Here is a 56,699-nt window from a genome sequence, read left to right on the forward strand (position 1 = left end):
GCGGGCCACGAAGCCGAGGCGGCTGTGCGAGACGTCGAGGGTGTAGTCGCCGGTGATGTCGGTGAGGGCGGTGGTCTCGCTCATGGCGTTCTCCTGAGGGTCCGGGGTGATCGGGTCTCGATCTGGTTGATGTATCAACTATCTCCCGGAGAAGATGCCATGTCAACTACTTCGGGACGTGGCGCCGGACACACGGGACCTCGACGGCGGCCTCGGCGCGATGGGAGACTGGTGAAGGTTCGGTCTCGGGAGGGCTTGCCATGCGCACCAGAGGAAAGACGACGCCCGCGGAAGGTGGGCGGCCCCATCGCCTGACCACGCAGGCCCCGGCATCGATCGAGGCCGGCACCGGTCTCGCCGGATGGGCCCACGTGCTCGACCCACCGGGGCCGGAGCGCCGCCGTACCCAGCTGCTGGCGCGGGTCGGCGGCCTGGTCGCGCTCGCGGCCGTGCTCGCCTACCTGACCTGGCGGATCACGGCGACGCTTCCCCCCGACGGCTGGAACCGTACGGCGGCCTGGATCCTCGTCGCCTTCGAGGCACTCCCCCTGGCCGGCCTCGCCGTCCGCCTGGTCACGCTCTGGAACCTCGACAGCGCCGCTCCCCCGGTGCTCCGGGCCGACGCCGACGCACCGGAGCGGCGGGTCGCGGTGATGATCCCGACCTACAACGAGCCGGTCGAGGTGATCGCGCCGACCATCGCCGCCGCGTGCCAGCTCCAGCCCGCCCACGAGACCTGGGTGCTCGACGACGGCGACCGCGACTGGGTCGCCGACCTCTGCCGCTCCTACGGCGCCCGGTACGTGCGGCGCGACGTCCACGACCACGCCAAGGCCGGCAACATGAACCACGCGCTCGACGTGATGGCGCGCGAGGAGGCCGAGGGCGCTCCGGCGATCGACGTGATCGCCGTCCTCGACTGCGACCACGTGCCGCTGCCGCACTTCCTGACCGCGACGCTGGGCTGGTTCGACGACCCGGACATCGCGCTCGTGCAGGGCCCGCAGGAGTTCTACAACGCCGGCGCCTTCGACGACGACGGCGTCACCGGCGAGCAGGGGCTCTTCTTCCACGTGCTGATGGCCTCGCGCAACCACGACGGCGCCGGCCCGTTCTGGTGCGGCTCGACGTCCCTGCTGCGGGTCAGCGCCCTGCGCGAGGTCGGCGGCGCCGCGACCGACACGATCGTCGAGGACATGCACACCACGCTCGCCCTGATCCGGCGCGGCTGGAAGACGGTCTTCCACCACCAGACGCTGGCGGTGGGGCTCGCGCCGACGACGGCCGAGCAGTACCTGCTGCAGCGTCGGCGCTGGGGCATGGGGGCGATGCAGGTCCTGTCGCACGAGCGGCTGTGGGCGGCGAAGCGCTGGATGTCGTGGCGCAACTACTACGAGTACCTCTCCGGCACCCTGTGGTGGCTCGAGGGCGTCGCGACGATCGCGGTCTTCCTCGTCCCGATCACGATCCTGCTCAGTGGCGCGCAGACCTCGACGGCGAGCCCGGCGGCGTTCACGGCCGTCTTCGCCGCGATGTTCCTGGTCCGGGTGTGGGGTCTGCGGCGGCTCTTCCGCCACCACCTGCAGCTGGGGCCGGCGTTCGCGCTGCGGGTGTTCCGCGTCCCGGTCGGCCTCTCCTGCGGCTGGTGGCTGCTCACCCGCCGCAGCCTGTCCTTCGAGGTGACGCCCAAGGCAGGCGCCGAGCAGCGCACCCGCGGGCGGGTGCCGGGCGTGCTGCGGGTCCTGGCGGCGGTCGCGCTCGTCGTCCTGGCCTACGCCGCCGCGGGACTCGCCGGCCTGGTGCCGTGGCGGGCGACCGCGGGCGCCACCGTCACCTCCGCCGCCTGGCTGGTGATCGCCGCCGGCGCACTGACCCTCGGCATGCGTCGCATCGTCTCCCCCGCCTACGCCACCTCGCGGCGCAACGCCTACCGGGTCGGCATCCGGGCGCCCATCCAGCTCGACGGCGTCGACGGCGCGCTGGTCGACGTCTCGGCGGGCGGCGCCGCGATCCGACTCCCGAGCTCGGTCGCCCTCGGCGTCGACGAGGAGGTCAAGCTGACCCTGCCCGAGGCGGCGCCGGTGGTCATGAGCGTGGTCCGTACGACGCGCGTCGGCGACGAGCAGCACGTGTCTCTGCGCATCCCGCCCGGCGACTGGGACGGCCACCGGGTGCTGTCGCTCTGGCTGTTCCACACGCCGCCCGGCGCGGTCGTGGGCCTGCCGCCGGGGGTGCCGGCCGCGGCCGCCACCCACCACCGCCGCGGCCGGGCCCTGCGCCACCACCGCACGGCGTGAGGCGGAACACGACGCGAGAAGCGCAACCGATCGGCGGCCTGCCGCGTCTTCTCCTTCGTGATGTGGATAGCTGCCGGAGTCATGTGGACCATCGTGATCGTGCTCGCGGGCGTCGCGATCGCCCGCCGCTGACCGGATCGAGAAGCGGACCACCCGTGCCGAGGATCCTCGGCACGGGTGGTCTGCGCTATCGGTCAGGCGTCAGCCGTCAGGCGGTCTCGCCCCGACGACGGATCAGCATCAGCGCGGCGCCCGCGAGCACCAGGCCGACTCCGACCGGGACCAGCCAGCCGGCAGGACCACCGGTGTTCGGCAGGCCCGCGGCATCCTTCGGCGGGTTGTGGTGCGAGGCCGACTCGACGTCACAGCTGACGCCGGTGACGTCCGCCGCGGTCTCGCCCTCGGTCGCCGCCCGGACCACCTCGTACTGGACGCCGTTCTCCACGTAGGTGAAGGGGAAGACGCCGGCGAAGCCGTGGGCGATGAGGGTGGCGACGTCGACGATCGAGATCGTGCCGGGGATCGTGCCCGCCGGGCGGGCGGCGACCGTGCCGACCTTGACCGAGCAGACGACCGCGCGGGCGTCGACCGCACACGGAACACCGGAGTCGATGGCCGTGTAGCTCACCTCGGTGTTGCCCTGCTCGTCGAGCACGTTGCCCTCGGTGGCGGTGATCGTGATCTTCGTGACCGGGTCGCCCTCGGTGGTCACCGTGTAGCCCTCAGTGTCGCCGGGGATGGCGTCGGTGGCGAAGTAGGCGTTGTCCGGACCACAGGGGTCGGTCGGCGCCGGCGCGGCCGGGGCCGGGACGACGCACGGCTCGCCCGAGTCGGTCGCGGTGTAGCTGACCTCGGTGTCGCCCTGCCCGTTGAGCACGTAGCCCGGCTTGGCCGTGATCGTGATCTTCGTGACCGGGTCACCCTCGGTGGCGACCGTGTAGCCCTCGGCGTCCGACGGGATGGCCTCGTCCGCGAAGAAGGCGTTGTTCGGACCACACGGGTCGACCGGGGCCGGAGCCGTCGGCGCGGGGACGACGCAGGGCTCGCCCGAGTCCTCGACGGTGTAGACGACCTCGGTGGTGCCCTGCTCGTCGAAGACGTTGCCCTCGGTCGCGGTGATGGTGATCTTCGTGACCGGGTCGCCCTCGGTGGAGACCGTGAACTCGTCGGTGCTCTCCGGGATCACGCTCGCCGGGAAGTAGGCGTTGTCCAGGCCGCACGGGTCGGTCTGCTCCGGCTGGGCCGGCGGGCCGACGACGCACGCCTCGCCCGAGTCGACGGCCGTGTAGGTGACCGTGGTGTCGCCCTGGTCGTTGAGCACGTTGCCCGGGGTCGAGGTGATGGTGATCTCGGTGACCGGGTCACCCTTGGTCGAGACCGTGTACGCCGAGGTGTCCGACGGGATCACGTTGCCCGCGTAGTAGGCGTTGTCCGGGCCGCAGGGGTCGGTCGGCGCCGGCGCACCCGGCGCCGGGACGACGCACGGCTCGCCCGAGTCGGTGACGGTGTAGACGACCTCGGTGGTGCCCTGCTCGTCGAAGACCGTGCCGGCCTTGGCCGTGACGGTGATCTTCGTGACCGGGTCGCCCTCGGTGGTCACCGTGTACGACGCGTTGCTCGCCGGGATGACGGCGGCCGGGAAGAAGGCGTTGTCCAGGCCGCACGGGTCGGTCTGCTCCGGCTTCGCGGGCGGCGTGACGACGCACGGCGCGCCGGAGTCGGTCACGGTGTAGTCGACGACGGTCGTGCCCTGCGCGTCGAACACGTTGCCGGCGGTGGCCGTGATCGTGACCTTCGTGACCGGGTCGCCCTCGGTGGTCACCGTGTACGACGCCGTGCTGGCGGGGATGTCCGCGTCGGCGAAGTAGGCGTTGTTCGGGCCGCACGGGTCGGTCTGCTTCGGCTTCGCGGGCGGGGTCACCACACACGGAGCACCGGAGTCGACGGCGTTGTAGACCTTGACGGTCGTGCCCTGCGCGTCGAAGACGAAGCCGGCCTTGGCGGTGACGGTGATCTGGGTGACCGGGCTGCCCACGGTCGCGACGGTCCACTGGTTCGTGGTCGCCGGGACCTGCGCGGCCGGGAAGAAGGCGTTGCCGGGACCGCACGGGTCGGTCGGCTGCGGGCTCGGGGGCGTCACGACGGTCGGGCCGCCGTAGACCGGGCACTCGTTGATCGACAGCTGGTTCGAGCGCTCGCCCTCGTTGGCGTAGCGGATCGCGACCGAGGCGCCCTGGGCGTCGTTGAACGGGTGGGGGAAGACCCCGTTGAAGCCCTTGTCGACGGCGTTGATGATGATCGTCTGCGCCTTCTCACCGGTCTGCGGCGTCGCGGAGTACTTGCAGACGACCCACTTGTTGGTGTCGACGGCCGTCGGTGCGGCCGCGAGGGAGGCGACCCTCGAGCTCTTCTTCAGCGACTGCGCGCCCTTCGGCGCGGCCTCGCCCGCCGGGACGGCGTCCGCCGGCGGCTCCTGCTTGGCCGGCGTCGCGTCGGGCGTCTTCGCGTCCGGCGTCGGGTCGGCCTGCGGGGTCGGGTCGGCGGCCGGCTCGCCAGCGGGCTTCGGGTCCGGCTTGTCGGCCGGCTTCGGGGCCGGCTTCGGGGCCGGGTCGGCCTGCGGAGTCGGGTCCGGCGCGGGCGTCTGGACGGTGTCGGACGCGGGCGTGCCCGGGTCGGCGTCGTCGGCGAAGGCAGTGGCGCTGAAGGCCGAGCTGGCCAGCAGCACGACGGGCAGCGCGAGCCCGATCTTGCGGCGCCAGGTGAGGCGCGAGGAATGGGACATGGTCGGTAAACCCCCAGGCGGGCGCGCCGATGGGGGGTCGCGTCCACGGGTAGGTACTGTCGAAAAACACCGGGGGGTCCGAGAAGCCGCAAGGGCGCGCCGAACCGCTACGTCCACGCCCCACCGCGGACTCAGGTTCGAGGTCCTTCTCCGGCGCCCTCGCCTCCCGAGTGGAGGGGACGTCCGGAGCCCACGTAGCAGCGTAGGGACGTCCCAGGACCAAAGGCCCCATTTTTAGGGTAAAAGCGGGACCTGGTCCCGAGATTTAACTATCCCGCGTGACGTGTTTCACGTATCCGAGCGCGCGTGCCCGTCAGCGGTCTGGACCGGTGGTCTGGACCGCCGCAGACACCCAGGTCGGCAGGGTCAGCCGAGCAGCGCGAGCGCGGCGCCGTACTGGTCGGGGACGGCGATGTCGCGGACCTCCCAGGCCCCGAGCGTCCGGGCGGGCGCCTCGTCGGTGCCGAGGTAGTCGAGGTGGGGATCGCGGCCCAGGCCGATGCCGATGCCCTTGAGATAGGCCTCGGTGCGGGCCCAGGCGCGGGTGAAGCGCACGGACGCGCGGCCGCCGTCGAGCGTGCCGCGCGCGGCCGCCTCGATCTCCTCGGTCTCGCGCGGGTGCAGCAGCTTGGCGAGCGCCACCGGGTCGTCGGGCAGCCGCTCGACGTCGACGCCGACGGGCCGCTCGGCCACGGCGACCAGGACCATGCCGGGCGTGTGCGACAGCGAGAACTCGATGCTCGCGCCCTCGGCGCGCGGCCGCCCGTGCGGCTCACCGCAGCCCGGGCACGCGTGCCGTCCCCAGACGACGTCCTCGGGGCGGGCGTCCATCACCGTGCCGACGACCAGCCGGGCCGCGGCATGCGCGATCTCGTAGGCGTGGCGCAGCTCGGCGCGGACGTACGACGACGCCTGCTCGCGCTCGCCCTCGTCGAGCCAGGCGCGGACGGCGTCGAGCTCGTCGCCGTCGATCGCGTCGGTGGGCAGCGCCCAGACCCCGACCTCCGCCTCTCCGGCGGCCGGCCGCTCGAGCTCCTCGAGCAGGGAGCCGAGGGTCACCGGCAGCACCGGGGTCGCCGTCCGGTCCGGCACTGCCTCCACCACGTCGCGTCTCATCAGCACCGAGGCTAACAAGAGCCTGTGAGCCGGCTCACGTCGCGGGGTGCAGGGCCCGTCGTACCTCGGCCAGGTCCCAGCCCGGCGTCGGCACGCTGGCCCGCAGCCGGCGGGTGTAGGCGTGCTGCGGCGCGTCGAGGACGTCCTCGGTCCGGCCACGCTCGACGACGGCGCCGCGGTGCATGACGACGACCGTCTCGGTGAGCTGCCGGACCACCGCCAGGTCGTGGCTGATCAGCACGTAGGTGATCGCCAGCCGCTCGCGCAGGTCGATGAGCAGGTTGAGCACCTGAGCCTGGATCGACACGTCGAGGGCCGCGACCGACTCGTCGAGGATGAGGACGTCGGGCTCGGCGGCCAGCGCGCGGGCGATGGCCACCCGCTGCCGCTGGCCGCCGGAGAGCGCCCGGGGCAGCGCACTCCCCTGCCGCTCGTCGAGCCCCACCATCCCGACGAGCTCGGTGACCCGCACGGCGCGCTGCGCGGCGCTCCAGTCCGGGCGGTGCAGCCGCAGCACCTCGTCGATCGCCCGGTCGACGGGCTGGCGCGGGTCGAGACTGGAGTAGGGGTCCTGGAAGACGATCTGCACCTCGCGCCCGCGCCGCCGGCGCTCGGCGCCCCCGCGCGCGGGCATCGAGCGGTCGCGGCCGCAGGCCTGGATCGTGCCCGCGGTGGGCCGCTCCTGGCCGGTGATCATCTTCGCGACCGTGGTCTTGCCCGAGCCGGACTCCCCCACGATGCCGAGCGATCCGCCCCTGCGGACGGCGAAGGACACGTCCTCGACCGCGACCACGTCGCCGAAGGTCTTGCGCAGGCCGGACACCTCCAGCGCCGGCGCGTCATCGAGCAGCTCAGACATGGGGCACCCCTCCCAGGGTTCCGCGCAGCACGTCGGCGCGCACGCACCGGACCGCACCGCCGTCGAGATCGACCAGCGCCGGGGCGCCGGAGGTGCACGCGTCCTCGGCGTGCACGCAGCGCGGCGCGAAGGCGCACGCGTCGGGCGGCGCCTCGAGCGCCGACAGCGGCCGGCCGGGGATGGCCGTCAGGTGCCGGACCGTGCGGTCGAGCAGCGGCCGGGCCGCGCCCAGCGCAGCGGTGTAGGGATGCAGCGGGTCGTCGTGCAGGCGCCGGGCGTCGCGCACCTCGACGATCTCGCCGGCGTACATGACCGCAGTCCGGTCGCAGAAGGCGGCGGCCAGGTCGAGGTCGTGGGTGATGAACAGGATCGACAGCCCGAGGTCGCGGCGCAGCTCGTCGAGCAGGCCCATGATCTCGGCCTGCGTGGTGACGTCCAGCGCCGTGGTCGGCTCGTCGGCGAGCAGCAGCCGCGGCTCGGTGAGCAGCGCGCTGGCGATCATCACCCGCTGGAGCAGTCCGCCAGACAGCTCGTGCGGAAACTGGTCGAGCCGGCGCTCGCCGTCCGGGATGCCGACCTTGGCGAGCATCGCGACCGCGCGCTGCGCGGCCTCACGCCGCTTGACGCCGCGGTTGGTGCGCAGCACCTCGGTCATGAAGTCGCCGACCCGGCGGACCGGGTTGATGTGCACCCGCGGGTCCTGGAAGACGACGGCGACCTCGGCCCGGTACGTGCGCAGCGCTGCACCCGAGAGCGCGGCGACGTCCTGGCCGGCGAAGCGGATCGAGCCGCGCTGCCGGGCCCCCGCGGGCAGCAGCCGGTCGATCGCGCGGACCGTCATCGACTTGCCCGACCCGGACTCGCCGACCAGGCCGACCGCCTCACCGGCGGCCACCGAGAAGGAGACCTCGCGCAGCACCGAGCGGGGCTCGCCGGCGACCAGCAGGTCGAGGCCGAGGCCCACTACGTCGAGCAGTGGCTCGCTCATCGACGCCCCTCCGTTCCGGCCCGCTCCAGGAGCCGCTCGCCGAGCAGGTTCATGGCGACCACCACGGCGACGATGCAGGCGCCGGACAGCAGCGCGGGCAGCGGATAGCCGAGCAGGATGCCGGACTGGTTCTCCGAGATCATCACGCCCCAGTCGGGGTTGGGAGGCTGGACGCCGATGCCGAGGTAGGAGATGACCGCGAGGTCGAGCACGGCGTACCCGAAGAGGATCGACGCCTGCGCCACCATGAACGGGAAGACGTTCGGCAGCAGGTGCCGGACGCAGATCGTGACCGCGCCGAGCCCCTGCACCTCCAACGCCGTGATGTAGGGCTGGTGGCGCTCCTTGAGCATCGCGCTGCGCAGGATCCGCGCCACGAAGGGCGTGTACGCGACCGCCAGCGCCAGGACGGCGGCCCACAGGCCGGCGCCGAAGACGGCCGCGGTCAGCGCGGCCAGCAGCACGCCCGGGAAGGCGAAGAGGATGTCGAGGCCGGCCGAGACGGTCGTGTCGACCATCCCGCCGCGCCAGGCCGACGCCAGGCCGAGCACCGAGCCGACGACCATGCACAGCACGACGATGAGCAGTGGGCCGAGCATCGACGACCGGGCACCGGCGAGGAGACGCGACAGCACGTCGCGTCCCTGGACGTCGAGGCCGAGCAGATGCCCGGCGCCGGGGCCGATCCAGGCGCTGACCAGGTCGCTCAGGTTGGGGTCGTACGGCGTGACGAGCGGCCCGATGACCGCGATCAGCGTGGCGAGACCGACGATCGTGGCGGCGACCCAGCCCGTGATCCCGAGCCCCGTACGGCGACGGGCGCGGGCCGGCTCGGCTCCCGCGGCGGGAGCGGCGACGGCGCTCATGCGGCACGCGTCCCGAGCTGGACCCGCGGGTCGAGGACGGCGTACATCGTGTCGACGACGAGGTTGACGACGACGAACGCCACGACCAGCACGAGGGAGATCCCCTGCACCACGGCGAGATCCTTCGACTGCGCCGACTTCACCAGGTACTGCCCCAGCCCGTTGAGGCCGAAGGAGGTCTCGACCACCGACGAGATCGCGATCAGGCTGGCGACGGTCACGCCGGTGACCGTGGTGATCGGGATCGCGGCATTGCGCAGGACATGGCGCGTGACGACCAGGTGCTGCGGGATGCCGCGGCTGATGGCCGTCTGCACGTGCTCGCGGGCGACCTCCTCGCGGATGGCGGTGCGGGTCACCCGCGCCACCACCGCGACCGACGAGAGCGCCAGCGCGAAGGCCGGCAGCGTCAGGTGCCGCAGGTTGCCGAGGAAACCTTCGCCGGTGCCGATCGTCGGGAACCAGCCGAGCGAGACGGCGAAGACCGCGATCAGCACGATCGCCGCGACGAACGCCGGGACCGCCGCCGCCATCGAGGAGATGACGAGGATCGAGGAGTCGATCCATCCGGGCCGCAGCCCGGCCAGGAGGCCCAGCCCGATGCCGATGACGACGATCAGGATGGCCGCGTAGAGGACCAGGCTGAGGGTGATCCAGGCCCGGTCGGCGATGAGCGACGAGACGTCCTCGTGCAGCGGGATCGACACGCCCAGGTCGCCGCGCACGGCTCCGGAGAGCCAGTGACCGTACTGGGCGACGAAGGACTGGTCGAGGTGATAGCGGTGCTCCAGGGTCGCCTGCGCCTCGGGCGAGAGCGACTTCCCGCCGGACAGCGCCGCGAGCGGGCTGCCCGGCGCGACGTACGACGCGCCGAAGATCAGGAAGCTGGCGACGAGCAGCGTCACCGCCAGCATCGCGACGCGGCGCAGCAGATATCCGATCCGCATGATCAGCGCGCTCCCAGGTGCTCGGCCCACGGCGCGGACATGTAGGCGAACGACGAGATCGCGCCGGTGAGGTTCTTGTTCGTGACGAGCACCGCGTTGGGCTGCGCGGTCGGGATCCACGGCATCAGCTCCATGGTGCGCTGCTGGGCCTGGATGACGAGCTTGGCGCGGGCCGCGGGTTCCTCGGTGCTACGGGCGTCCTGCATCAGCCGGGTGATCTGCGGGTCGTCGAAGCCGGAGTAGTTCTGCGCGCCGGTCGGCAGGACGACGGTCGCGGACAGCGCGGCCGGGTCGGCGTAGTCGCCGTACGTGACGGTCGGGAAGGCGTCGACGCCCTCCCGCGCCTTGGGGTCGATGAAGAAGTTGATGAAGGCGTCGGCCGAGACCGACTTGAACTTCACCTTGATGCCGATCTTCTCGCCCGCCGTCTGGAAGGCGCCCGCGGTGTAGGCGATGTCGGGGATCGCCGACGACATGCCGATGGTGATCGACTTGCCGGTGGCGCCGGCCTCCTTGATCAGCTGCTTGGCCTTGACCAGGTCCTGCTTCAGGTCGGGGCTCGCGTCGTACGCCGCCTGGTAGGTGTCACGCGCCGAGGCGAAGGTGCCGGGGTTCGCCAGCCAGCGGGCGTCCGTGGCGGCGCCGTGGTAGACGTTGTCGATGATGCCCTTGCGGTCGAGCGCGAGCGACAGCGCCTGGCGCACCTTGACGTCCTTCAGCGTGCCCTTGATGTTGCTGATCACCAGCGCGGCCGTGGCGTAGCCCGGTCCCTGGGTGACCGTGACCGCCTTGTTGCCCTCGAGCACCGGCAGCGTCGAGATCGCCGGCGGGTAGGTGCCGCCGATCTCGCCGGCGATGAGCGACGACGTCAGCGCAGCCTCGTCGACGACGCCCTTGAGGGTGATCTTCGCGACCCGCGGCGTGGTGCCGCCCCAGTAGGCGTCATTGGGGACGGCGACGACACCCGACGCGGGCGACCACGAGTCGAACTTGTAGGCACCGGTGCACATCACGCCACCGGACGGCGTGCCGTAGTCGGCGCCCTTCGCCTCGGCGTACTTCTTCTCGACGATCACGCCGGGCAGCGACGCGAGCTCGCCGTCGAGCCAGTAGTCGGGCTGCTTGAGCTTGAGCGTGACCTGCTGGTCGCCGGTGGCCGTGATCGTGTCGACCCGGTCGAAGCTGGCCGCGTAGAAGCCGCCCAGCTGCGGATCGCGCTGCCGCTCGAGGCTGTAGACGACGTCGGCGGCGGTGACCGGGCTGCCGTCCCAGAAGGTCGCCTTGGGGTTGATGTCGAGGACGAGCGTCTTCGGGTCGGTGCGCGAGAGCGAGGCGAGGCCGTCGCCGATCGTGCCGTCCGGTGCGGTGCGCAGCAGTGACTCGCACAGCAGCGTCAGCGCGGTGTTGTCCGGATAGTCGAAGACGTAGAGCGGGTCGATCGTCTGCACGTCGCGGTAGACCGCCCACGTGATCGCGTCGGCGTCCTCGGTCGCGGCGGTCGTCGTGGGCTTGAGGTCGCCCGCGCTCCGCGAGACCGACGGACTGTCGGCCGATCGCCCGCAACCGACGGCCACGGAGCAGGTCAGGAGCAGGGCGGTGATGCGCGTCAGGTTGCGTCGGTTCACGGGTTTCTCCTAGAGGCGATCAACGGGTGGTTCATGAGTCGAACCCGAGTCCGAGCCGGTCGAGCACACGCAGCCAGAGGTTGCGGCGGCCGCCGCGCGCGTCGGCACGCGCGAGCGACCAGCGGGTGAGCTGGATGCCCACCCAGGCCAGGGGCTCCGGCGGGAACGGCAGCGGCTTCTCGCGCACCATCGCCAGGCGCGTCCGCTCCGTCTCCTCCCCCGCGAGCAGGTCGAGCATCACGTCGGCGCCGAACCTGCTGGCGCCGACGCCGAGGCCGGTGTAGCCGAGCGCATAGGCCACCCGACCGCGGTACGCCTTGCCGAAGAAGGCGCAGAACCGGGTGGACGTGTCGATCACCCCGCCCCAGCGGTGGGTGAAGCCGACGCCGGCGAGCTGCGGGAAGGTCTCCCGGAAGTGCCGCGCCAGGACGTCGAAGGTCGCCGGCCGCTGCTCGTACGACGGCTTGGGCCGCCGCCCGAAGTGGTAGATCGCGTCGTAGCCGCCCCACAGGATGCGGTTGTCGGCGGTCAGCCGGTAGTAGTGGAACTGGTTGCCGCAGTCGGCGAGACCCTGCCGGTTGCGCCAGCCGATCGACGCGAGCTGCTCGTCGGTGAGCGGCTCGGTCATCAGCACGTAGTCGTAGACCGGCACGGTGTGCAGCCGCAGGCGGCGCAGCAGCGGCCGGAAGGCGTTGGTGCCGAGCGCGACCTGGCCGGCGTGCACCGTGCCGTGCGGTGTGTGCAGGTCGATTCCCGCTCCCGTACGGCGGATCCGCTCCACCGGCGTGCCCTCGACGATCCGCACGCCGAGCCGCTCGGCCGCTGCGGCGAGCCCCCAGGCGAGGCGGGCCGGGTCGACGGTCGCGCAGGTGTCCTTGCTCCAGAGGCCGGAAAGGTAGGTCGGCGAGTCGACCTCCGCCCGGACGGCGGCGGCGTCGAGGAAGACGGCGTGCTCGCCGTCCGCCCCGGCGCGCAGCTCCTCGACCTGGTGCGGCTGGGTGGCGACCGCGAGCTGACCGGTACGACGGAAGTCGCACTCGATCCCGTGGTTGCGCAGGGTCTTCTCGATCTCGTCGAGGTTGGCCAGGCCGAGCTCTTCGAGCCGGTCGGCCTCCTCGGGCCAGCGGGTGCGCCCGTTGGCCTCGCCGTGGGTCAGGCTGGCCTCGCAGAAGCCGCCGTTGCGCCCGCTCGCGGCGCCGCCGATCCGGTCGGCCTCGATCAGGATCACGCTGCGACCGGGCTCGCGCTCCTTGGCCATCAGCGCCGTCCAGAGCCCGGAGTAGCCGCCGCCGACGACGGCCAGCGCGCAGGTCGCGTCGCCGTCCAGCCGGGGCCGGGCGGCCGGCCGGTCGGGACTGTCGAGCCAGAACGGCGTCGAGCTCACGGTCATCGGGCGAACACCCGCTGCCCGCCGACGAAGGTCTGCTCGACGTGGGTGTCCCAGATGTCGTCGGCCGGCCCGTCGAACGGGTCGCGGTCGAGGACGGCGAGGTCGGCGAGGTTGCCGGCCGCGATCACGCCGGTGTCGTCGAGGTGGTTCACGTACGCCGTGCCGGAGGTGTACGCCGCCAGCGCGCTGCCGAGGTCGATCCGCTCGTCGGCGTAGAACACCGGGCCGTCGCTCTGCGGCTCGCGGCGGTTGACGGCGACGTGGATGCCGAGGATCGGGTTGGCGCTGCTGACCGGCCAGTCGCTGCCCGCGGCGAGGGTTGCGCCGGAGCGCAGCAGCGAGCCGAAGGGGTACTGCCAGGCCGAGCGCTCCGGACCGAGGAACGGGATGGTGAGCTCGTCCATCTGCGGCTCGTGCGCGGCCCACAGCGGCTGCATGTTGGCGGTCGCGCCGAGCCGGCGGAAGCGGGCGATGTCGTCGGGGTGCACGATCTGCAGGTGCGCCAGGTGCGGGCGCAGGTCGGTGAAGCCGTTCTTGTCGCGGGCCGCCTCGACGGCGTCCAGGGCCTCGCGGACGGCGCGGTCGCCGAGCGCGTGGAAGTGCACCTGGAAGTCGTGGGCGTCGAGCGCGGCGACGTACTCCTTGAGGGCGTCGGGGTCGACGAACGACAGGCCGCGGTGCTCGCCGGGGTTGCGGCAGCCGCAGCCCGCGCCGTACGGCGAGATCATCGCGGCCGTGTGGTTCTCGGCGATGCCGTCCTGCATGATCTTCACGCTGGTGGCGCGGAACCGGCCGGCGGTCAGCGCCTCGCGGGCGGCCAGCAGGTCCTCGATCTGCTCGGCGCCGCGGTCGCGGCTCCACCACAGGGCGCCGACGACGCGGGCGGTCAGCGCGTCCTCCGCGACCGCGTCGAGGTACGCCGTGGCGGTGTCGCTCATCACCGGGTTGGCGCCGATGAGCGCGTCCTGCCAGGCGGTGATGCCCAGCGAGTGCAGCACCTGCTGCGCACGCAGCAGGCCGGCGAGCTTCTCCTCGCGGGTGGTCTCGGGGACGACGGCCGCGACCAGGTGCATCGCACCCTCCTGCAGCATGCCGGTCGGGACGCCGTCGGCGTCGCGCTCGATCCGGCCGTCGGCGGGGTCGGGCGTGCTCGCGTCGATGCCGGCGAGCTCGAGGGCGCGGCTGTTGGCCCAGGCCCCGTGGTGGTCGCGGTTGGCCAGGTAGACCGGCCGGTCGGGCACGAGCGCGTCGAGGAGGTCGCGGTGCGGGGCGCCGCCCGGGAAGCTCTCCATCGACCAGCCGCCGCCGGTGATCCAGGGCCGGTCGGGGTTCGCGGCCGCATAGGCGGAGATCCGGCGGCGGTACTCCTCGACGTCGACGGTCTCGGTGAGGTCGCACTGCCCGAGCTCGACGCCGGCGCCGACCGGGTGCACGTGCGCGTCCTGGAAGCCGGGGATCAGCAGCCGGCCGCCGAGGTCGACGATCTCGGTGCCCGGACCGGCCAGCTCACGCAGCTCGTCGTTGCCGACGGCGACGATCCGCTCACCCCGGACGGCGACGGCGCTCGCGCGACTGCGGACGGCGTTGCCGAGGTGGACGGGGCCACCGATGAGGAGCAGGTCTGCGTGCGTGGTCATGGATCCTCCGCGGTCGGGGCCACCGTGTCTCGGTGGTGCTTCGGTCGGGCGTGGATGTTGCGTGGGTCACTGCGGGCCGCAACGCTAAATCTGTGCCAACAGCGTTGTCAACAGCGTTGGCAAAGGTAATGTCGGTCCGGAAAGAGGAGGTCAGATGAGCGCCGACACCCGTCGCACGAAGGAACGCTCCGCCCTGGGACGCGAGGCGATCCTGGCGGCCGCGACCGAGCTCGCCGCGTCCGGAGCGGCGATCACGTTCCGCGGCCTGGGCAGCGCACTGGGGGCCGATCCGACCGCGATCTACCGGCGCTTCCGCGACAAGGACGAGCTGATGGCCGCGCTGCTCGACGGCCTCATCGCCGCCTCGCTCGACGGCGTCGACCGCGACGCGCCGTGGCGCGACCAGCTGCGCTCCGGTGCCGTCAGCACGATCGACATCTTCGCCGCGCACCCGCAGGTCGGCGCCGAGGCGACCGCCATCTCCACCGGCGGGCCGGGCGAGCTCGCGGTCATCGACTGGATCCTCAGCCAGCTCGACCGCGCCGGGCTCGACCGGCAGCAGGTGGTCCGCTGCTACGCGGCCTACTCCAGCTACGTCCTCGCGGCCGCGGCAACCATGTCACAGCAGCAGCTGAAGGAGAACGAGGGCGTGCCGCCGTCCAGCTGGGTGGGCGACCTGCGGGCCGTCGACCCGACGCGGCACCCGGCGCTCTCGTCGGTGCTGCCCGAGCTGCTCGTGCTGACGCCGCGCGAGGTCTTCCTCGAGGGCATCGACGTGCTGCTCGACTCCTTCGAGGCGATCGTCGATCACGACGCCCGCGCCTGATCCAGCCCCAGCAGGGCCAGCGCGTTGTCCTTGAGGATCAGCGGACGCGCCCGGTCCGGCAGGTCGAGCGCGGCGTACTCCGCGAGCCACCGGTCCGGCGCGAGCACCGGGTAGTCCGAGCCGAAGAGCACCTTGTGGCGCAGGATCGTGCCGGCCTGGCGCACCAGCTGCGGCGGCAGGTACTTCGGCGCCCAGCCGGACAGGTCGATGAAGGCGTTGGCCTTGTGCGTCGCGATCGCCATCGACGCGTCGACCCACGGCACGCCGGGGTGCGCGAGCACGATCCGCAGGCCGGGGAAGTCGGCCGCGACGTCGTCGATGAGCATCGGGTCGGAGTAGCGCAGCTTGATCCCGCGCCCGCCGGGCAGTCCGGCGCCGATGCCGGTCTGGCCGGTGTGGAAGAGCGGGACCACGCCGAGCTCCTCGAGCGTCGCCCACAGCGGCGCGTGGGCCGGGTCGTCGGGGCGGAACGCCTGCAGACTCGGGTGGAACTTGAACCCGCGGACGCGGTACCGCTCGACGAGGTGGCGCGCCCGCCGCACCGCGGCGTCCCCGGCCAGCGGGTCGACCGAGCCGAACGGGATGAGGACGTCGGCATGCTCGCTCGCCTGCTCCGCGATCTCCTCGCTCGACAGCGCGGGATGTCCGAGCGCGGTGCTCGCGTCGACGGTGAAGATCACCGCAGCCATCCGCCGCTCGCGGTAGTCGGCGGCCAGGCGCTCGACCGTGGGTGTGCGGAATCCATTCACCGCGGGACCGGACGCGATTCCCAGCGACCGACGACCGAGGGGCGGTCCCTAGAAGCCCGCCTTCTCACGCCGAGACTTGGCGATCGTCTCCTCGACGACCGAGTTGAGCCGCGCCCCCTGCGGCCACCCCGCATAGTGACTGAGGAACACCACGATCTCGCGCAGCGCCTCGTCGGAGAGCTCCCCCGCAGCATGCGCCGCAGGGATCTGGATGCCCAGGACATCGGCCGCGCCCTGCCCCGCCAGCATCCCGATGAGGAGCAGCCGGCGGTCGCGGTCCGTGAGACCGGGGCGAGTCCAGATGTCGGCGAAGAGATGGTCGGCGGTGTAGCGGAAGAAGTCGCCGTCGCCGTCGGTCATGTCGAAGCCGTAGACCTGCTCCATCTTGCGCAGGCCCCTCGCCCGCTGCTCGGGCAGGTCAGCGAACTTGTCGGTCATGCGAGTCCCAGTCCTTTCCCCAGGCGAGGCAGCGCCTCGCGTGCCAGCGGTACGTCGACGCCGAGCTCGTCGGCGAGGGCGATCGCGAACGTCAGGTCCTTCTCACCGAGCGTTCGCACGTGGTCGAAGACGCCGTGCCAGAAGTCGTCCGGCGGGATCGCGGCGGTGGTGGGGCGATACATGATCGCGCCCGGGCCGCCAGTGATGGCGTCGGTATGCCGGACGACGTCGCCGAGGGCGACGAGGTCGAGTCCGGAGGCCTCGGCGAGGCGTTGGGCCTCGGTAACGGCGGTGAAGGCGACGAAGTGGATGAGATTGCGGGCGAGCTTCATCCGGGTGCCGGAGCCGATCGGACCGGCATGGACGACCTTGCTGCCCATCGCCTCGAGCACCGGGCGCGCGGCGGCGAAGGCCTCCTCGACGCCGCCGACCATGATCGCGAGGCTCCCGTCGGCGGCGCCCATGGAACCTCCGCTGACGGGCGCGTCGAGAACCGTCATCCCCGCCGCGGCGAGGGCGGCGGGAGTCTCGGGTGCGACCGTCGAGTGGACGACCAGCACCGCACCGTTGCCGACCTCGGCAGCGACGTCGCGCACCTGCGCGTCGTCGCGGACCATCACACACACCACGTCCACGGTTGCGGCGAGCTCGGCGACCGAGGCTGCCGCGGTGGCGCCGGCGGCGACCAGCTCGGCGACAGGCTCGGGCGCGACGTCGTACACGTGGACGTCGAGGCCGGGCGTCGCCGCCAGCCGCAGCGCCATCGGCTTGCCGATGTTGCCGAGGCCCACGAAGCCCGCGCGGATCACGCCGGTCATGCGCGGAAGGTCTGGCCGCCGTCGACCGCGAGGATCTGTCCCGTCACCCATGCCGCGTCGTCGGACAGCAGGAAAAGGCAGGCGCCGACCATGTCGTCGACCGAACCCATCCGCTTGAGCGCGAGGTTCTTGACCAGCTCCTTGGCCGCGTCGCCGGCCTGGACCCGGGTCGCCTCGGTGTCGGTGGGCCCGGGCGCAATGGCGTTGACCCGGATGCTCATCCCGCCGAGCTCGTGCGCGAGCTGCTGGGTGAGGCCGTTGACGCCGACCTTGGCGAGTCCGTAGAAGCCGGAGTAGAGGTAGGCCGCCGTACTGGACTGGTTGACGATGGCGCCGCCGCCGCGCCTCTGCAGCTCGGGGTAGACCGCGCGGGTCATCACGAGCGCGCCGTCCATGTTCACGCTCATGAACCTGCGGTAGTAGTCCCAGTCGACGCTGATCAGCAGGTCGAACTGCATGCTGCCGTAGATGGCTGCGTTGTTGACCAGGCCGTCGATGCCGTCGAAGCGCTCGACGGTCGCAGTGACCAGCGCCGAGGCCGACTCCGCCGACGAGACGTCGCAGTGGACGAAGAGCGCCTGCCCGCCGTCAGCCTCGATCTGCTTGGCGACCTGCTCGCCCAGCTCGGCGTTGACGTCGGCGACGACGACGGCCGCGCCCTCGGCGGCCAACGCCTTCGCGTACGCCTCGCCGATGCCCTGCGCCGCGCCCGTGACGACGACGACCTTGTTCTCGAATCTCATGCCGGCTCCGCAATCGTCTTGGTCTCCAGGTACTCCTCGAACCCGGCGACGCCCATCTCCCGGCCGATGCCGGACTGCTTGTATCCCCCGAACGGCGCGTCCGGGCTGAACCAGACGCCGCCGTTGACGGCGAGGGTCCCGGTTCGGATCCGCGCCGCAACGGCCTTCGCCCGCTCGAGCGAGGCCGAGTCGACCGATCCCGAGAGCCCGTACGGCGAGTCGTTGGCGATCCGGACCGCGTCGTCGTCGCCGTCGTGCGGGATGACGACGAGCACCGGACCGAAGATCTCCTCCTGCGCGAGCCGCGAGGTGTTGTCGAGGCCGGCGACGACGGTGGGCTGGATCCAGAAGCCGTCCTGGTCGATCACCGCGCCGCCGGTGGCGAAGGTGCCACCCTCGGCGCGGGCGACATCGAAGTAGGCGGCCACGCGGTCGCGCTGGACCTGCGAGATGACCGGGCCGCAGATCGCGCCGGGGTCGGCGGGGTCCTTGGCGCCGATCGACTCCATCGTCTGCGCGGCGACGGCGACCGCCTCGTCGTACCGGTCGCGCGGTACGACGAGCCGGGTCGTGATCGCGCAGCCCTGGCCGGCGTGGATGCAGGCGGCGAAGGCGGTCGCTCCGGCGACCGCGGCGACGTCGGCGTCGTCGAGGGCGATCGCGGCGGACTTGCCCCCGAGCTCGAGGAAGACCTTCTTCAGCGTCGGCGCCGCGGCGGCCATGATCGCGCGGCCGACATCGGTCGAGCCGGTGAACGACACCATGTCGACGCGCGGGTCGGTGGCGAGGACCGCGGCGACCTCGTTCGACCGCGGGGTCACGACATTGAAGACACCGGGCGGGATGTCGGTGTGCTCGGCGACCAGGCGACCGAGCTCGGCCGCCACCCACGGGGTGTCCGGCGCGGGCTTGAGGACGACGGTGCAGCCGGCGGCGAGCGCCGGCCCGACCTTCGCCAGGTTGATCTGGGTCGGGACGTTCCAGGGCGTGATCGCGGCTACGACGCCGACCGGCTCACGTCGTACGGTCCGGCGCGAGGGGATGCCCATCGGCGCCGCGACGCCCAGGTCGGTCTCGAACTCGTACGACGCCGCGACGTCGGTGACCCACTGCAGCCCCTCGACGGGTACGTCGAACCCCGCGGCCCCCATCATGAAGCCGGGCATGCCCACCTCGGCCGTCGTGAGCGCGCGGAAGGCGTCCGCGTTCTCGAGCAGGGCGGCGTGCAGCTGGCGCAGGCAGCGCACCCGCAGCTCGACGTCGGTCGACCATACGGACTCGTCGAACGCCCGCCGGGCCGCGGCGATCGCGGCATCGACGTCGTCGGCGGTGCCGTCGGGGGCGACGCCGATCTCCTGCCCTGTCGCGGGATTAAGGATCGGATAGGTCGCGCCCGTGGACGCCGCGACGAGCTTGCCGTCGATCAGCTGCTGCGCGGCGGGAGGCAGGCCGGTCACGAGACGGGCTCCTGGGTGACGTACTTCCCGGCCTCCACCGGCGGCGGCCACACCGTCGACGGTAGGTCCTTGCGGCGGTAGTGGCCGGGGACGTCGTGGCCGGTGACCGACATCCGCTTGAGCAGCGTGTCGGGCGCCTTGCCGGCCTCGATGATCGACAGGAAGGTGTGGGCGGTCGACGGCATGTCGAACCAGTCGCGCTGCCAGGCGATCTTGATCTGGCCGGCGTCGGCGCCGGCGGTCTGCCGCTCGACCCCGAACCACGAGCCGCCGATGCCGAGGATCTCGTACTCCTCGCCGCTGTCGTCCAGGATGCCGGAGCGCTGCTTCCAGAAGCCCACGATCATGGACTTCTGCTCGTCGATGACGGTGCAGACGTAGTCGTAGTGCCAGCCGTCGAGGCCGTCCATCTCGATGCCGATCGCCCAGTCGCGGATCTGGTCGCGGCCGACGGCCATGAAGTGCTCGTCGTGTGAGTACATCCAGCCGTAGTTGGCGTCCTCGGCGAACCACTCGGCCATCACCCGCCAGTCGCCGGTGCGCTCGGCCTCGCGGTTGATCGCCAGCCAGGACTCCCAGAACTCCTCGATCTCGGCCCTGGTGAGTGGCGGGGTCAGGTCGGTCATGTCAGTCCTCTTCGATCGAAAGGGCGAATGCGGGGCAGTACTTCACGGCGGTCGCGACATCGGTACGACGGGCCTCGGCGGGGCGCTCGTCGAGGACGATCACCACGTCGGCATCGGCGTCGAAGCCGAAGACGTCGGGGGCCTCGCCCTGGCAGAGCTGGTGTCCCTGGCACACGCTTGCGTCGGCGACGACGCGGTAGCCGGCGCTCATCGGGTCCTCCGGCGGTAGCGGACCCGGCACGGCTGCTCGAGCTGGATCACCATCTTCGAGCAGTCGTCGCGGTAGTCGTCGGCCGGCTGCGCCATCTCGAACTCGAAGTCCCGCAGGATCACCGAGAAGATGCCCTTCATCTGCATCATCGCGAAGGCATTGCCGACGCACCGGTGCTTGCCGGCGCCGAACGGGATCCAGGTCCAGCGGTTCTGCAGGTCCTCCTGGCGCGGGTCGATGTAGCGGCTCGGGTCGAACGCCTCGGCACACGGGAAGTCGGCCTCGATCCGGTTGGAGACCTTGGGCGACGCGGCGATCAGCGTCCCGGCGGGGATGGTGTGGCCGAGCAGCTCGAAGTTCTCCTGCACCAGTCGCATCAGGATGACGAGCGGCGGGTGCAGGCGCAGCGTCTCCTTGAGTGCCGCCTCCAGCACGGGGATCGAGCGCAGCGCCTGGAAGGAGACCTCGGACCCGTCGGCGTAGAGCGTGTCGAGCTCGGCGACGACGTCGGCCATCACCGACGGGTGCCGGAGCAGCTCGATCATCGCCCAGGACGCCGTGCCCGACGAGGTGTGATGGCCCGCGAACATCATCGAGATGAAGATGCCGGTGATCGTGTCGGCGTTCATGTCGATGGAGATGAGGACGTCGAGCAGGTCGCGGTTCTCCTTGGCCACCGTGCCTCGCGCCACGCGGCGGTCGATGATGTCCTGCACCAGCGCGACGAGTCGCACGCGGGCGGCGTCGCGCAACGCGAAGGACTCGATGTCGGCGTACGGGTCGACGTACGCGATGGCGTCGGTGCCGCGCTCCAGCTCGTGATAGTGGTGCGCGAAGGAGCTGTCGAGCTCCTCGCGGAAGGGCCGCCCGATCAGGCAGGACGACGTCGTGTAGATCGTCAGCTCGGCGAAGAAGTCGAGCAGGTCGATCTCGCCCTCGTCGCCCCAGTCGGCGACCATCCGGCGGATCTCGGCCTCGATCGTCTGCGCATGTCCGCGCATCTGCTCGCCGCGCAGCGCCTGGTTCTTCAGCATCTGCTGGCGCTCCTCGGGCGAGGCGTCGAAGACGACGCCCTTGCCGAAGATCGGCGTCATGAAGGGGTACGCCGCGGCCTGGTCGAGCACCTCGTCGGGCGCGCGGAAGAACGCCTCGTTGGCCTCGGCGCCGGTCACCAGGACGACGTCCTTGTCGGCGATCCGGAACCGGCCGACGTCGCCGCACTCGTCGCGCACCCGCTGGAACAGGCCGATCGGGTCGACCCTCATCTCGGGCAGATGCCCGGTGCCCTTGATGATCGCGGGCACGTCGGGGCTGTGGTCATCGAGGACGACGGAGACCTCGGGGATGTCGTTGAGCGTCACTGCGACTCCTGGACGGGGGCTTCGGGATTGACGTCGACGGGGCTCAGGTGGACGCCCCGCGGCGCGCTGACGACGGTGGTGATGGCGTCGGCGATCGCCGTCGCCTTGAGGAAGTGGGAGTGGCGCGCCTGGCCCCACTTCACCCATTCGTCGAGGACCCTGGCGGCGGCCGCGGGCTCCCAGTCCATGCCCATCTCGCTCCAGGTCGGGCCGGGACGGACGACGGACGCGCGGACGCCGGTGCCCTCGAGCTCCATCTGCAGCGACGCGACCAGCCCCTCCAGACCGGACTTCGTGGCGCTGTAGCCGCCCATGAGCGGCCGCGCCCGCAGCGCGACGTCCGACGACACGAAGACGATGTCGCCGCGCGTGCGCTCGACCATCGCCGGCACGAAGGCGCGGACCAGTCGGTGCGGGCCGAGCAGGTTGACGTCGATCTCGCGCGCCAGCCGCTCGCTGTCGGTGTCGAGCAGCGCGCCCGGGCCGATCAGCGCGGCATTGCTGACGACGACCTCGACGTCGCCGAGGTCGGCCGCGGCCTTGGCCGCGAACTCCGCCACCGACGCATCGGAGGCTACGTCGAGCGGGTGGGCGACGGCCTCTCCCCCGGCGGCGCGGATCGCGGCGGCCAGCTCCTCGCAGCGCTCGACCCGGCGGGCGCCGAGGGCGACCGGAAAGTCCGCCGCAGCAAGGGCTTTCGCCGTCGCGGCGCCGATGCCGCTGGACGCGCCGGCGACGACGGCGGGCCGGCGTAGCGGCTGGTCGTACCGGCCCATGCTCAGAGTCCCCTCTCGCGGAGGCTCACCGGCAGCGCGGCGAATCCGCGCACGCTGGTGGAGTGGACGCGCACCGCGCGGTCGGCGTGGACCTCGAAGTCCTCGACCCGCCGGGCGAGCTCGGTGAGGACGACGCGCGCCTCGAGCCGCGCGAGGTTGGCGCCGAGGCAGAAGTGCCGGCCGGTGCCGAAGCTCAGGATCTGCGACAGCTCGGCCTTCTCGCGATGGATGTCGTACGACGTCGGGTCGGTGAAGACGCGCTCGTCGCGGTTGGCCGAGCCCAGCAGCACCAGCGCCTTCGCGCCCGCGGGGATGGTCGCGCCGCCGATCGCGGCGTCCTTGACGACAGAGCGCGCGAGCATCTGGCTCGACGTGTCGTGGCGCAGCGTCTCCTCGATCCACGCCGGCACCAGGTCGGGGTCGGCGAGCACCTGGGCGCGCTGCTCGGGGTGGGCGGAGAGGTGGAAGAGCGCATTGCCGAGCAGCTTGGTCGTCGTCTCGTTGCCGGCGACGACCATGAGGAACAGGAACGCCATGATCTCGCCGTCGCGCAGCCGGTCACCGTCGACCTCGGCCGCGAGGAGCGCCGAGGTGAGGTCGTCGGTCGGCTGCCTGCGGCGCTGCTGCACCATCTCGGAGTAGTAGGTCATCAGCGCGATGGACGCCTCCATGCCGGCCCGCGGCACATCGCGGATGCCGTCCTCGCGGTGGACGACGAGGTCGGCGAGCCGTCGTACCTCGTCGCGGTCGGACTCCGGGACGCCCATCATCTCGGAGATGACGTCCATCGGAAGCTTGCCGGCGAAGTCGCCGATCCAGTCGGCCTCCCCGCCGTCGGCGCAGCGCGCGAACGTCGTCGCGAGGTAGCGATCGGTGAGCGCCCGCACCTCCGGCTCGAGCTCGCGCACCCGCCGCGGCGTGAAGGCGGCGGACACCAGCTTGCGGATCCGGGACTGCTCGGCGCCGTCGAGCGCGAGGAAGGACATCACCCGGTGCGCGTCCGGGCTCCATGCGGTCGCGTCGAGCGAGACGCCCATCCGGTTGGAGAAGGTCTCGTCGTCGCGCAGGACGGCGAACACGTCGGCGTGCCGCGAGACCACCCAGAGGTCGTCGGCCGCGAAGTGATGGACGGGCGCCTCGTCGCGCAGCCGCCGGTACGTCGGATAGGGGTCGTCCTGAAAGGCGTAGTCGTAGGGGTCGAAGCGCAGCTCGCTCGCGGTCGTCGTCATGCGTCGCCCCGCATGATCACGGCGACGGCGGAGACCAGCATGTCGGCGATCTGGTCGTAGGTGAGCAGGCCCATGCCCGCCTGGAGCAGTGCGCCGGAGAAGGTCAGCACCAGGACCTCGAGCACCGCCTGGTCGGCCTGCGGCCCGAGCGCGGCCTCGAACCGGGCGACGAACTCGGCGCCGATCTTGAGGCGCAGCCGCGCGACGTCGGGATCGGAGCCGAGCAGCGCCGGCGTCACCGCGGCGGCGAGCTCGGGCTCCTCGACGATCCGCGCGGTGAGCGCGCGCATCGTGCCCTGGAGCCGCTCGGTCGCCGTGCCACCGGCGCCGACGGCGAGGTCGGCGGCGCTCAGGTGGCGCCAGAAGAGCTCGGCGAACAGGTGGTTCTTCGAGGCCAGGTACGTGTAGGCCGTGGCGGGCGAGACGCCTGCGCGCTGGGCGACGGTGCGGATGGTGAGCGCCTCGTGGCCCACCGCCCGCAGCTCCTCGAGACCGGCGGCGAGGAGCCGCTCGACGGTCTCGGCCTGGCGCGGGTTCAGACCCTGGCGAGGCGCTTCGAACACTTGACTGGACACGTGTCCAACATAGGAGACGTTTCCGATGCACGCAAGACATTTCTAGAACGTGTTCTTATCTTGGGAGCATGCGCAACGGCATCGTCCTCTTCACGTCCGACCGCGGCATCACGCCGGCCCGCCTCGCCCAGGCGGCCGAGGAGCGCGGCTTCGACACCATCTACGTTCCCGAGCACACGCACATCCCGGTCCGCCGGGACGCTCTGCACCCGACGGGCGGCGCGGACCTCCCCGACGACCGCTACCTGCGCACCCTCGACCCGTGGGTCTCACTGGCCACCTGCGCCGCGGTGACGACGCGGATCGCCCTCTCCACCGCAGTTTCCCTGCCCGTCGAGTCGGACCCGATCACGCTCGCCAAGACGCTCGCGACACTCGACCACCTGTCCGGCGGCCGGGTCACGATCGGCGCCGGCTTCGGCTGGAACACCGACGAGCTCACCGACCACCACGTCCCGGCGGCCAAGCGGCGCACCGTCCTCGCGGAGTACCTCGGCGCGATGCGGGCGCTGTGGACCCAGGAGGAGGCGTCGTACGACGGCGAGTTCGTCTCCTTCGGCCCGAGCTGGGCCTACCCGAAGCCCCCGCAGGGCCGGATCCCCGTCATCATCGGCGCCGGCGCCGGCCCGAAGACGATGAAGTGGATCGCCACCCACGCCGACGGCTGGATGACCACTCCGACGTCGACCGACGTCGCGGCGAGCGCCGAGCTGCTGCGCAAGGAGTGGGCCGAGGCGGGGCGCGACGGCGAGCCCGACGTCCGGGTCCTGGTCGCGAAGAAGCCCGCCGCCGAGGACTTCGCGGACTGGGCCGCGGCCGGCGCCTCCGAGCTGATCTGGGGCGTGCCCGACTCCGACGAGTCGGTCGTGCTCGGCTACCTCGACAAGCTGGCCGGCAGGCTCGAGCTGAGCGCGTGAGCAGCCGGTACGCCGAGCTCTCGCGGACCGAGCTTGCCACGCTGGTGCCCGAGCTGCTGCTGATGGGGCAGCTCATCGACCGGTCCGGGATGGCCTGGTGCATCGCCGCGTTCGGGCGCGAGGAGATGCTGCAGATCGCGATCGAGGAGTGGGCGACGGCGAGTCCGATCTACACCCGGCGGATGCAGGAGGCGCTGGGGTACGCGCCCGCCGTACCGGGTGAGGGCGACGTGGTCACCATCTTCAAGGGCCTGCAGCTCGACATCGGCGCGCCGCCGCAGTTCATGGACTTCCGCTACACGGTGCACGACCCGTGGCACGGCGAGTTCCGGCTCGACCACTGCGGCGCGCTGATGGACGTGGAGCCGATGGGCGAGGACTACGTCCGCGGGATGTGCCACGACATCGAGGACCCCACCTTCGACGCCACGGCCATCGCCACCAACCCGCACGCGCAGGTGCGGCCGATCCACCGGCCGCCCCGCGTCCCCGCCGACCGGGCCCCGCACTGCGCGTGGACGGTGACCATCGATCCGTCGTACCCGGAGCCGGCGGCGCAGCCCGGCCTCGAGGTCAACGCCCGCTCGCGCGCGGCCCTGCTGGAGCTCGCGCCGATCGACCCGACCGACGAGGGGCTCGCCGACTACAGCGGTCCCCTCCTCTCCGACGTCGACTTCGCCGCCTTCTCCCACTCCGCGCTGGTGCGGATCGCCGACGAGGTCTGCCTCCAGATGCACCTCCTCGACCGCGGCTTCGCGATGGCGGTCGCCGAGCGGACCGAGACCGCCGCCGAGCTCGAGCGGATCCGCCGCAAGCAGCTCGTCGGCGTCGCGGGCATCGGCGCGGAGCGGCTCGCCCGCGCACTCGGCCTGCTCGGCACAAGCGACCCGGTGGCCGCCGCGGTGCGCCTGCTCGCCGTGCACCCGCTGCTCAACCCGGCGGCCTATGTGTCGGCGTCGGTGGCCTCCGACTCGGTCGAGGTGCGGCCGTCGCCGGCCCATGAGGACGCCGCATGGATCGCCCTGTGCGGGCCGGACTGGACGGCGGCACTGCAGGCCGTCGTACGGGCGGTCGACGCACGCCTCGACGTCGAGGTCACCGTCCTCGCCGACCTCGGTGACGGCAGCGGCGGGTGGCGGGCCACCGTGGTACTGGGCGCCGAGGCGGCGCCGGAGGCCGACGAGGTCGCGGTGACCCGGTTCAGCTCGGGCGCGGGGTTCGAGTTCGAGCCGCGGCGGTCGCTGCCGATCACGCCCGCCTGAGGCCCGACTTCCTGACGGAAACTTGCACTTCCTGACCGTTGCAACCGTCAGGAAGCGCAGGAATCCCCGCTGAAGCGGGGATTCCTGCAGCCCCACTCAGCCCGTCAGCCGCGGCGTCCCGCAGTCCACCTTCGGCACCGCCTGCACCGTCCCACCCGCCACGTCGATCCCGAGCGTGCGCAGCAGCGGGTCGAGCAGCCACTTGTCGAGCGTGCCGACGAGCGGGTTGACCAGGCTCTCGAGCGCAAGGTTGACCACCCACTGCAGCAGGCTGCCGATGCCGAGGAACTCCAGCAGGTCCGACAGCGGGCCGAGGCCACCGAGTAGCTTGAGGTCCTGCAGTGCGAGGTGCAGGGTCGGGATGCCGAGGCCGCTGATGCTGGCGGGCAGGCGGGGGCTGTAGTCGTCGTTGACGATGTCGATGTGGTCCTGACGGGTGGGGCGGCTCATGCTCTGCCCCGAGGTGAGCGCGACGGTGCCGCTCACGACGTCGATGCCGCTCCAGCCGGGAAGGCCGACGTCGAACAGCGCGATCCGCATCTTCGGCGATGACGGCTCCCCCGCCCGCTGCCCCAGCCGTACGTCGACCCCGAGCAGGCCGCTGTCGATGAGCAGGTCGATGCGCTTGCCCTGCGGCAGGCAGCGCACCGCCCGGACGACGGCGCTGGCGTCGGCGAGCGTGACCCGGATCGACAGCGGCAGCTGGACCTTGATGATCCCGAGGTCGAGAGCGAGCGCGTCGCCGTTGAGGTCGACCTCGATCTGCGAGCTCGACACGTCGCCGTCGCAGTCGATGACCGGTTTCTGGCCGACCTTCACCGACGCGGTCAGGTTGACCAGGCTCTTGCCGCCCGGCCCGATCGGGAGCGGCAGCTTGATGCCGAGCGGGAGCTTGATGACGTTGGTGCCGTTGGCGATCGCGAGCGACCCGGCCACCAGGTCGAGCAGGTTGAGATCGAGCTCGGCGGCCGCGTCCTCGGCGGTGTCGAGGTCGACCAGGTCGCCGAGGTTGATGTTCGCATTGGGCAGGTTGGCCTGGATGCCGCCGTACACATTGCGGAGCAGGTCGATCTCCGCGAGCTTGCCGCTCTGCCGCTCCAGCGCGTGGATCGCGGCGAGCATCAGCTTGGAGATGCCGACGCCGACGCCCGCGACCTCAGTGAACGAGGCGGCGGAGATGTCGGCGGCGACCAGCGGGTCGAGCTCCTCGATCAGGTCGAGCAGCTTGATGTTGACGCCGGCCAGGCCGGCATCCGGGTCGAGCACCTTCAGCGCCAGCTGCGAGCCGAGGACGTTGCCGAGCAGCGGGTTGAGCAGCCACGAGCGGCCGGTGTCGAGCTGTGCGGCGTACGAGCTGACCTGGAGACATGCCGTCGTCCGCGCCGTCGCCACCGCCGACCGCGTCGCGCCGCCCTTGCCGACGCCGGTCACCCCACCGAACGCGAAGGCGACCTCTGAGCGCGCCACCACCCGCACGCCGCCGGGGACCTCGGTGGCCCGGGCCGCCCGCCACACCTGCTTGTCCCGTACGACGAGCTCCCAGCCCACGTCCTTGGCCGGCACCTCGCCGCCCACCAGTGCGCTGTTGCGGCGCAGGCTGGCTGCCTTGGCGACATCGATCCGGGCGCGGTCGGCGCTGGAGTATTCCCCCGCCTTCGCGCCGGTCAGCTCACGCGACAGGTCGAGCGCGACCAGGTCGGCCACGGCCTGCAGGTCGCGGCGCAGCACCCGCTGCATGCCGATGTCGACCACGAAGGCGGCCGAGATCACCATGACCGCCGTGCAGATGGCAATGAGGACGGCGCTCACGCCGCGCTCGTCCGTCCGGGCGCGCTCCATCGCCGGGACTCCCTCCCGTCAAGGTCCCGGCGCCGATCCCCCACCGCCGCCGCGGACTCCTCCCTTGGCGCCCCCACGCCGAGGGGAGCGTACCGGAGCGGGCGCTTGGTCGGAGGCGGGACCGGCGAGGTCGTCCGCGCTACGCGCGCCGCTCGAACGTGATGCCCGCCCGCTGCAGCCGCTTGAGCAGCGCCTCGCCCATCGCGGTGGCGGTGGTGACCTGCCCGGCGACGTTCGGGTTCTCGTCGAGCGCGAGGCACAGCGCCGCCTCCGCGAGCATCTTCGCGGTCTCGGTGTAGCCGGGGTCGCCGCCCGAGACGCGGGTGCGCACCTCGGCGCCGTTCGACGAGGCGACGAAGTCGACGGTGAACCACGACTTCTCGCGGCGTCGCGCCGACGGCCCCTCGCCCTGCGGGACCCGCTTCAGCAGGGCGTTGCGCAGTGGTGGGACCTGGGCGGCGAGGGTGAGACCGGTGACGCCGACCGCGCCACCCGCGGCGTAGCGCAGGGTCTTGGTGCCGGCGAAGTGGGAGTAGGTGAACGCCGGCCCGTACGACGGAAGCGCCGCGCCGCTGCGCGCCACCACGAGCGGGTCGATCGTGGGCAGCGGGAGCAGCCAGTAGCCGAGCTCGCCGTCGCGGCGGGGCCGGCCGGCGACGGCGCGCGAGCGGCGCCCCTCGGGGCGCGGCTCGAGCCGGCGCCGCGCCGACGAGGCCTCCTTCATCTGCCGGGCACGCGCGAACGCGTTGAGGGCGGAGTGGAAGGTGCCGCCGGAGAAGCCGGCGCCCGCGCGGACGACGCCGCGCATCGACACCGGCGCGGTGATCTCGCCGCCGAGCTCGCGGGCGAGCTCCTGGATCGTGAAGTATGCGCCGAGATCGTGCGGGATCGAGTCGAAGCCGCAGCAGTGCACCAGCCGCGCGCCCGAGCCCTCGGCGGCGGCGTTGTGCTCGACATAGGTCCGGTCGACGAACTCGGGCTCGCCGGTCAGGTCGACGTAGTCGGTGCCGGCGTTGGCGCACGCGGCGACCAGCGGGCCGCCGTACTCGAGGTAGGGGCCGACCGTCGTCGCCACCACCTTCGTGGTCGCGGCGACCTCGGCGAGCGCGTCGACATCGGTGGCGTCGGCGACGAGCAGCGGTACGTCGACGCCGAGCCGGTCGCGGACCTCGGCGAGCCGCGTCTCGCTGCGCCCGGCGAGCGCCCAGCGCAGGCCGGCCGGCGCGTGCGCGGCGAGGTAGTCGGCGGTCAGGCCGCCGGTGAAGCCGGTGGCCCCGAAGAGGACGACGTCGTACGGGCGTGCGGTGTCAGCCATGGCGGTCACTCTGTCATCGGTCCCGATCCCGATGGAACCCCACGACCTGTCGGCTGCGTCCTAGGTTCAGCGCGACCGGCAGGAGAGCACGTGGAACCCGAGGACGAGAAGGCGTACGCCGACTACGTCGAGCAGAGCTGGCCGACCCTCGTCCGGGCGGCGGTCTTCCTCGGCGCGCGCCCGCACGAGGCCGAGGAACTCGCCCAGGCCACGCTGGTCCGCTGCTACACCGGCTGGGACCGGGTGAGCAGCGCCGACGACCGTGACGCCTATGTCTACCGGATGCTCCTCAACTGCCTGCGCGACGTGCGCCGCACCCGCTGGTGGAAGGACCGTCAGTACGACGTGCCGCCCGAGCCCGTCGATCCCGGACAGCCCGGACAGCCCGGACAGCCCGGACAGCCCGGACAGCCCGGACAGCACGGACAGCACGGACAGCACGGACAGCACGGCCACCCCGACACCGCCGAGCGGATCGCGGTCGCCGACGCCGTCCACCGCGCTCTCGCCGCGCTGTCCAAGCCCGCCCGCGACGTGGTCGTGCTCCGCTACTTCGTCCAGCTCACGGAGAGGCAGACCGCCGAGGCGCTCGGCGTGCCGCCAGGGACGGTCAAGAGCCGGCTCTCCCGCGCGCTCGCCCATCTCGCCGCCAACGACCACCTCCTCGACCTGTCCGGAGGCACGAAGTGACCGACCTCGAACGACTCTGGGACGACTACCCCACCGATCCCGCCCCCACCCGCGCGATCCTCGCGGCCGCCCACGGCCGGCCGCGCGCGCGCCGACGCCTGCTGGTGCGTCCCCTGCTCTCCGCCGGCGTGGTGACCGCGCTCGCCGGCGCCTTCGTCACCGGAGTCTTCGTCTCGGGCGGCGGTGACGGCGGCGGTGACGGCGGCAGCCCCGGCGCCGGGCCCGGTGGCGGCGGCGACCTGCCGCGGCATGTCGCCTTCCAGGCCGACCTGGCGCCGGCGAAGTCGTGTGCCGACCTGCTCCGGGCCTACGTCGACCGCGGGCTCGACCAGGTCGGACCGTGGGGCTGGGGCATGCCGGACCTGAAGGTCTACGAGTCCTCGCTCAGCGCCCTGAGCATGAAGCGCGACGCGGCCGCCACGCCCGGCACCGTCCGCCAGAACAGCAGCGACACCGGCACCAACGTCCAGGAGACCGGCGTCGACGAGCCCGACACGGTCAAGACCGACGGCACGCTCCTGGCCGTCGTGCGCGGCGACGAGCTCACGACGTACGACGTCACCGGCTCCTCCACCCGCCGGCTCGGGTCGCTCCGGCTCCCCGGGGTCGCGGACGCCGAGATCCTGCTCAGCGGCGACACACTGGTCGCCGTCGGCGCCGACGACGGCCATCGCGACACGGGCACGCGGGTCGTGACCGTCTCGCTCGCCGACCCGACGCAGCCGTCGGTCTCCGACCAGGTCGCCTACGACGCGCGGCTGGTGTCCGCGCGCCAGCACGGCAGTGCGATCCGGATCGTGCTGGCGAGCCCGCTGCCCGACCTCGACTTCGTCAGCCCCGGCCGCCACCGCACCACCCGGCAGGCGCTGGCCGAGAACCGCCGCATCGTCGAGCGGAGCACCATCGACGACTGGCTGCCGACGATGGCCGTCGACGACGGGAAGGCAACGGACCTGCTCGACTGCGGCGACGTCGCCGTGCCGTCCGACGCCATCGCGGTCGGCACCACCAGCGTGGTCGGCTTCGCGGCCGACGCCCCGGCGAAGGTCGACGCGATCGCGCTGGCCGGACAGACCGACATCGCTTACGAGTCGGCCGACCACCTCTACCTCGCCACCAGCGGCAACGCCTTCGTCGACTGCATCCGCTGCCCCTACCAGGCCGGCCCGCTGCTCGGCCGCCGCAACCTGGGCACGTCGTACCTCTTCGACTTCGCGCTCGACGGCGTCCGGGCCACGCACGTCGCGTCCGGCCAGGTGGAGGGCGTGATCCGCGACCGGTGGTCGATGGACGAGGCCGGCGGCGTGCTGCGGGTCGCGGTCGCGCCGAGCAGCGAGACCGGGCCGTTCAACGCGATCGTCACCTTCGCCCGCGACGCACAGGACCTCGTCGAGCGCGGCCGGCTCGACCACCTCGGCCGCAACGAGGAGCTGCAGTCGGTGCGCTGGTTCGACGACCTCGCCCTCCTGGTCACCTACCGGCAGGTCGACCCGCTCTACTCCGTCGACCTCACCGACACCGCCCACCCGCGGCTGATCGGCGGGCTCAAGGTGCCCGGCTTCTCGGCGTACCTCCATCCGCTCGGGAAGTCGCGGATGATCGGGGTCGGCGAGGGACCGGACGGCAGGGGCGGCTGGGGCGCGCGGATCGGGCTGTTCTACGTCCGCGACGTGCGGCACGTGCGGCTGGTCAACGCGATCTCCTACGGCAGTGACAGCCAGGCCCTCGCCGGCGGCGACCCGCGCACGTTCACCTGGCTGCCGTCGCACCGGACGATCCTGACCGTCGTCGAGCGCTGGGCCGGCGACCGTCGAGTCGGCTACCTCTCGGTGCTCAGGCTGGCCGGGGGGCGGCTGCACGAGCACCGGATGGCGGTCGAGTACGGCGACGACGTCGACCTGGTGCGCGCCGTACCGATGCCCGACGGGCGGGTCGTCCTGGTGACCGGCGAGAAGGCGCAGTTCTTCGAGCTGTGACGGTGGCCCGGCGTACGGTGGTGGCATGTGCCGGAACATCCGCCCCCTCAACAACTTCGAGCCTCCCGCCACGAACGACGAGGTCACCGCGGCGGCGCTGCAGTTCGTCCGCAAGGTGAGCGGAGCGACCAAGCCGAGCCAGGCCAACCAGGCCGTGTTCGACCAGGCCGTCGCCGAGATCGCCCACATCACCCGGCACCTGCTCGACGACCTCGTCACCGCCGCGCCCCCGAAGAACCGGGAGGTCGAGGCGGCCAAGGCACGGGAGCGGACGCGCCTGCGCTACGGATGAGCCGTGGACGTCGGCGCGGCCCTCGTCGCCGTCCCGCGTGAGCGCTTCCTGCCCGCCGGCCAGCGCCGGTACGCCGCGAAGGACGCGCCCCTGCCCATCGGCCACGAGGTCACGAACTCGCAGCCGTCGACCGTGCGCGCGATGCTCGAGCTGCTCGCGCCCGAGCCGGGCGACCGGGTCCTCGACGTGGGCTGCGGGTCGGGCTGGACCACGGCGCTGCTCGCCCACCTGGTCGGCCCGCACGGGCAGGTCGTCGGGGTGGAGATCGTGCCCGAGGTGCTCGCCTTCGGGGCGGCCAATCTCGGCGTCGTACCGGACGAACTGGTCGCGAGAACGCCGGAAATGCGACCCGAACGTCCGGTACGACCGACGATCGAGCTGCACCTGGCCGAGCTGGGCGTGCTCGGGTGGCCGGCCGGCGCGCCGTACGACCGGATCCTGGTGTCGGCCGACGCCCCCGACCTGCCCGCCGACCTGATCGCGCAGCTGGTGCCCGGCGGCCGGCTGGTCGGGCCGGTGCGCGGCGAGATGCTGCGGGTCACCCGCGAGGCGGCGCTGGAGCGGCCGCGGATCGAGCGCCACGGTCGCTATCTGTTCGTCCCGCTCCGTACGCTGGAGCGGTGACCCTCGTCGGCCAGCGCGACGCCGCGCTCGAACGGTGTGCGACCGGCCCCCTCGTCGTCCTCACCGGTGCCGGCCTGTCCACCGACTCCGGCATCCCCGACTACCGCGGCCCGGGCGCGCCGGCACGGATGCCGATGACCTTCCAGGAGTTCGTGTCGGGGCCGGCCGCGCAGCAGCGGTACTGGGCGCGCAGCCACCTCGGCTGGTCCCGGATGCGCCGCGCCGAGCCCAACGCCGGCCACCACGCCGTCGCCGCCCTCGGCGCCGACCTGGTCATCACCCAGAACGTCGACGGCCTCCACGAGGCCGCCGGCACCGCCGCGCTCGTCGCGCTGCACGGCCGGATCGCCGACGTGATCTGCCTGGCGTGCCGCCGTACGACGCCCCGCGCCGCGCTCCAGCAGCGCCTCGAGGAGGCCAACCCGGGCTGGACCGCCCGCCACGCCTCGGTCGCCGTCCGGCCCGACGGCGACGTCGACCTCGACGAGACCCGCGACTTCGTCGTCCCCCCGTGCGCCGACTGCGGGGGCGCACTCAAGCCCGACGTCGTCTTCTTCGGCGAGAACGTCCCCAAGCCGCGCGTCGAGCGCTGCTACGCCGCCGTCGAGGCCCTCGCCGACACCGCCGGCACCCTGCTCGTCGCCGGCTCGAGCCTGACCGTCATGAGCGGCCTGCGGTTCGTACGGCGGGCGGCGCAGCGCGCGGTGCCGGTGGTGATCGTCAACCGCGGGGCGACCCGGGGCGACGAGCTGGCGTCGTACCGGGTGGAGGCGGGGACGGGCGACTGGCTGCCCGCCCTGGCCGCCCTCCGAACGCCTACAACCGCTTGACGAAGATGTGGTCGGCGGCCTCGGGGAAGATCTCAGCCGTCTCGCCGCCCGCACCGACCAGCACGCCGTCGGCGGTGGCCTGGATGGTGATCGTCTTGTCGGGCAGCGCGCCGACCCGGCGCATCGCGCTCATCAGCGAGTCGTCCTTCTGCATCTCCTCGGAGATGCGGCGGACGACGGCGCGGGCCGACTCGGGCCCGGCGGCCTTGGAGAGGGGCTCGACGTCGGCCATGAACTGCTCGCCGACGGCCTGCTGGCCGAGCTCGCCGAGGCCCGGGATCGGGTTGCCGTAGGGCGACTCGGTCGGGTGGTCGAGCAGCTCGATGAGGCGCCGCTCGACGGTCTCGGACATGACGTGCTCCCAGCGGCACGCCTCCTCGTGGACGAGCTCCCAGTCGAGGCCGATGACGTCGGTGAGGAGCCGCTCGGCGAGGCGGTGCTTGCGCATGACGCGGGTGGCGAGGCGCTGGCCCTCCTCGGTGAGCTGGAGGTGGCGGTCGCCCTCGACGGTCAGGAGGCCGTCGCGCTCCATGCGCGCCACCGTCTGCGACACCGTCGGACCACTTTGGTGCAGGCGCTCGGCGATGCGGGCGCGCAGCGGGACGATGCCCTCCTCGATCAGCTCGTAGATCGTGCGGAGGTACATCTCGGTGGTGTCGATCAGGTCGCTCACCCGAACATTCTGTCGCATGGGACGTGACGACCGCACACTCCGACGTGTCGGGCCGCCGCCTACGCTGGCCGGGTGACCTCCCTCCCGCCGCTGATCGTCCCGCATCGCTTCAACGGTCCGCCCCGCTCGGGCAACGGCGGATGGACCGCCGGCGCGCTCGCCGCGACCCTCCCGGCTCAGGGCCTGGGGACGGCGGTGACGGTCACCTTGATGCAGCCGCCGCCGCTCGACGTCCCGATGACGGTGGAGCCGACGGCGGGCGGCGCGGTCCTCAACCACGTGGGGCGGCCGGTCGCGGAGGCGGTGTACGCCGACACGCGGCCGACCCCGGTCGCGCCGGTGTCCGCGCGGTTCGCGGCCGATGCCGAGGCACGGTTCGCGGGTCACCGCAGCCATCCCTTCCCCACCTGCTACGTCTGCGGCCCGGCCCGTCGTCCCGGCGACGGGCTGCGGATCTTCGCCGGCCCTCTGCCCGACCCGGCCCGCAGCGGCGACGACGACGCGCGCGTCGCGAGCACCTGGACGCCGTACGAGAGCGCGGTGCCGGTCGCGTGGGCGGCGCTCGACTGCCCCGGCGGCTGGTCGAGCGACCTCGAGGGCCGCCCATCGGTGCTCGGCCGGATGACGGCGGAGGTGCGGAGCCTGCCGCGCACCTCCGAGCGGTATGTCGTCGTCGGCGAGGTGCGCGCCATCGAGGGCCGCAGGACGTGGACCGCCAGCACCCTCTACGGACCGAACGACGAGGTGGTCGCCACCGCCGAGCACGTCTGGTTCACCGTCGACCTCTCGGAGTTCCGATGACCCACACCCACCCGTGGTGGTACGACGCCGTCGTCTACCAGGTCTACATCCGCAGCTTCGCCGACGCGATGCCCTCCCCCGGCGACGGCATCGGCGACCTCCCCGGCATCACCGCCCGGCTGCCCTACCTGCGCGCGCTCGGCGTCGACGCGCTCTGGATCACGCCGTTCTACACATCGCCCCAGAAGGACCACGGCTACGACGTCGCCGACTACACCGACGTCGACCCGCTGTTCGGCGACCTCGCCGACTTCGACCGGATGCTCGCCGCCGCCCACGACCTCGGCCTGCGGGTGATCGTCGACCTGGTCCCCAACCACACCTCGTCGGCTCACCCGTGGTTCCAGGCCGCGCTGGCCGCGGCCCCGGGCTCGCCGGAGCGGGCGCGCTACCTCTTCCGCCCCGGGCGGGGCAAGCACGGCGAGCTGCCGCCCAACAACTGGGACTCCGTCTTCGGCGGCCCGGCGTGGACGCAGGTCACCGACGGCTCCTGGTATCTGCATCTCTTCGACACGTCGCAGCCCGACCTCGACTGGCGCAACCCCGAGGTCGGCGACATGTTCGAGGACGTGTTGCGCTTCTGGCTCGACCGCGGCGTCGACGGCTTCCGGGTCGACGTGGCGCACGGCCTCTACAAGGAGGCGTCGCTGCGCGACCAGCGCAAGCCCGACCCGACGACGCTGAAGAAGAAGGCCAAGGCCAAGGAGTCGATGGTCGAGCGAGTCCTCAACGACGAGCCGATGTGGGACCAGCCCGAGGTCCACGAGGTCTACCGCCGCTGGCGCAAGGTCCTCGAGTCCTACCCGGGCGAGCGGATGGCGGTCGCCGAAGCATGGACCCAGACGCCTGAGTCGATGGCGCTGTTCATCCGTCCCGACGAGCTGCACCAGGCGTTCAACTTCAGCTGGCTGGGGACGCCGTGGTCGGCCGCCGAGTTCGCCGACGTGATCACCCGTTCGATCGCGGCCGTGGCGAGCTCGTCGTCGGCGCCGACGTGGGTGCTGTCCAACCACGACGTCGAGCGCCACCCCACGCGCTACGGCGGCGGCCCGGTCGGCCTCGCCCGGGGCCGCGCGGCGACGCTGGCCATGCTCGCGCTGCCCGGCTCGGCGTACCTCTACCAGGGCGAGGAGCTCGGCCTCGAGCAGGTCGACGTCCCGCCCGAGGCGCGCCAGGACCCGTCCTGGTTCCGCACCGGCAAGCCCGGCCGCGACGGCTGCCGGGTGCCGCTGCCGTGGGCGGGCGACGCGCCGCCGTACGGCTTCGGGGGGCCGGCGGGCACCCAGCCCTGGATCCCCCAGCCGGCAGACTGGGCGCCGCTCACCGTCGAGGCCGAGTCGGCCGACCCGGACTCCACGCTGGCGTTCTATCGCCGCGCGCTGGCCCTGCGCCGCGAGGTGTTCGCGGGCGCGGACGAGGAGACGGTCGCGTCGGCACAGGGCGACCTGCTCGTCGTACGACGGGCGGGCGTGCGGGTCGTGCTCAATGCCGGGAAGAAGCCGGTGGAGCTGCCCGCGGGCGAGGTGCTGATCAGCAGCAGCCCGCTCGAGAGCGGGCTGCTGCCGCCGGACACTGCCGCCTGGATTCGGTAGCCGATCAGCGGTCGGCCGGGATGCCGAGCGCGTCGTTGTAGCGCCGCAGCGAGGCCGCGAACGCCTGCAGCTCCTCGGCCGGCCAGTCGGCCAGCCGGTCGTCGAGCTGCTCGCGACGCTCGGCCGCGACGCGGTCGAGCCGCGCGACGCCGTCGGCGCTGACGGTGAGCAGGGTCGCCCGGCCGTCCTCCGGGTCGGGCGCCCGGTCGATCAGGCCGAGGTCGATGAGGTGCTGGACCTGCCGGCTGATCGCGCCCTTGTCGATGTCGAACACCGCGCACATCGCCGACGCCCGCAGCGGGCCGCTCTCGTTGACATAGCTGAGCATCAGGTACGACGCGGGCAGCAGCTCCTCGTGCACCGCCCGGGACCGCTCGCCGATGACCCGCCGGATCCTGCGGATCAGCACACCGACCTCGGTCTCGAGGGCGGTCAGCGCCTCACTGCGCGAGGCGACGACCTCGGTGGTCATCGCACGGTCTCCAGCTCGGGCTCGTCGCCACGCTCGGAGACCGACTCGACGGGGCCGTTGCTGGTGCGCAGCGGCACCTCCTTGATGAACAGGATGCAGAGGAAGGCGGCGACGGCGAACGGCGTGGCGACCGTGAACAGGTGGCCCACCGCCTCACCGAACGAGCCCTCGTAGATCGCGCGGATCGGGGCGGGCAGGTCGGCCAGCTTGGGGATGTCGCCGGTCGAGTGCTGCAGCTGCTGGATCTGCTCGGGCGTGAGCTTGCCGGCGTGGATCAGCCGGGCGATGCCGTCCTTCACGCCACCGGTGACCTGGTGCGCCAGGACCGCGCCGAGCGCCGCGACGCCGGCCGAGCCGCCGATCGAGCGGAACATCGCGACGACCGAGCTGGCCGCGCCGAGGTCCTTGGGGGCGGTGTTGTTCTGGACCGCGAGGACCAGGTTCTGCATCGTCGCGCCGAGGCCGACGCCCGTGATCGCCATCCACGCGCCGACGACCCACAGCGGCGTCGTCGCGTCGATCGTGCCGAGCAGCCCGATGCCGGCGATGACGAGCACCATGCCACCGACCAGCCACCGCTTCCACAGGCCGGTGCGGGTGATCACCCGGCCGCTGACGATGCTGGAGACGAGCAGTCCGCCGACCATCGCGATGGACATCAGACCGGCCTCGGTGGGGCTCATGCCGCGGGCGAGCTGGAAGTACTGGCTCAGGTAGACCGTCGCGCCGAACATCGCGACGCCGATCATCACCGAGGCAGCAGTGGCCAGCGCGGTGGTGCGGTCGCGGAAGAGGCGCAGCGGGATGACCGGCTCGGACGCGACCCGCGCCTCCACCCACAGCGCCAGGCCGATGAGCACGAGACTCGCGGCGACCAGCCCGGCCGACGTACCGGAGATCCAGTCGAAGTTGGTGCCGGCGAGGCTGACCCAGACGAGCAGCAGGCTGATGCCGGCCATGATCAGGGTCGCGCCGAGGTAGTCGATCTTCACGTCCCGCTTGATCGTGGGCAGGTGCAGCGTCTTCTGCAGGACGACGAACGCCAGCGCCGCCACCGGGATGCCGACGATGAAGCAGCCGCGCCAGCCGAGCGGGCTGTCGACGATGAGACCACCGAGCAGCGGGCCGGACACGGTCGCGGTCGCGAAGACCGCGCCGATGTAGCCGCTGTAGCGGCCGCGCTCACGCGGCGACACCATGGAGGCGATGACCACCTGGACCAGCGCGGTGAGACCACCGACGCCGAGGCCCTGGAAGGCACGAGCGCCGATGAGGACGCCCATGTTGGGCGCCACCGCGGCGACCACGGAGCCGATGGAGAAGATCACCAGCGCCACCTGCACCAGGAGCTTCTTGCTGAACAGGTCGGCGAGCTTGCCCCAGATCGGGGTGGTCGCCGTCATGGTCAGGAGGGTCGCGACCACGACCCACGTGTAGCCGGTCTGGCTTCCGTGCAGGTCGGTCACGATCGCGGGCAGGGCGTTGCTCACCACGGTGCTGGAGAGCATGGCCACGAACATGGCGAGCAGGAGCCCGGTCAGGGCCTCCAGGATCTCGCGGTGGGTCATCTGACCCGGCTCGGCGGTAGCCGAAGGGGCGGTCGTCATCGAGTCGTCATCTCTTCTCGTCGTTCTCACGTCACCAAGATTGGTTGTTGTACGTCAACCATATGAGAATTGGTTGACGACGGCAACTTTCTGTGACGCAGCGAACGGCGGACGTCGGGAGGCGCCCGCGAGCCGAAACGAGGGTCGTGTGCCTGAGAACCCGCCGACAGGCGTTCTCAGGCACACGACTCACCCCGGAGCCGGGGCGGCCGCCGACTCGCCCCGTCGCCCCACCCCGGAAGGACCAACCCCGAAAAACGCAGCGACCCGCAGGTGCGGTCGAACGACCGAGCCGGGGGACGATCCCGGTTTCACCTGCGGGTCGGGTGGCTGCGTTGAATTCGCGCGCAGCGCTTACGAACTGCTGGGGCTGCTAGCGGGCAGCCACCTCACGCGTCCTGAAAGAACTCATTCTTCGGACCACCTCCTTTCCCGTGTGCCACCACGGTAGGTCGCAACCCCACCGCGCACAACGGGATTTACGGCCCACCTCAGGAACGGGCCCCGGTGGAGTCGCGCACCCGCAGCTGGGTCGGTACGACGACCGCCGTCCCGGTCGCGGACGGCGGGCGCAGCAGCAGCTCGATCGCGCAGGCGCCGGCGTCCTCGGTCCGCTCGGCGAGGGTGGTGAGGGCCGGCTGGCAGAAGTCGGCGCCGAACATGTCGTCGAAGCCGACCACGCTCACCGCGTCCGGTACGGCGACGCCGCGCGCCGCGAGCCGGCGCAGCACGCCGATGGCGAGCATGTCGTTGTGGCAGACGATCGCGCGGGCGCCGGCGGCCAGGGCGGCGTCGGCGGCGGCGGGGCCGCCCTGCAGGGTGGGCAGGTAGGGGCCGAGGCGACGGGCGCGGATGCCGGCGGCGGAGGCGGCGGCGCGGAGGCCGGCCCAGCGTCGCGCGCCCGACCAAGACTCGTGCGGTCCGCCGAGGAAGACCAGCTCGTCGTGCCCGAGGGAGACCAGGTGGTCGACGATCTGGCGGGTGCCGGCGTCGTAGTCGGCGACGACGGACGGCACGCCGGGCACGCCGGGGAGGGTGCGGTTGATGAGGGCGAGCCGGTGGGCGGCGCCGGCGGCGGCGAGGTCGTCGTCGGTGCCGCGCGGGGCGGCGACGACGATGCCGTCGACGGCGGCCCCGAGGCGGGCGATCAGCTCGCCCTCCTTGGCCGCGCTCTCCTGAGTGTCGCCGAGGACGAGCGTCTTGCCGGCCGCCGCGGCGGCCCGCTCGGCGCCCTTGATCGCGCCGGCGAAGTAGGGGTTGGTGATGTCAGGGACGAGCAGCGCGTAGGTGTGCGTGCGGCCCGAGCTCATAGCGCGGGCGCTCGGGTTGGGTACGTAGCCGAGCCGGGCGGCGACGTCGAGGATGTGCTCGCGCGTGGTCGCGTTGACCCGGTCGGGGTTGCTCAGCGCACGCGACACGGTGGACGTCGCGACGCCCGCCGCGTCGGCGACGTCGGTGATCGTGACCCGCTTCGGAATTGCCACGGGTTCACCCTACGGCAACAAACGGCAAACGATTGCCATGTGATCGGCGCCACTCGTAGCGTCCTGCGCAGTTCGCGTCCACAGTGGAGGCGACGGAGAAAGGCAGTTCGAGATGGTCCAGGACCTCGACTCGGCCCGCACGCCGCGGAAGGCAGCGCTCGCCGCATGGTGCGGCAGCGCGCTCGAGTACTACGACTTCGCGATCTACGGCACCGCCGCCGCCCTCGTGTTCCCGAAGATCTTCTTCCCCGAGGGCAATGCCACCGCCGCGAGCATCGCGTCCTTCGCGACCTTCGGTGTCGCGTACGTCGCCCGCCCGATCGGCTCCTTCTTCATGGGCCACATCGGCGACCGGCTCGGCCGCAAGCGGATCCTGATCGGCACCCTGCTGCTGATGGGCGTCTCCACCTTCCTCGTCGGCTGCCTGCCGACGTACGGCGAGGTCGGGCTGCTCGCCCCCGCGCTGCTGGTCGTGCTCCGGCTGCTCCAGGGCCTGTCCGCCGCGGGCGAGCAGGCCGGCGCGAACTCGATGTCCTTCGAGCACGCGCCCGACGACCGGCGCGGCTACTACACGAGCTTCACGCTCAGCGGCACCCAGGGCGGCCAGATCCTCGCCCCCGCGGTGTTCCTCCCGCTCGCCGCCGTCCTGCCCGAGCACGCCCTGCTCAGCTGGGGCTGGCGGGTCCCGTTCTGGCTGAGCGCGGTCGTCGTGCTGATCGGGTTCCTGATCCGGCGCACGCTCGACGAGACCCCCGAGTTCCACCGCGAGGCCGCCCGCCAGGACGCCGGTCACCACGCCCCGGCGGCGCCGCTCGGCGTCCTCTTCCGCGAGCACCGAGCCGGCGTGATCCGCGTCTTCTTCGCCGCCTTCGTGGCTGTCGTCAACACGATGTTCGCTGTCTTCGCGCTCAACCTCGCGACGTCGGAGGACTACGGCATCGGGATCAGCAAGACCACCATGCTCTGGCTGGCGATCGTCGCCAACGTCATCGCCGTCGTGACCATCCCGCTGTGGGCGCGGCTGTCCGACCGGATCGGCCGCAAGCCGGTCTTCGTCACCGGGCTCCTCGGCAGCAGCATCCTCGTGACGCTCTTCCTCTGGTCGATCACCCAGCACAACGTGCCCCTGGTGCTGGCGAGCGGCATCGCGCTGGCCGGCGTCGTCTACAGCATGCCTAACGCCTGCTGGCCCGCGACCTACGCCGAGTACTTCCCCACGTCCGTCCGGCTCTCCGGCCTGGCGATCGGCACCCAGTTCGGCTTCGCGCTGGCCGGCTTCACCCCGACGATCGCCGGCTGGCTGCTCGACGGCGACGCCGGCAACTGGTACCGCGTCGCGGCCTTCATCGTCGCCGCCTGCGGCATCTCGGCGATCGCGGTCCTGACCGGCCCGTCCGGCACGCACCGGATCCCGACCGCCGAGGTCGGCCGGCAGCGCATCACACCCGCCACCCTCGCGATGCCGGAGCCGGCCCGATGAACGCGAGCCGCACCGTGATCGCCGTCCTCAACGGGCCCAATCTCAACCTGCTCGGCGAGCGCGACCCGGAGGTCTACGGCACGGCCACGCTCACCGAGATCGAGAAGCTCTGCCTCGAGACCGCCGACCGGCTCGGCTTCGACGTCGACTTCCGGCAGACCAACCACGAGGGCGTGCTCATCGACGCCATCCACGAGGTACGGCGGACCGCCGCCGGCGTGGTCATCAACGCCGCCGCGCTCTCCCACACCTCCGTCTCGGTCCGCGACGCGCTCGCCGTCGTCGATGGCCCCGTCGTCGAGGTCCATCTGAGCAACATCCACCGTCGCGAGGCCTTCCGGCACCACTCGTTCGTGGCCGAAGTCGCCGACGGGATCGTGACCGGCTGCGGCGCCCGTGGCTACGCGATGGCGGTCGAGCACGTGGCCCACCTGGCCGCCGAGGAGGCGACGGCATGAGCACGTCGTACTCCCTGGGACTGGTCGGCGCCGGGATCGCCGGCTCGCTGACCCCCGCGCTGCAGGAGGCCGAGGGGCGGGCCCACGGCGTCGCCCTCACCTACCGCCGGATCGACGCGGAGGCGCGCGGCTTCGGCGTCGCCGACCTGCCGGAGCTGGTCCGGTGGGCGCGCATCCTCGGCTTCGACGGACTCAACGTCACGCACCCCTTCAAGCAGGCCGTGCTCCCCCTGCTCGACGACGTCACGCAGGCCGCCGACGACCTCGGCGCCGTCAACACCGTGGTCGTCGAGGACGGCCGGCTGATCGGCCACAACACCGACTGGTCCGGCTGGGGACGTGCCTTCCGGTCGACGCTCCCCGACGCGGTCACCGACCGGGCCGTCGTCGTCGGCGCGGGCGGCGCCGGGCTGGCGGTCGCGTACGCCCTCCTCGACCAGGGCGCCGCCCACGTCGCGATCCACGACGCCGACGGCGAGCGCGCGGAGGCTGCCGCGATCCGGCTCGGCAAGCGGTTCGCGACCGAGCGGATCACGCCGGTCGGCGACCTGGCCGCCGCGGTCGCCGACGCCCAGGGGCTCGTCAACGCCACTCCCGTCGGCATGCACGGCCACGCCGGGCTGCCCGTCGCGCCCGCCCTGGTCGAGCCGCGGCTGTGGGTGGCCGACGTCGTCTACTTCCCGCTCGAGACCGAGCTGATCGCGCTCGCCCGCGCGCGCGGCTGCCGCGTCGTCCCCGGCGGCGGCATGGCGGTCGGCCAGGCGGTCGACGCCTTCGAGCTGTTCACCGGCCGACAGGCCGACGCGGCCCGGATGGCCCGCCACTTCGCGGAGCTCACGTCATGACGGACGCCCGGCTGCGCCGCAGCATCGCCACCGTGTCGCTCTCGGGGCTGCTCGCCGCCAAGCTCGACACGATCGCGGCCGCCGGCTTCGACGGCGTCGAGATCTTCGACAACGACCTGATCGCGTCGCCGCTGACGCCGTCGGAGGTCGCGAAGCGGTGCGCGGACCTGGGCCTGCGGATCGAGCTCTTCCAGCCGGTGCGCGACGTCGAGGGCGTGCGCCCCGACGACTTCCCGGCCGTCGTACGACGGGTCGCCCGCAAGCTCGACGTCGCCGCCGCGCTCGGCGCGCCCGTCGTCCTGCTCTGCTCGAACGTGCAGCCCGATGCGGTCGACGATCCCGACCTGTCGGCGGCCCAGCTCGCCCGCCTCGGCGACCTCGCGGCCGAGCGCGGGCTCGTCCTCGCCTTCGAGGCGCTGGCGTGGGGACGCCATGTCGACCGGGTCGGCCAGGCCTGGGACATCGTGCGCCACGCCGACCACCCGGCCGTGACGCTCGCGGTCGACACCTTCCACCTGCTCTCCCGCGGCGACGACGCCCGGGCGCTCGACGGCGTCCCCGGCGACCGGATCGGCTTCCTCCAGGTCGCCGACGCACCGCTGCTCGACATGGACGTGCTCGAGTGGAGCCGCCACCACCGCTGCTTCCCGGGCCAGGGGACGATGGACGTGACCGGTGTGGTCGAGGCCGTCCTCGCCGCCGGCTACGACGGACCGCTCTCGCTCGAGGTCTTCAGCGACGTCGTCCGCGAGTCCCCCGCCGCCGCGACCGCCCGCGACGGCCTGCGCTCGCTGGTCCACCTGGAGGACGACCTCGCCCGCCGCGACCCGGCCGCCGTGCCGGTCGCCCCACCCGCGCCGGCCCGTGCCGACGCGGCCTTCCTCGAGCTCCCGGCCGACCCGACGACCGACGACCTGCTCGACCGCCTGGGCTTCACGCTCGCCGGCTGGCACCGCCACAAGCCGGTCGCCCGCTGGCGCAACGGATCCGCCGAGGTGCTGGTCAACGCCGCCGCCACCGGCCCGGCGCTCGGGATCGTCGCCTCCCCCGTCGCCCAGGTCGCCGAACGCGCGCGGGCGCTGCACTGGCCCAGCGTCGACGTCACCCGGACGACGGGCGACACCCGGCTGCCCGGCATCGTCTCGCCGGCCGGCGTCCCGGTCTTCGTCAGCGCGGCGCACGACGAGGCCGACGACTGGCGTCGCGACTTCGGGCCCGCGACCGATGCGAACGACGGCTGGACGGGCATCGACCACGTCGGCGTCGCCGTCCCCGGCCACACGCTCAACGAGGAGGTCGCCTTCCTGCGCACCCTCCTCGGCCTGGAGCCGGCCACTCTCGAGGAGTTCATCGACCCGCACGGCCGGGTGCGCAGCCGCGCCTTCCGGCCGGCGTCGGGCGACCTGCGCCTGGTCGTCAACGTGCCCGACGTGGGCGCCCGGCGGGCGCCGTCCGGGGTGGTGCAGGTCGCCTTCCGCTGCACCGACCTCCTCGCCGAGATACGCCGGCTGCGCGCGGTCGGCGTCCCGCTGATGCCGGTCACCGCCAACTACTACGCCGATCTCGATGCCCGCTTCGACCTCGAGCCGGCGCTGCTGGCCGACCTGCGCGCGCACGACGTCCTCTACGACCGCTCCGGCGACGGCGAGCTGCTGCACGCCTACACGCCCGTGCTGCCGCAGGGATTCTGCGTCGAGCTGCTCGAGCGGCGCGGCGGCTACGACGGCTACGGCGCCGCCAACACCCACGTCCGACTGGCGGCCCAGGCCTCCTGACCCCGCGGCTGTGACGCAGCCAACGTGCCCCCGGGGAATGTCGAGCAAGTTTGTGTCCTTTAGCCAGGCATGTCCGACGAGATCCCCCTCCTCGAAGCCCCCAAGTCCCGCCTGCCGCTGCTGATCGGCGTGGCGGTCGTCGTCCTCGCCGTGATCGGCGCGACGGTCTTCTTCCTCAACCGCGGCAGCGACGACGCGCAGCGCGCGACCGGCGACGGCAAGACGGCGCTCGCCGACGGCAAGCCGGTGAAGGTGGTGCTCGGCACGGCGGGCGCCAGCGACCCGTACTGGAAGACCTTCGAGAAGGCCGCGAAGGACGCCGGCATCGAGCTCGAGGTCCGCAACTTCGACTCCTACGAGCTGCCCAACCCGGCGCTGCACGAGGGCGAGCTCGACGCCAACCAGTTCCAGCACATCGTCTACCTGGCGCAGTACAACGTCGCCAACGACGACGACCTGGTGCCGCTCGGCTCGACCGCGATCTACCCGCTCGGCCTCTACTCCCAGAAGTACGACGACGTGGCCTCCATCCCCGACGGCGCCACCGTCGTCGTCCCGGACGACGACTCCAACCAGGCCCGCGGCCTGCTCGTGCTGCAGTCGGCCGGCCTGATCAAGCTCAAGGACGGCGGCTCGATCTTCTCCACCGTCGCCGACGTCGACAAGGCCGCCTCGCGCGTGCAGGTGAAGGCGATCCAGGCCGACCTGACGCCGACGTCGCTGCCCGACGTGGCCGCGGCGATCATCAACAACGACTTCGTCACCGACGCGGGCCTCACGTTCGGCGACGCGATCGCCGTCGACGACCCGAAGGACCCGAAGGCCGTCCCCTACGTCAACATCTTCGCGGTCCGCGCCGAGGACAAGGACAACCCGGCGCTGAAGAAGCTGGTCGAGATCTACCAGCAGACCCAGTCGGTGCTCGACGGCGTCGACGAGGCGTCCGGTGGCACCGCGAAGTTCGTGACGATCAGCCAGGCGGACCTCGAGCAGAGCCTGCACGACGTCGAGAAGCAGATCCGCGAGCAGCAGTGACCGCTGCAGCAACCGAGGCGCCGCTCGTCGAGCTGCGCGGTGTGGTCAAGGAGTTCCCCGGCGCCCGCCGGGGCGACTCGCCCCACCGCGCGGTCGACGGCGTCGACCTCAGCGTCGAGCGGGGCGAGATCTTCGCGATCATCGGCTACTCCGGCGCCGGGAAGTCCACGCTGGTCCGGCTCGTCAACGCGCTCGAGCCGGTCACCTCGGGCAGCGTGGTCGTCGACGGCGTCGACGTCACCGCGCTCTCCGAGAAGGGCCTGCGCGAGCTGCGGCTCGGCATCGGGATGGTCTTCCAGCAGTTCAACCTGATGGACTCCCGCACGGTGTGGGGCAATCTCGCGTTCCCGCTCACCGTCGCGGGCGTCGCGAAGGCCGAGCAGCAGCGGCGGATCTCCGAGCTGCTCCACTTCGTCGGCCTCGCCGACAAGGCCCACGCCCATGTCAGCGACCTGTCCGGTGGCCAGAAGCAGCGCGTCGGCATCGCCCGGGCGCTCGCCACCAACCCGCGGCTGCTGCTGGCCGACGAGGCCACCAGCGCCCTCGACCCCGATACCACCCGCGACGTCCTCGACCTGCTCGCGCGCGTCAACCGCGAGCTCGGGATCACCGTCCTGCTCATCACCCACGAGATGGACGCCGTACGACGGATCGCCCACCGGGTCGCGGTGATGGAGGCCGGCAAGGTGGTCGAGACGGGCGCCGTCCTCGACGTCTTCGCCGACCCGCAGCACGACGTGACCCGTCGCTTCGTCGGCACCGTCGTCGACGACCTGCCCGCCCCGGACGTCGTCGCCGCGCTCCGCGAGCGGCACCCGGGCCGGTTCGTCCGGCTCGCGTTCCGCAGCACGAGCGTGCGCCAGTCGGAGGCGTTCGCGGCCTTCCTGCGCCACGGCGTGGAGTTCGAGCTGGTCTACGGCGGCATCGAGGAGATCCGGGGCAGCAGCTTCGGCAACCTGACCCTGGCGCTCACCGGCGACGACGCGGCGGTCGACGCCGCACTCGCCGAGATCACGCCGGTCGTGGCGTGGACGGAGGTGGCGTGATGATCGCCCAGATCGACACCCGCTTCGGCGAGCTGCAGCCGGACTTCTGGCAGGCCGCGGGCGAGACCCTCGTCATGGCCACCCTCGCCCTGGTCCTGGGCGGACTGCTCGGGCTCGGGCTGGGTCTCGGGCTCTACCTGACCCGCAAGGGCGGGCTCTACGCCAACCGCGCGGTCGCCGTCGTCCTCAACGTGCTGGTGAACTTCTTCCGGCCGATCCCGTTCATCATCTTCGTCGCGGCGCTGCAGCCCCTGGCCCGGCACGTGGTCGGCACCGGCATCGGCATCCGCGCGGCGACCTTCGCGATCACCATCGCCGCGATCTTCGGCATCAGCCGGATCGTCGAGCAGAACCTGGTCACCGTCAGCCCCGGCATCATCGAGGCCGCTCGCGCGATGGGCGCCAGCCGGGCACGGATCACCTTCACCGTGCTCGTGCCCGAGGCCCTCGGGCCGCTGCTGCTCGGCTTCACCTTCGCCTATGTCGCGATCGTCGACATGACCGCGATGGCCGGTGTCATCGCGGGCGGCGGGCTGGGCGCCTTCGCACAGCGGTTCGGCTTCCGGCAGTTCGACGACGTCGTGATCTGGGCGTCGATCGTGGTGCTGGTCGCGATGGTGATGACCATCCAGCTGGGTGGCAACCTGCTCGCGCGCCGGGTGCTGCGGCGCTGAGATCGCTGACGTCATTCGTCCTGTGGGTGAGAGCCCACAGAACGAATGACGTCACGTCGGGGAGAGCCTCAGACCGCCGCGGCCGCGAACTGCGCCGCGTGCAACCGGGCGAACGCCCCGTCGCGCTCGAGCAGCTCGGCGTGCGAGCCCTGCTCGACGATGCGGCCGTGCTCCATCACCAGGATGAGGTCGGCGTCGCGGATGGTCGAGAGCCGGTGCGCGATGACGAACGACGTCCGGTCGGTGCGCAGTGCCGCCATCGCCTGCTGCAGCAGCAGCTCGGTGCGGGTGTCGACCGATGACGTCGCCTCGTCGAGGATCAGCAGCGCCGGCTGGGCCAGGAACGCCCGGGCGATGGTGATCAGCTGGCGCTCGCCGGCCGACAGATTCGAGCCCTCGTCGTCGACCTTGGTGTCGTAGCCCTCGGGCAGCGAGTGCACGAACCGGTCGACGTACGTCGCCCGCGCGGCCGCGCGGATCTCGTCATCGGTCGCATCCGGCCGCCCGTAGGCGATGTTGTCGCGGATGGTGCCCTCGAAGAGCCAGGTGTCCTGCAGCACCATCCCGATCCGGCTGCGCAGCTCGGCGCGCGTGAGCGCGGTGATGTCGGTGCCGTCGAGCGTGATCCGGCCGCGGTCGAGCTCATAGAAGCGCATGATCAGGTTGACCAGCGTGGTCTTGCCGGCGCCGGTGGGGCCGACGATGGCGACCATCTGCCCGGGGTGCGCGACCAGCGAGAGGTCCTCGATCAGCGGCTCGTCGGCGTCGTAGGAGAACGCCACGTGCTCGAACGCCACCTCGCCGGCGGTCGGGGCCGAGCGCGTCTCCGGCGCAGCGGCGGACAGCCCGCTGCCGGCCCAGGAGTCGACCTCCTCCTCCGCGTCGAGCAGCTCGAAGACCCGCTCGGCCGACGCGACGCCCGACTGCAGCAGGTTGGCCATCGACGCGATCTGGGTGATCGGCTGCGTGAACATCCGGGTGTACTGGATGAACGCCTGCACCTCGCCCAGCGACAGGTTGCCCGACGCGACCCGCAGGCCGCCGACGACGGCGATCACCACGTAGTTGAGGTTGCCGATCAGCATCATCACCGGCATCACCAGGCCGCTGATGAACTGCGCCCGGTACGACGACTGGTAGAGCTGCTCGTTGGCCTCGTCGAACTCCGCCTCGACGGCCTTGCGGCGGCCGAAGACGGTGACCAGCGCGTGCCCAGAGATCGACTCCTCGACCTGGGCGTTGAGCCGGCCGGTCTGCCGCCACTGGTTGATGAACTGGCTCTGCGAGCGCTTCATGATCCGGCCGGTGGCGAACATCGCCAGCGGCACCGAGACGAGCGCGATCACCGCGAGCAGCGGCGAGACCCAGAACATCATGCCGAGCACGCCGACCACCATCAGCAGCGAGGTGAGCAGCTGGCTCATCGTCTGCTGGAGGTTCTGGGCGACGTTGTCGATGTCGTTGGTGACCCGGCTGAGCAGCTCGCCGCGCGGCTGCTTGTCGAAGTAGGCCAGGGGCAGCCGGTGGATCTTCTCCTCGACGTCGGTGCGCATCCGGCGCACGGTCGCCTGGACGATGTCGTTGACGAGGAAGCCCTGCAGCCAGCCGAGCACCTGGCCGCCGACGTAGACCGACAAGGTCAGCAGCAGGATGTGGCCGACCTTGTCGAAGTCGACGCCCACGCCGGGGATGAAGTCGAGCCCGCGCAGGAAGTCGGCGAAGCTGCTGTCGCGCGACGCGGCCTCGGAGACGGCGTCGGCCTTCGACATCCCGCTGGGGAACTGCTCGCCGATGAAGCCGTTGAAGACGGCGTCGGTCGCCTTGCCCAGCAGGTAGGGGCCGACGGCGACGGACGCCACCGAGCCGATCCCGAGCAGCAGGACGGCGACCGCGCGGCCGCGTGCGGGCCGGAGCAGCGCGAGCAGGCGCAGCGCGGACTGCTTGAAGTCGTCGGCCTTCTGGCCGACCATGCCGCCCATCGGGCCGCGGCCGGGGCCGCCGGTCTGCACGATGCGCTCGGTCTGCTTCATGGTCTTGCCGCTCATGCGAGCACCTCCTCTCCCTTGATGCCCTGTGAGGCCGCGATCTCCTGGTAGGTCTCGTTGTCGGCGAGCAGGTCGTCGTGCGTGCCCTGGCCGACGACCTCGCCGTCCTCGAGCACGAGGATCACGTCGGCGTCGCGGATGGTGGCGATCCGCTGGGCGACGATGAGCACCGTCGCCTCGCGGGTCACCGGCTTGAGCGCCGCACGCAGGCGGGCGTCGGTGGCCACGTCGAGCGCCGAGAACGCGTCGTCGAAGAGGAAGATCTCGGGACGCCGGACGAGGGCGCGGGCGATGGCCAGGCGCTGGCGCTGGCCACCGGAGACCGTCGTACCGCCCTGGGCGACGGCGGTGTCGAGCTGCTCGGGCATCTCCCGCACGAAGTCGGCGGCCTGGGCGATCTCGAGCGCCTCCCACAGCTCCTCGTCGGTGGCCTCGGGCCGGCCGTAGCGCAGGTTGGAGGCGATCGTGCCGGAGAACAGGAAGGCCCGCTGGGGCACCAGGCCGATCTTCGACCAGAGCAGGTCGGGGTCGAGCTCGCGGACGTCGACGCCGTCGACGAGCACCCGCCCCTGGGTGGTGTCGAGCAGCCGCGGGATCAGGTTGACCAGGGTGGTCTTGCCGGCGCCGGTGGAGCCGATGACGGCGATCGTCTGGCCGGGCCGGGCGTGGACGGTGACGTCGCGCAGCACCGGCGCCTCGGCGCCGGGATAGGTCAGGCCGACGCCCTCGATGTCGAGGTGGCCGGCGACGTCGACGCTGGTCACCGGCGCGGCCGGCGGGACGACGCTGGTGTCGGTGCTGAGGACCTCGCCGATCCGGTCGGCGCTGACGGCCGCGCGCGGCACCATCATCAGCATGAAGGTGCCCATCATCACCGACATCAGGATCTGCATCAGGTAGGCCAGGAACGCGGTCAGCGCGCCGACGCCGCCCGGCATCGCACCGCTGTCGACGCGGTGCCCGCCGAACCAGATCACGCCGACGCTGGCGACGTTCGAGACCGCCATGACGAGCGGGAACATCAGCGCCATCCAGCGGCCCGCCCGCAGCGACACCGCGGTCAGGTCGTCGTTGGCCTCGTCGAAGCGACGGGTCTCGTAGGGCTCGCGGACGAACGCGCGGACCACGCGGATGCCGGTGATCTGCTCGCGCAGCACCCGGTTGACGTCGTCGAGCCGCTCCTGGACCTGACGGAACGCCGGCACCATCCGCGAGACGACAAGGCCGATGCAGATGAAGAGGACGGGGACGACGGCGACGACCAGCCAGGACAGCCCGAAGTCCTCGCGCATCGCCATGATCACGCCGCCGACCATCATGATCGGGATGGTGACGGCCATCAGGCAGGTCATCATCGCGAGCATCTGGACCTGCTGGACGTCGTTGGTCGCTCGCGTGATCAGCGACGGCGCCCCGAAGGTCGAGACCTCCCGCGCGGAGAAGCTGCCGATCCGCCCGAACACGGCCTTGCGCAGGTCGCGCCCGAACGCCATCGCGGCCTGCCCGCCGAACCAGGCCGACGTCATCGAGCACGCCGCCTGGACCAGCGCGACGACGAGCATGATCGCGCCGATGCGGATGATGTAGCTCGTGTCGCCGCGGGCCACGCCCTTGTTGATGATGTCGGCGTTGAGGCTGGGCAGGTAGAGCATCGCCACGGTCGCGGTGAACTGGAGCAGCACGATCGCGGTGAGCCAGCCCTTGTAGGGCTGCAGATAGGTCTGCAGGAGTCGCTTGAGCATCAGGTGGTCTCCTCACGTCGTACGACTCCGTAGAGCACGGTGTCGACGATCTGCTCGGCGGTGAGCAGGTCACCGCCGGTGAACTTGGGGTGGGTGCCGGAGAAGGTCAGCAGCCGCAGTGTGCGCACCACGTCGGCGACGGGCAGGGTGAGCTGGTCCTGGAACGGGCTGAGCAGGTCGGCCATCGCCTGGTTCGTGCGCTCCACGCGCTTGACCCACTCCCCCTTCTGCGAGGGCGGCTCGGGCGGGCCGTTCATGCCGAGCCGCTGGAGCAGCAGGAAGGACTTCGCGAAGCGCCGCTGCATGATCGTGACCAGGGCGAGCGCCCGCTCCTCGAGCGTCGCGTCGGCGGGGATGTCGGCCATGTCGCGCTGCATCTGGCCGGGCTCGAAGGCCTTGCGGACGGTCGCGTCGATGAGCTCGTCCTTCGACGCGAACACCCGGAAGATGGTGCCCTCGGCGACGCCGGCCGCCTCGGCGATCAGCTTGGTGGTGACGGCGCGCCCGTGGTCGTAGAGCAGAGGGAGCGTCGCCGACATGAGCGCCTCACGGCGCTCCTCGGGGGCGAGCGGCGCGGCGCGAGGGGGCATGCCGCCCAGTATGAATGAGTGAGCACTCACTCACAACTGGTTTTCAGGGCAGCGCGGCCGCCAGGTCGCTCCCGGGCAGCACGGGCACCCGCAGGACGGCGCCGTCCGCGCCCCCGATCTGGACCGTGTGCAGGGCCGGCAGGGCGAGCGGCGAGGCGAGGGAGGTGCCGAGCAGCTGGATCCGGATCCGGTGGCCGGCCCGGAACCGGTTGCCGACCGGCCAGAGCTCGACCTGGTAGCGACGGGGCTTGGCGCGGGCCGGCGCGGGGTTCGCGTAGTCGCCGTACGGCTGGACGACGTCGCCGTCGACCACCAGCGACCGGGCCAGGTCGACGCCCGGATAGGTGGTCGAGAGCCGGCCGACCGTGAGCGGGTTCGAGGTGCCGTCAGGGGCGACGTCGGACAGGACCGCCCAGATCCCCGAGTTCGGCGTCGTCGTGGCGAGCGAGAGGTCGAGGGCGAGCGGGCCGGCGAGGTCGACGTCCGCGGCCAGCCGGTCGGTCGTGAACGACAGCCCGGTGACGCCCTCGACCAGGGCGAGGTCGCTCTGCGCGAGCAGCGGCAGCGCGCCGGTGAGGGCCTTGGCGCCGCCGGCCTCGAGGATCGCGGCGTTGGGGACGTCGGTCATCGTCGGCAGCGTCGGCACGGTCAGGTAGGAGCGGTTGACGCCGTTGGCCGTCGGCGTCGGCGAGAGGCCACGGCCCGGCGTCAGCTCGAGACTCGCCCAGCGGGTGCCGGGCACCGGCCAGTCGGCGGCGTCGACGCGCGCCCACTGCCCCGCCAGGTACGACGAGCGCGAGCCCTTCGCGAGCAGGAGGCTCACCCGCGGCGCGCTCTCGATCCCGTTGTCGACACCGCGCACGAAGTGGTCGAGCCAGGCGTGCGCCTCGCCGACGCCGCCGTCGGTGCCGGCCGGGGTGCCGTCGTGACCGCCCTCCATCACCAGGTGCGCGCCGTCGGCCCGCAACGCCTGGTAGGCCTGGAAGGCGCCGCGCGACTCGACGTCGTAGAAGCCGTTGACGATCAGCACCGGGATGTCGTTGGCGTCGCCGCGCCAGCCGCGCTGCTGCCACCACGCGTCGAGGCTCGGGTGCAGCAGCGAGGCGTTCATCCCGCTGGAGAAGAGCCCGCCGACGACGTCCAGCGCGGACGCCGGGTCGCGCCGGAGCCGGTCGACGCCCTGCAGCAGCGCCGGGGCGCCGATCATCGCGAGCACGCCGGCGCCGGGCACCAGGTTGATCAGGCCGCCGGGGACGAGCAGGTCGCGGTAGAGCTCATGGGTGCCGGAGCGCATGATCGCGGCCTTCACGCACGGCAGCTCGGTGTGCCAGGAGTTGTAGAGCACGATCGCGCTCGCCGAGAAGCCGTTGAGCGCCAACCGCCCGTCGCTGAACGGTTGGTCGCACGCCCAGCGCAGCACCTCGACGACGTCACGCTGGCTCTTCGGCCCGAGCGCGTCGAAGGAGCCGTCGCTGTCGCCGGTCCCGCGGAGCTGGACGAGCAGGTAGTTGTAGTCGGAGGTCACGTCGAGCGTGGTGCTCCCGTCGCCGTACGGCGAGAACTCGACGACCGTCGGCTTCGCGGTCACCGGGCCGCTGCTGGTGAGCGTGGTCTGCAGCTCGACGCCGTCGGACGTCGTGAACCGCTGGTCGACCGTCACCGGCGCCGGTGCAGGGTCGGCCGTCGCAGGCTGCGGTAGCGCGGCGAGACCCGCGCCCGCGACCCCGAGCGCGAGGCTGGTTCTGGTGAGGGTTCGCAGACGGCCCATGTGAGCACAACGACACCGTGCTCGTGGGGCTATGTCGCCCGATCTCACCGCCTCCCCATGACAATGGCGCCATGGCTCGCGTGGCACTGGTTCTCGGCTCCGGCGGCGCCCGCGGGTACGCCCATCTCGGCGCGGTCGAGGAGCTGCGCGCCCGCGGCCACGAAATCGTCGCGGTCTCCGGGACGTCGATGGGCGCGGTGGTCGGCGGCCTGGTCGCGGCCGGCAAGGACCAGGAGTTCGCGGCCTGGGCGTCGACGCTCACCCAGCGCCGCGCGATCCGGCTGGCCGACCCGACCTGGTCCGGCGGCGGCGCGGCCACCGCCGAGCGGCTGATGGCGGCGCTCGACGACATCGTCGGCGACGTCCTCATCGAGGACCTCGCCATCCCGTTCACCGCCGTCGCCACCGACCTCGCCGCGCGGCGCGAGGTGTGGTTCCAGCGCGGCCCGCTCATCCCCGCGATCCGCGCGTCGATCGCGATCCCGGGGCTGTTCACGCCCGCCGTCGTCGACGGCCGGATCCTCGTCGACGGCGGTCTCCTCAACCCGCTCCCCCTCGACCCGACTGCCGCGGCCGCCGCCGACTTCACCGTCGCGGTGTCGCTGCAGGGTCCGCGCGAGCCGCACGAGCCGGCGTCCCCCGCCCGCGGCTTCTCGGTACGCCGGGCCGAGTGGGCCGGCGAGCTGCGTCGTCGGTTCCGCCGCGGCGACGCCGAGGGCGAGGAGCTCGCCGACGTGGTGCCGATCGGCACGCTCGACGCGCCCGCGGAGGCGCCGGCGGGCGAGGTCGACGTCCGGCCGGACGTGCGGACCTCCGAGGTCGTCTCGCTCTCCTTCGACGCGATGCAGAGCCTGATCACCCGCTACCGGCTGGCGGCGCTGCCGCCCGACGTCCTGGTCACGGTGCCGCTCGGCGCCGCCCGGACCCTCGACTTCCACCGCGCGGGCGAGCTGCTCGAGCTCGGCCGCGGGCTCACCGCCGCCGCACTCGACGCCGCCGGGCGCTGACCGGCGTCTCGCCGAATCGACCACGGGGAGGGCGGCGCCGGGGCAGGATGCTGGCCATGACCCCCGGGTGGTGGACCGCCGACGCGCGCGCCCAGCTCCTGGACCTCCTCGCCGCCGCCGCGCCCGAACCGCTGCCGCCCGACCAGGCGATCGGGCTCCTGGTCCGCGTCGACGAGGACGACGTCGAGGCGCTGGGCCGGCTGGCCTATCGCGCCCTGACCGGCGCGGAGCCCGGCGCCGAGCCGGCCGCGCCCGCCGCGGTGCTGCCCGGCTTCCCACCGTTCGCGTCGGAGGTCATCGCGCGCGCCATCGTCGGGCCGGACCACCTCCGCCCCACGCCGCAGGCGCTGCTCGTCGTCCTGGAGACCATCGACGCGGCCGCGTGGCCCACCGCGGGGCGTCCGCACGTGACGCTCCCTGACACGCCGGCGCCGGAGCCGGTAGCGTCAGCGCCCGTGTCAGAGCACGACGAGGAGTTCCGCAGCCTGCTCATCCCGTCGCGGGAGGTGCCGCGGTTCGAGCCGCTCACCGCGGCGGACCCGGAGCCCGCGCCGGAGCCGGAGCTCGAGGTCGAGGCGGAGGAACCCGAGGAGCCCGAGGAGCCCGAGGTCGAGCCGGCGCGCCCCACCCACGACGAGTTCCGCGAGATCGTGGCGACCCCGCACCCCGTCCCCCACTTCGAGCCGCTCGACGGCGCCGGCACCGTTCCCGGACTCGACGGCCGCCAGCGTCGCCGGCGCCGCCGGTCGGGATCGACGGCCATTGCGGCCACGGCCGACCGGACCCAGACGCTCATCCTGGTCGCGGTGATCCTGGTCCTGGTCGTCATCGGCGTGCTGTACGCCGCCTCCCACCACGACGACGGCGCCACCGACACGCCTCAGGGCGCGAGCCGCTCCCTGGCCCAGTCGTCGCCGGTGCGGGTGTAGCGCAGCCGGTCGTGCAGGCGGCTCTGCCGCCCCTGCCAGAACTCGAAGGACGTCGGGCGGACCCGGTAGCCGCCCCACGCCGGCGGCACCGGGACGTCGTCGCCGAAGCGCGCCTCGGCGTCGGCGTACGCCTGGTCGAGCACGTCGCGGCCGCTCACCACCTGCGACTGCGGTGACGCCCACGCGCCCAGCTGGGCGGCCCGCGGGCGGGTCGCGAAGTACGCCGCGACCGCATCGGCCGCCAGCGGGACCGCCTCGCCCTCGACCCGCACCTGCCGCTCCAGCGGGTGCCAGGGGAAGAGCAGCGCGCAGCGCGGCTCGTGGGCGAGCGCCTCGCCCTTGCGGGAGGCGGTGTTGGTGAAGAACGTGAAGCCGTCGTCGGGGCCGATCGGCGAGACCCGCTTGAGCAGCACCATCCGCGCCGACGGCGTCCCGTCGGCGTCGACGGTGGCCACCACCATCGCGTTCGGCTCGTGGATGCCGGCGGCGACGACGGCGTCGAACCAGTCCTGCCACAGCGTCCACGGCTCGGCCGGCGCGTCGGCCTCGCCGAGCCCGCGCGCGCCGTACTCCCGACGGAGCGCGGCGAGGTCGTGCGGGTCCTTCTCGTCTCCG

Annotated in this window: 51 protein-coding genes (1 of these 51 running past the window's edge); 20 read left to right on the plus strand and 31 right to left on the minus strand. The window is 72.3% G+C overall.

The window, feature by feature from the left end:
* The first annotated feature begins 260 nt into the window (after positions 1-260).
* Positions 261-2,297, plus strand: coding sequence for a glycosyltransferase family 2 protein (locus tag AB4880_RS06480; RefSeq protein ID WP_367918397.1), 2,037 nt, complete (start codon positions 261-263; stop codon positions 2,295-2,297).
* 208 nt (positions 2,298-2,505) lie between these two features.
* Here the strand turns inward: AB4880_RS06480 and AB4880_RS06485 are convergent, their stop codons facing one another.
* The 9 genes from AB4880_RS06485 to AB4880_RS06525 all read right to left on the minus strand — a co-directional run bounded on the left by AB4880_RS06485 (position 2,506) and on the right by AB4880_RS06525 (position 14,507).
* Positions 2,506-5,079, minus strand: coding sequence for an LPXTG cell wall anchor domain-containing protein (locus AB4880_RS06485; RefSeq protein ID WP_367918398.1), 2,574 nt, complete (start codon positions 5,077-5,079; stop codon positions 2,506-2,508).
* A 366-nt stretch (positions 5,080-5,445) separates the two neighbouring features.
* Positions 5,446-6,195, minus strand: a complete 750-nt coding sequence (locus tag AB4880_RS06490) for a 4'-phosphopantetheinyl transferase family protein (protein WP_367918399.1) — start codon at positions 6,193-6,195, stop codon at positions 5,446-5,448.
* A gap of 34 nt (positions 6,196-6,229) precedes the next feature.
* Positions 6,230-7,054: an ABC transporter ATP-binding protein gene (locus AB4880_RS06495; protein ID WP_367918400.1), complete on the minus strand. Its 825-nt coding sequence runs from the start codon at positions 7,052-7,054 to the stop codon at positions 6,230-6,232.
* A complete protein-coding gene (locus AB4880_RS06500; RefSeq protein WP_367918401.1) occupies positions 7,047-8,042 on the minus strand; it encodes an ABC transporter ATP-binding protein in 996 nt (331 codons plus the stop codon). Before AB4880_RS06500 ends, AB4880_RS06495 begins: the two co-directional genes overlap by 8 nt.
* Positions 8,039-8,908 (minus strand): ABC transporter permease, encoded by an 870-nt coding sequence (locus AB4880_RS06505; RefSeq protein ID WP_367918402.1) that lies wholly within the window; start codon positions 8,906-8,908, stop codon positions 8,039-8,041. The genes AB4880_RS06500 and AB4880_RS06505 overlap by 4 nt, the downstream gene beginning before the upstream one ends.
* Positions 8,905-9,855 carry an ABC transporter permease gene (locus tag AB4880_RS06510; RefSeq protein ID WP_367918403.1) on the minus strand — a complete coding sequence of 317 codons (951 nt, stop codon included), beginning with the start codon at positions 9,853-9,855 and terminating at the stop codon, positions 8,905-8,907. Before AB4880_RS06510 ends, AB4880_RS06505 begins: the two co-directional genes overlap by 4 nt.
* 2 nt (positions 9,856-9,857) lie before the next feature.
* On the minus strand, positions 9,858-11,480 hold the full coding sequence (locus tag AB4880_RS06515) for an ABC transporter substrate-binding protein (protein ID WP_367918404.1): 1,623 nt from the start codon (positions 11,478-11,480) through the stop codon (positions 9,858-9,860).
* Positions 11,481-11,511: 31 nt separating this feature from the next.
* Entirely contained in the window at positions 11,512-12,870 is a 1,359-nt protein-coding gene (locus AB4880_RS06520; RefSeq protein ID WP_367918405.1) for an NAD(P)/FAD-dependent oxidoreductase, read from the minus strand.
* Positions 12,867-14,507, minus strand: a complete 1,641-nt coding sequence (locus AB4880_RS06525) for an amidohydrolase (protein ID WP_367918406.1) — start codon at positions 14,505-14,507, stop codon at positions 12,867-12,869. Before AB4880_RS06525 ends, AB4880_RS06520 begins: the two co-directional genes overlap by 4 nt.
* A 154-nt stretch (positions 14,508-14,661) precedes the next feature.
* Between AB4880_RS06525 and AB4880_RS06530 the strand changes: the two genes are divergently transcribed.
* Complete coding sequence (locus AB4880_RS06530; protein WP_367918407.1) at positions 14,662-15,333, plus strand: TetR/AcrR family transcriptional regulator; 672 nt, start codon at positions 14,662-14,664, stop codon at positions 15,331-15,333.
* On the opposite strand, the gene AB4880_RS06535 is transcribed toward AB4880_RS06530, so the two are convergent.
* From AB4880_RS06535 to AB4880_RS06585, 11 genes are read right to left on the minus strand one after another with little or no spacing between them, the layout of a single operon-like run.
* Positions 15,315-16,082, minus strand: a complete 768-nt coding sequence (locus AB4880_RS06535) for an amidohydrolase family protein (protein WP_379228441.1) — start codon at positions 16,080-16,082, stop codon at positions 15,315-15,317. The genes AB4880_RS06530 and AB4880_RS06535 overlap by 19 nt on opposite strands.
* A 48-nt stretch (positions 16,083-16,130) precedes the next feature.
* The gene (locus tag AB4880_RS06540; protein ID WP_367918408.1) at positions 16,131-16,520 is read right to left on the minus strand and encodes a carboxymuconolactone decarboxylase family protein; all 390 of its coding nucleotides are present in this window, start codon (positions 16,518-16,520) and stop codon (positions 16,131-16,133) included.
* Positions 16,517-17,338: an NAD(P)-dependent oxidoreductase gene (locus AB4880_RS06545; protein ID WP_367918409.1), complete on the minus strand. Its 822-nt coding sequence runs from the start codon at positions 17,336-17,338 to the stop codon at positions 16,517-16,519. The genes AB4880_RS06540 and AB4880_RS06545 overlap by 4 nt, the downstream gene beginning before the upstream one ends.
* Positions 17,335-18,081, minus strand: a complete 747-nt coding sequence (locus tag AB4880_RS06550) for an SDR family oxidoreductase (RefSeq protein ID WP_367918410.1) — start codon at positions 18,079-18,081, stop codon at positions 17,335-17,337. Before AB4880_RS06550 ends, AB4880_RS06545 begins: the two co-directional genes overlap by 4 nt.
* On the minus strand, positions 18,078-19,538 hold the full coding sequence (locus tag AB4880_RS06555; protein WP_367918411.1) for an aldehyde dehydrogenase: 1,461 nt from the start codon (positions 19,536-19,538) through the stop codon (positions 18,078-18,080). The genes AB4880_RS06550 and AB4880_RS06555 overlap by 4 nt, the downstream gene beginning before the upstream one ends.
* Positions 19,535-20,164 (minus strand): hypothetical protein, encoded by a 630-nt coding sequence (locus AB4880_RS06560; RefSeq protein ID WP_367918412.1) that lies wholly within the window; start codon positions 20,162-20,164, stop codon positions 19,535-19,537. The genes AB4880_RS06555 and AB4880_RS06560 overlap by 4 nt, the downstream gene beginning before the upstream one ends.
* A gap of 1 nt (position 20,165) precedes the next feature.
* Positions 20,166-20,375, minus strand: a complete 210-nt coding sequence (locus AB4880_RS06565; RefSeq protein WP_367918413.1) for a ferredoxin — start codon at positions 20,373-20,375, stop codon at positions 20,166-20,168.
* Positions 20,372-21,736 (minus strand): cytochrome P450, encoded by a 1,365-nt coding sequence (locus AB4880_RS06570; protein WP_367918414.1) that lies wholly within the window; start codon positions 21,734-21,736, stop codon positions 20,372-20,374. The genes AB4880_RS06565 and AB4880_RS06570 overlap by 4 nt, the downstream gene beginning before the upstream one ends.
* Positions 21,733-22,512 carry an SDR family oxidoreductase gene (locus AB4880_RS06575; RefSeq protein ID WP_367918415.1) on the minus strand — a complete coding sequence of 260 codons (780 nt, stop codon included), beginning with the start codon at positions 22,510-22,512 and terminating at the stop codon, positions 21,733-21,735. The genes AB4880_RS06570 and AB4880_RS06575 overlap by 4 nt, the downstream gene beginning before the upstream one ends.
* Positions 22,513-22,514: 2 nt before the next feature.
* Complete coding sequence (locus tag AB4880_RS06580; RefSeq protein WP_367918416.1) at positions 22,515-23,741, minus strand: cytochrome P450; 1,227 nt, start codon at positions 23,739-23,741, stop codon at positions 22,515-22,517.
* Positions 23,738-24,316, minus strand: coding sequence for a TetR/AcrR family transcriptional regulator (locus AB4880_RS06585; protein WP_367918417.1), 579 nt, complete (start codon positions 24,314-24,316; stop codon positions 23,738-23,740). The genes AB4880_RS06580 and AB4880_RS06585 overlap by 4 nt, the downstream gene beginning before the upstream one ends.
* Before the next feature lie 68 nt (positions 24,317-24,384).
* On the opposite strand from AB4880_RS06585, the gene AB4880_RS06590 reads away from it, so the two are divergent.
* The gene (locus AB4880_RS06590) at positions 24,385-25,233 is read left to right on the plus strand and encodes an LLM class F420-dependent oxidoreductase (RefSeq protein ID WP_367918418.1); all 849 of its coding nucleotides are present in this window, start codon (positions 24,385-24,387) and stop codon (positions 25,231-25,233) included.
* Complete coding sequence (locus AB4880_RS06595) at positions 25,230-26,495, plus strand: hypothetical protein (protein WP_367918419.1); 1,266 nt, start codon at positions 25,230-25,232, stop codon at positions 26,493-26,495. Before AB4880_RS06590 ends, AB4880_RS06595 begins: the two co-directional genes overlap by 4 nt.
* Before the next feature lie 96 nt (positions 26,496-26,591).
* On the opposite strand, the gene AB4880_RS06600 is transcribed toward AB4880_RS06595, so the two are convergent.
* Positions 26,592-28,304: a pilus assembly protein TadG-related protein gene (locus AB4880_RS06600; RefSeq protein WP_367918420.1), complete on the minus strand. Its 1,713-nt coding sequence runs from the start codon at positions 28,302-28,304 to the stop codon at positions 26,592-26,594.
* 169 nt (positions 28,305-28,473) lie between these two features.
* Positions 28,474-29,649 (minus strand): saccharopine dehydrogenase family protein, encoded by a 1,176-nt coding sequence (locus AB4880_RS06605; protein WP_367918421.1) that lies wholly within the window; start codon positions 29,647-29,649, stop codon positions 28,474-28,476.
* A 90-nt stretch (positions 29,650-29,739) separates the two neighbouring features.
* On the opposite strand from AB4880_RS06605, the gene AB4880_RS06610 reads away from it, so the two are divergent.
* The 5 genes from AB4880_RS06610 to AB4880_RS06630 are packed head-to-tail and all read left to right on the plus strand — an operon-like array spanning position 29,740 to position 34,061.
* Positions 29,740-30,339: a sigma-70 family RNA polymerase sigma factor gene (locus AB4880_RS06610; protein ID WP_367918422.1), complete on the plus strand. Its 600-nt coding sequence runs from the start codon at positions 29,740-29,742 to the stop codon at positions 30,337-30,339.
* Positions 30,336-32,315 (plus strand): beta-propeller domain-containing protein, encoded by a 1,980-nt coding sequence (locus AB4880_RS06615; protein ID WP_367918423.1) that lies wholly within the window; start codon positions 30,336-30,338, stop codon positions 32,313-32,315. Before AB4880_RS06610 ends, AB4880_RS06615 begins: the two co-directional genes overlap by 4 nt.
* A 25-nt stretch (positions 32,316-32,340) precedes the next feature.
* Complete coding sequence (locus tag AB4880_RS06620) at positions 32,341-32,607, plus strand: DUF2277 domain-containing protein (protein WP_367918424.1); 267 nt, start codon at positions 32,341-32,343, stop codon at positions 32,605-32,607.
* Positions 32,608-32,610: 3 nt separating this feature from the next.
* Positions 32,611-33,231 (plus strand): protein-L-isoaspartate O-methyltransferase family protein, encoded by a 621-nt coding sequence (locus AB4880_RS06625; protein ID WP_367918425.1) that lies wholly within the window; start codon positions 32,611-32,613, stop codon positions 33,229-33,231.
* The gene (locus AB4880_RS06630) at positions 33,228-34,061 is read left to right on the plus strand and encodes a Sir2 family NAD-dependent protein deacetylase (protein ID WP_367918426.1); all 834 of its coding nucleotides are present in this window, start codon (positions 33,228-33,230) and stop codon (positions 34,059-34,061) included. The genes AB4880_RS06625 and AB4880_RS06630 overlap by 4 nt, the downstream gene beginning before the upstream one ends.
* Here AB4880_RS06630 and AB4880_RS06635 read toward each other — a convergent pair.
* Positions 34,048-34,734, minus strand: a complete 687-nt coding sequence (locus tag AB4880_RS06635; protein WP_367918427.1) for an iron-dependent transcriptional repressor DtxR — start codon at positions 34,732-34,734, stop codon at positions 34,048-34,050. The genes AB4880_RS06630 and AB4880_RS06635 overlap by 14 nt on opposite strands.
* Positions 34,735-34,806: 72 nt before the next feature.
* Here AB4880_RS06635 and AB4880_RS06640 point away from each other — a divergent pair, with 72 nt between their 5' ends.
* Both AB4880_RS06640 and AB4880_RS06645 read left to right on the plus strand, forming a co-directional pair.
* Complete coding sequence (locus AB4880_RS06640; protein ID WP_367918428.1) at positions 34,807-35,535, plus strand: hypothetical protein; 729 nt, start codon at positions 34,807-34,809, stop codon at positions 35,533-35,535.
* Positions 35,532-37,127: a glycoside hydrolase family 13 protein gene (locus AB4880_RS06645; protein WP_367918429.1), complete on the plus strand. Its 1,596-nt coding sequence runs from the start codon at positions 35,532-35,534 to the stop codon at positions 37,125-37,127. The genes AB4880_RS06640 and AB4880_RS06645 overlap by 4 nt, the downstream gene beginning before the upstream one ends.
* 4 nt (positions 37,128-37,131) lie before the next feature.
* On the opposite strand, the gene AB4880_RS06650 is transcribed toward AB4880_RS06645, so the two are convergent.
* From AB4880_RS06650 to AB4880_RS06660, 3 genes are all read right to left on the minus strand, one after another.
* Entirely contained in the window at positions 37,132-37,599 is a 468-nt protein-coding gene (locus AB4880_RS06650) for a MarR family winged helix-turn-helix transcriptional regulator (protein WP_367918430.1), read from the minus strand.
* A complete protein-coding gene (locus tag AB4880_RS06655; RefSeq protein WP_367918431.1) occupies positions 37,596-39,206 on the minus strand; it encodes an MDR family MFS transporter in 1,611 nt (536 codons plus the stop codon). The genes AB4880_RS06650 and AB4880_RS06655 overlap by 4 nt, the downstream gene beginning before the upstream one ends.
* Positions 39,207-39,697: 491 nt before the next feature.
* Positions 39,698-40,690 carry a LacI family DNA-binding transcriptional regulator gene (locus AB4880_RS06660; RefSeq protein ID WP_367918432.1) on the minus strand — a complete coding sequence of 331 codons (993 nt, stop codon included), beginning with the start codon at positions 40,688-40,690 and terminating at the stop codon, positions 39,698-39,700.
* Positions 40,691-40,802: 112 nt separating this feature from the next.
* Between AB4880_RS06660 and AB4880_RS06665 the strand changes: the two genes are divergently transcribed.
* The 7 genes from AB4880_RS06665 to AB4880_RS06695 all read left to right on the plus strand — a co-directional run bounded on the left by AB4880_RS06665 (position 40,803) and on the right by AB4880_RS06695 (position 48,003).
* A complete protein-coding gene (locus AB4880_RS06665) occupies positions 40,803-42,170 on the plus strand; it encodes an MFS transporter (protein WP_367918433.1) in 1,368 nt (455 codons plus the stop codon).
* Positions 42,167-42,628 carry a type II 3-dehydroquinate dehydratase gene (gene aroQ / locus AB4880_RS06670; protein WP_367918434.1) on the plus strand — a complete coding sequence of 154 codons (462 nt, stop codon included), beginning with the start codon at positions 42,167-42,169 and terminating at the stop codon, positions 42,626-42,628. Before AB4880_RS06665 ends, aroQ begins: the two co-directional genes overlap by 4 nt.
* Positions 42,625-43,473: a shikimate dehydrogenase gene (locus AB4880_RS06675; protein WP_367918435.1), complete on the plus strand. Its 849-nt coding sequence runs from the start codon at positions 42,625-42,627 to the stop codon at positions 43,471-43,473. The genes aroQ and AB4880_RS06675 overlap by 4 nt, the downstream gene beginning before the upstream one ends.
* Entirely contained in the window at positions 43,470-45,248 is a 1,779-nt protein-coding gene (locus tag AB4880_RS06680; RefSeq protein WP_367918436.1) for a sugar phosphate isomerase/epimerase and 4-hydroxyphenylpyruvate domain-containing protein, read from the plus strand. The genes AB4880_RS06675 and AB4880_RS06680 overlap by 4 nt, the downstream gene beginning before the upstream one ends.
* 69 nt (positions 45,249-45,317) lie before the next feature.
* A complete protein-coding gene (locus AB4880_RS06685) occupies positions 45,318-46,283 on the plus strand; it encodes a MetQ/NlpA family ABC transporter substrate-binding protein (protein ID WP_367918437.1) in 966 nt (321 codons plus the stop codon).
* Complete coding sequence (locus AB4880_RS06690; RefSeq protein ID WP_367918438.1) at positions 46,280-47,329, plus strand: methionine ABC transporter ATP-binding protein; 1,050 nt, start codon at positions 46,280-46,282, stop codon at positions 47,327-47,329. Before AB4880_RS06685 ends, AB4880_RS06690 begins: the two co-directional genes overlap by 4 nt.
* Positions 47,329-48,003 (plus strand): methionine ABC transporter permease, encoded by a 675-nt coding sequence (locus tag AB4880_RS06695; RefSeq protein WP_367918439.1) that lies wholly within the window; start codon positions 47,329-47,331, stop codon positions 48,001-48,003. Before AB4880_RS06690 ends, AB4880_RS06695 begins: the two co-directional genes overlap by 1 nt.
* Positions 48,004-48,071: 68 nt before the next feature.
* Here AB4880_RS06695 and AB4880_RS06700 read toward each other — a convergent pair whose 3' ends face one another.
* The 4 genes from AB4880_RS06700 to AB4880_RS06715 are packed head-to-tail and all read right to left on the minus strand — an operon-like array spanning position 48,072 to position 54,040.
* Positions 48,072-50,048 carry an ABC transporter ATP-binding protein gene (locus AB4880_RS06700; protein ID WP_367918440.1) on the minus strand — a complete coding sequence of 659 codons (1,977 nt, stop codon included), beginning with the start codon at positions 50,046-50,048 and terminating at the stop codon, positions 48,072-48,074.
* Positions 50,045-51,790, minus strand: a complete 1,746-nt coding sequence (locus AB4880_RS06705) for an ABC transporter ATP-binding protein (protein ID WP_367918441.1) — start codon at positions 51,788-51,790, stop codon at positions 50,045-50,047. Before AB4880_RS06705 ends, AB4880_RS06700 begins: the two co-directional genes overlap by 4 nt.
* The gene (locus tag AB4880_RS06710; RefSeq protein WP_367918442.1) at positions 51,790-52,380 is read right to left on the minus strand and encodes a TetR/AcrR family transcriptional regulator; all 591 of its coding nucleotides are present in this window, start codon (positions 52,378-52,380) and stop codon (positions 51,790-51,792) included. The genes AB4880_RS06705 and AB4880_RS06710 overlap by 1 nt, the downstream gene beginning before the upstream one ends.
* A gap of 43 nt (positions 52,381-52,423) precedes the next feature.
* The gene (locus AB4880_RS06715; protein ID WP_367918443.1) at positions 52,424-54,040 is read right to left on the minus strand and encodes a CocE/NonD family hydrolase; all 1,617 of its coding nucleotides are present in this window, start codon (positions 54,038-54,040) and stop codon (positions 52,424-52,426) included.
* A gap of 179 nt (positions 54,041-54,219) precedes the next feature.
* On the opposite strand from AB4880_RS06715, the gene AB4880_RS06720 reads away from it, so the two are divergent.
* Together AB4880_RS06720 and AB4880_RS06725 are read left to right on the plus strand one after the other, a co-directional pair.
* Positions 54,220-55,155 carry a patatin-like phospholipase family protein gene (locus AB4880_RS06720; RefSeq protein WP_367918444.1) on the plus strand — a complete coding sequence of 312 codons (936 nt, stop codon included), beginning with the start codon at positions 54,220-54,222 and terminating at the stop codon, positions 55,153-55,155.
* 56 nt (positions 55,156-55,211) lie between these two features.
* Positions 55,212-56,084: a hypothetical protein gene (locus AB4880_RS06725; protein ID WP_367918445.1), complete on the plus strand. Its 873-nt coding sequence runs from the start codon at positions 55,212-55,214 to the stop codon at positions 56,082-56,084.
* On the opposite strand, the gene pdxH is transcribed toward AB4880_RS06725, so the two are convergent.
* On the minus strand, positions 56,036-56,699 hold the 3' portion of the coding sequence (pdxH, locus tag AB4880_RS06730) for a pyridoxamine 5'-phosphate oxidase (protein WP_367918446.1). It continues 5 nt past the right edge of the window; 664 of the gene's 669 nt are visible here — the last part of the coding sequence; its start codon lies off the right edge, out of view — the gene reads right to left on this strand; its stop codon occupies positions 56,036-56,038. The genes AB4880_RS06725 and pdxH overlap by 49 nt on opposite strands.

Origin of the sequence: Nocardioides ginsengisoli, assembly GCF_039537225.1 — a bacterium.
GTDB lineage: Bacteria > Actinomycetota > Actinomycetes > Propionibacteriales > Nocardioidaceae > Nocardioides > Nocardioides ginsengisoli.

Bases quoted from the DNA above. Each gene is read 5' to 3' on its own strand.
- AB4880_RS06480 (WP_367918397.1), top strand. From the start codon at position 261: ATGCGCACCAGAGGAAAGACGACGCCCGCGGAAGGTGGGCGGCCCCAT.
- AB4880_RS06485 (WP_367918398.1), bottom strand. From the start codon at position 5,079: ATGTCCCATTCCTCGCGCCTCACCTGGCGCCGCAAGATCGGGCTCGCG.
- AB4880_RS06490 (WP_367918399.1), bottom strand. From the start codon at position 6,195: ATGAGACGCGACGTGGTGGAGGCAGTGCCGGACCGGACGGCGACCCCG.
- AB4880_RS06495 (WP_367918400.1), bottom strand. From the start codon at position 7,054: ATGTCTGAGCTGCTCGATGACGCGCCGGCGCTGGAGGTGTCCGGCCTG.
- AB4880_RS06500 (WP_367918401.1), bottom strand. From the start codon at position 8,042: ATGAGCGAGCCACTGCTCGACGTAGTGGGCCTCGGCCTCGACCTGCTG.
- AB4880_RS06505 (WP_367918402.1), bottom strand. From the start codon at position 8,908: ATGAGCGCCGTCGCCGCTCCCGCCGCGGGAGCCGAGCCGGCCCGCGCC.
- AB4880_RS06510 (WP_367918403.1), bottom strand. From the start codon at position 9,855: ATGCGGATCGGATATCTGCTGCGCCGCGTCGCGATGCTGGCGGTGACG.
- AB4880_RS06520 (WP_367918405.1), bottom strand. From the start codon at position 12,870: ATGACCGTGAGCTCGACGCCGTTCTGGCTCGACAGTCCCGACCGGCCG.
- AB4880_RS06525 (WP_367918406.1), bottom strand. From the start codon at position 14,507: ATGACCACGCACGCAGACCTGCTCCTCATCGGTGGCCCCGTCCACCTC.
- AB4880_RS06530 (WP_367918407.1), top strand. From the start codon at position 14,662: ATGAGCGCCGACACCCGTCGCACGAAGGAACGCTCCGCCCTGGGACGC.
- AB4880_RS06540 (WP_367918408.1), bottom strand. From the start codon at position 16,520: ATGACCGACAAGTTCGCTGACCTGCCCGAGCAGCGGGCGAGGGGCCTG.
- AB4880_RS06545 (WP_367918409.1), bottom strand. From the start codon at position 17,338: ATGACCGGCGTGATCCGCGCGGGCTTCGTGGGCCTCGGCAACATCGGC.
- AB4880_RS06550 (WP_367918410.1), bottom strand. From the start codon at position 18,081: ATGAGATTCGAGAACAAGGTCGTCGTCGTCACGGGCGCGGCGCAGGGC.
- AB4880_RS06560 (WP_367918412.1), bottom strand. From the start codon at position 20,164: ATGACCGACCTGACCCCGCCACTCACCAGGGCCGAGATCGAGGAGTTC.
- AB4880_RS06565 (WP_367918413.1), bottom strand. From the start codon at position 20,375: ATGAGCGCCGGCTACCGCGTCGTCGCCGACGCAAGCGTGTGCCAGGGA.
- AB4880_RS06575 (WP_367918415.1), bottom strand. From the start codon at position 22,512: ATGGGCCGGTACGACCAGCCGCTACGCCGGCCCGCCGTCGTCGCCGGC.
- AB4880_RS06580 (WP_367918416.1), bottom strand. From the start codon at position 23,741: ATGACGACGACCGCGAGCGAGCTGCGCTTCGACCCCTACGACTACGCC.
- AB4880_RS06590 (WP_367918418.1), top strand. From the start codon at position 24,385: ATGCGCAACGGCATCGTCCTCTTCACGTCCGACCGCGGCATCACGCCG.
- AB4880_RS06605 (WP_367918421.1), bottom strand. From the start codon at position 29,649: ATGGCTGACACCGCACGCCCGTACGACGTCGTCCTCTTCGGGGCCACC.
- AB4880_RS06620 (WP_367918424.1), top strand. From the start codon at position 32,341: ATGTGCCGGAACATCCGCCCCCTCAACAACTTCGAGCCTCCCGCCACG.
- AB4880_RS06645 (WP_367918429.1), top strand. From the start codon at position 35,532: ATGACCCACACCCACCCGTGGTGGTACGACGCCGTCGTCTACCAGGTC.
- AB4880_RS06650 (WP_367918430.1), bottom strand. From the start codon at position 37,599: ATGACCACCGAGGTCGTCGCCTCGCGCAGTGAGGCGCTGACCGCCCTC.
- AB4880_RS06655 (WP_367918431.1), bottom strand. From the start codon at position 39,206: ATGACGACCGCCCCTTCGGCTACCGCCGAGCCGGGTCAGATGACCCAC.
- AB4880_RS06665 (WP_367918433.1), top strand. From the start codon at position 40,803: ATGGTCCAGGACCTCGACTCGGCCCGCACGCCGCGGAAGGCAGCGCTC.
- aroQ (WP_367918434.1), top strand. From the start codon at position 42,167: ATGAACGCGAGCCGCACCGTGATCGCCGTCCTCAACGGGCCCAATCTC.
- AB4880_RS06675 (WP_367918435.1), top strand. From the start codon at position 42,625: ATGAGCACGTCGTACTCCCTGGGACTGGTCGGCGCCGGGATCGCCGGC.
- AB4880_RS06680 (WP_367918436.1), top strand. From the start codon at position 43,470: ATGACGGACGCCCGGCTGCGCCGCAGCATCGCCACCGTGTCGCTCTCG.
- AB4880_RS06685 (WP_367918437.1), top strand. From the start codon at position 45,318: ATGTCCGACGAGATCCCCCTCCTCGAAGCCCCCAAGTCCCGCCTGCCG.
- AB4880_RS06695 (WP_367918439.1), top strand. From the start codon at position 47,329: ATGATCGCCCAGATCGACACCCGCTTCGGCGAGCTGCAGCCGGACTTC.
- AB4880_RS06700 (WP_367918440.1), bottom strand. From the start codon at position 50,048: ATGAGCGGCAAGACCATGAAGCAGACCGAGCGCATCGTGCAGACCGGC.
- AB4880_RS06705 (WP_367918441.1), bottom strand. From the start codon at position 51,790: ATGCTCAAGCGACTCCTGCAGACCTATCTGCAGCCCTACAAGGGCTGG.
- AB4880_RS06710 (WP_367918442.1), bottom strand. From the start codon at position 52,380: ATGCCCCCTCGCGCCGCGCCGCTCGCCCCCGAGGAGCGCCGTGAGGCG.
- AB4880_RS06720 (WP_367918444.1), top strand. From the start codon at position 54,220: ATGGCTCGCGTGGCACTGGTTCTCGGCTCCGGCGGCGCCCGCGGGTAC.
- AB4880_RS06725 (WP_367918445.1), top strand. From the start codon at position 55,212: ATGACCCCCGGGTGGTGGACCGCCGACGCGCGCGCCCAGCTCCTGGAC.